This is a genomic window from Streptomyces sp. NPDC056580 (assembly GCF_042793175.1).
Taxonomy (GTDB): domain Bacteria; phylum Actinomycetota; class Actinomycetes; order Streptomycetales; family Streptomycetaceae; genus Streptomyces.
This window is the reverse complement of record NZ_JBHTVE010000001.1, coordinates 689,808-744,385: the sequence shown is the minus strand read 5'-3', so window position 1 is coordinate 744,385 and position 54,578 is coordinate 689,808. Positions and strand designations below refer to the sequence as shown.

General features: G+C 74.4%; 56 protein-coding genes and 1 pseudogene (1 of these 57 only partly in view). 31 read left to right on the top strand and 26 right to left on the bottom strand.

Going from position 1 to position 54,578, the window contains the following annotated elements:
- Positions 1–37 precede the first annotated feature (37 nt).
- Together ACFQ9Z_RS03555 and ACFQ9Z_RS03550 are read left to right on the top strand one after the other, a co-directional pair.
- Positions 38–1,045, top strand: a complete 1,008-nt coding sequence (locus ACFQ9Z_RS03555) for a DMT family transporter (protein WP_383010200.1) — start codon at positions 38–40, stop codon at positions 1,043–1,045.
- A 191-nt stretch (positions 1,046–1,236) separates the two neighbouring features.
- Positions 1,237–2,187 (top strand): DMT family transporter, encoded by a 951-nt coding sequence (locus ACFQ9Z_RS03550; RefSeq protein WP_383010198.1) that lies wholly within the window; start codon positions 1,237–1,239, stop codon positions 2,185–2,187.
- Position 2,188: 1 nt separating this feature from the next.
- On the opposite strand, the gene ACFQ9Z_RS03545 is transcribed toward ACFQ9Z_RS03550, so the two are convergent.
- On the bottom strand, positions 2,189–2,869 hold the full coding sequence (locus ACFQ9Z_RS03545; protein WP_383010196.1) for a pyridoxamine 5'-phosphate oxidase family protein: 681 nt from the start codon (positions 2,867–2,869) through the stop codon (positions 2,189–2,191).
- Positions 2,870–2,904: 35 nt separating this feature from the next.
- Here ACFQ9Z_RS03545 and ACFQ9Z_RS03540 point away from each other — a divergent pair, with 35 nt between their 5' ends.
- Complete coding sequence (locus tag ACFQ9Z_RS03540; RefSeq protein ID WP_383010194.1) at positions 2,905–4,236, top strand: aminotransferase class I/II-fold pyridoxal phosphate-dependent enzyme; 1,332 nt, start codon at positions 2,905–2,907, stop codon at positions 4,234–4,236.
- A gap of 305 nt (positions 4,237–4,541) precedes the next feature.
- Here ACFQ9Z_RS03540 and ACFQ9Z_RS03535 read toward each other — a convergent pair whose 3' ends face one another.
- The gene (locus tag ACFQ9Z_RS03535) at positions 4,542–5,090 is read right to left on the bottom strand and encodes an NADPH-dependent FMN reductase (protein ID WP_383010191.1); all 549 of its coding nucleotides are present in this window, start codon (positions 5,088–5,090) and stop codon (positions 4,542–4,544) included.
- A complete protein-coding gene (locus tag ACFQ9Z_RS03530) occupies positions 5,087–6,031 on the bottom strand; it encodes a DMT family transporter (protein WP_383010189.1) in 945 nt (314 codons plus the stop codon). Before ACFQ9Z_RS03530 ends, ACFQ9Z_RS03535 begins: the two co-directional genes overlap by 4 nt.
- A 74-nt stretch (positions 6,032–6,105) precedes the next feature.
- Between ACFQ9Z_RS03530 and ACFQ9Z_RS03525 the strand changes: the two genes are divergently transcribed.
- Positions 6,106–7,014: a LysR family transcriptional regulator gene (locus ACFQ9Z_RS03525; protein WP_383010187.1), complete on the top strand. Its 909-nt coding sequence runs from the start codon at positions 6,106–6,108 to the stop codon at positions 7,012–7,014.
- A gap of 30 nt (positions 7,015–7,044) precedes the next feature.
- Here ACFQ9Z_RS03525 and ACFQ9Z_RS03520 read toward each other — a convergent pair whose 3' ends face one another.
- Together ACFQ9Z_RS03520 and ACFQ9Z_RS03515 are read right to left on the bottom strand one after the other, a co-directional pair.
- On the bottom strand, positions 7,045–7,518 hold the full coding sequence (locus tag ACFQ9Z_RS03520) for a pyridoxamine 5'-phosphate oxidase family protein (RefSeq protein WP_383010185.1): 474 nt from the start codon (positions 7,516–7,518) through the stop codon (positions 7,045–7,047).
- 110 nt (positions 7,519–7,628) lie between these two features.
- Complete coding sequence (locus ACFQ9Z_RS03515; RefSeq protein WP_383010183.1) at positions 7,629–8,123, bottom strand: Rieske (2Fe-2S) protein; 495 nt, start codon at positions 8,121–8,123, stop codon at positions 7,629–7,631.
- A gap of 206 nt (positions 8,124–8,329) precedes the next feature.
- Between ACFQ9Z_RS03515 and ACFQ9Z_RS03510 the strand changes: the two genes are divergently transcribed.
- From ACFQ9Z_RS03510 to ACFQ9Z_RS03480, 7 genes are all read left to right on the top strand, one after another.
- Complete coding sequence (locus tag ACFQ9Z_RS03510; RefSeq protein ID WP_383010181.1) at positions 8,330–9,094, top strand: HipA family kinase; 765 nt, start codon at positions 8,330–8,332, stop codon at positions 9,092–9,094.
- Positions 9,091–9,540: a DUF3037 domain-containing protein gene (locus tag ACFQ9Z_RS03505; protein ID WP_383010179.1), complete on the top strand. Its 450-nt coding sequence runs from the start codon at positions 9,091–9,093 to the stop codon at positions 9,538–9,540. The genes ACFQ9Z_RS03510 and ACFQ9Z_RS03505 overlap by 4 nt, the downstream gene beginning before the upstream one ends.
- A gap of 147 nt (positions 9,541–9,687) precedes the next feature.
- Positions 9,688–10,449 carry a 3-oxoacyl-ACP reductase FabG gene (fabG, locus tag ACFQ9Z_RS03500; RefSeq protein ID WP_383010177.1) on the top strand — a complete coding sequence of 254 codons (762 nt, stop codon included), beginning with the start codon at positions 9,688–9,690 and terminating at the stop codon, positions 10,447–10,449.
- A gap of 21 nt (positions 10,450–10,470) precedes the next feature.
- Positions 10,471–11,232 (top strand): SDR family oxidoreductase, encoded by a 762-nt coding sequence (locus ACFQ9Z_RS03495; protein WP_383010175.1) that lies wholly within the window; start codon positions 10,471–10,473, stop codon positions 11,230–11,232.
- Positions 11,233–11,433: 201 nt separating this feature from the next.
- Positions 11,434–13,011, top strand: coding sequence for an ABC transporter substrate-binding protein (locus tag ACFQ9Z_RS03490; RefSeq protein WP_383010173.1), 1,578 nt, complete (start codon positions 11,434–11,436; stop codon positions 13,009–13,011).
- A 79-nt stretch (positions 13,012–13,090) separates the two neighbouring features.
- On the top strand, positions 13,091–13,774 hold the full coding sequence (gene ung / locus ACFQ9Z_RS03485) for a uracil-DNA glycosylase (protein WP_383010171.1): 684 nt from the start codon (positions 13,091–13,093) through the stop codon (positions 13,772–13,774).
- 118 nt (positions 13,775–13,892) lie between these two features.
- Entirely contained in the window at positions 13,893–14,411 is a 519-nt protein-coding gene (locus ACFQ9Z_RS03480; protein WP_383010169.1) for a hypothetical protein, read from the top strand.
- Positions 14,412–14,434: 23 nt separating this feature from the next.
- Here the strand turns inward: ACFQ9Z_RS03480 and ACFQ9Z_RS03475 are convergent, their stop codons facing one another.
- Positions 14,435–14,899, bottom strand: coding sequence for a hypothetical protein (locus ACFQ9Z_RS03475; RefSeq protein ID WP_383010167.1), 465 nt, complete (start codon positions 14,897–14,899; stop codon positions 14,435–14,437).
- Between the two features lie 274 nt (positions 14,900–15,173).
- On the opposite strand from ACFQ9Z_RS03475, the gene ACFQ9Z_RS03470 reads away from it, so the two are divergent.
- Positions 15,174–16,085: a Gfo/Idh/MocA family protein gene (locus ACFQ9Z_RS03470; RefSeq protein ID WP_383010165.1), complete on the top strand. Its 912-nt coding sequence runs from the start codon at positions 15,174–15,176 to the stop codon at positions 16,083–16,085.
- On the opposite strand, the gene lnt is transcribed toward ACFQ9Z_RS03470, so the two are convergent.
- The 6 genes from lnt to ACFQ9Z_RS03440 form a co-directional block, all read right to left on the bottom strand.
- A complete protein-coding gene (gene lnt, locus ACFQ9Z_RS03465; protein WP_383010163.1) occupies positions 16,003–17,577 on the bottom strand; it encodes an apolipoprotein N-acyltransferase in 1,575 nt (524 codons plus the stop codon). The genes ACFQ9Z_RS03470 and lnt overlap by 83 nt on opposite strands.
- Before the next feature lie 82 nt (positions 17,578–17,659).
- Positions 17,660–18,142, bottom strand: a complete 483-nt coding sequence (locus ACFQ9Z_RS03460) for a nuclear transport factor 2 family protein (protein ID WP_383010161.1) — start codon at positions 18,140–18,142, stop codon at positions 17,660–17,662.
- 103 nt (positions 18,143–18,245) lie between these two features.
- The gene (locus ACFQ9Z_RS03455; protein ID WP_383010159.1) at positions 18,246–19,232 is read right to left on the bottom strand and encodes a phosphotransferase family protein; all 987 of its coding nucleotides are present in this window, start codon (positions 19,230–19,232) and stop codon (positions 18,246–18,248) included.
- Positions 19,233–19,283: 51 nt separating this feature from the next.
- Positions 19,284–19,463, bottom strand: coding sequence for a hypothetical protein (locus ACFQ9Z_RS03450; RefSeq protein WP_383010157.1), 180 nt, complete (start codon positions 19,461–19,463; stop codon positions 19,284–19,286).
- An 83-nt stretch (positions 19,464–19,546) separates the two neighbouring features.
- The gene (locus tag ACFQ9Z_RS03445) at positions 19,547–20,422 is read right to left on the bottom strand and encodes an undecaprenyl-diphosphate phosphatase (RefSeq protein WP_383010155.1); all 876 of its coding nucleotides are present in this window, start codon (positions 20,420–20,422) and stop codon (positions 19,547–19,549) included.
- 129 nt (positions 20,423–20,551) lie between these two features.
- Positions 20,552–21,022, bottom strand: a complete 471-nt coding sequence (locus ACFQ9Z_RS03440) for a winged helix-turn-helix transcriptional regulator (RefSeq protein WP_383010153.1) — start codon at positions 21,020–21,022, stop codon at positions 20,552–20,554.
- Between the two features lie 118 nt (positions 21,023–21,140).
- Here ACFQ9Z_RS03440 and ACFQ9Z_RS03435 point away from each other — a divergent pair, with 118 nt between their 5' ends.
- Positions 21,141–22,310 (top strand): thiolase family protein, encoded by a 1,170-nt coding sequence (locus tag ACFQ9Z_RS03435; RefSeq protein WP_383010151.1) that lies wholly within the window; start codon positions 21,141–21,143, stop codon positions 22,308–22,310.
- A gap of 22 nt (positions 22,311–22,332) precedes the next feature.
- Here ACFQ9Z_RS03435 and ACFQ9Z_RS03430 read toward each other — a convergent pair whose 3' ends face one another.
- Positions 22,333–23,115: a TVP38/TMEM64 family protein gene (locus ACFQ9Z_RS03430; protein WP_383010149.1), complete on the bottom strand. Its 783-nt coding sequence runs from the start codon at positions 23,113–23,115 to the stop codon at positions 22,333–22,335.
- Between the two features lie 159 nt (positions 23,116–23,274).
- On the opposite strand from ACFQ9Z_RS03430, the gene ACFQ9Z_RS03425 reads away from it, so the two are divergent.
- The 3 genes from ACFQ9Z_RS03425 (at position 23,275) to ACFQ9Z_RS03415 (ending at position 26,417) form a co-directional block, all read left to right on the top strand.
- Positions 23,275–23,997 carry a DNA alkylation repair protein gene (locus ACFQ9Z_RS03425; RefSeq protein WP_383010147.1) on the top strand — a complete coding sequence of 241 codons (723 nt, stop codon included), beginning with the start codon at positions 23,275–23,277 and terminating at the stop codon, positions 23,995–23,997.
- 289 nt (positions 23,998–24,286) lie between these two features.
- Positions 24,287–25,462, top strand: a complete 1,176-nt coding sequence (gene tuf, locus ACFQ9Z_RS03420) for an elongation factor Tu (protein ID WP_383010145.1) — start codon at positions 24,287–24,289, stop codon at positions 25,460–25,462.
- Positions 25,463–25,571: 109 nt separating this feature from the next.
- Positions 25,572–26,417: a spermidine synthase gene (locus tag ACFQ9Z_RS03415; protein WP_383010142.1), complete on the top strand. Its 846-nt coding sequence runs from the start codon at positions 25,572–25,574 to the stop codon at positions 26,415–26,417.
- On the opposite strand, the gene ACFQ9Z_RS03410 is transcribed toward ACFQ9Z_RS03415, so the two are convergent.
- The 3 genes from ACFQ9Z_RS03410 to ACFQ9Z_RS03400 all read right to left on the bottom strand — a co-directional run bounded on the left by ACFQ9Z_RS03410 (position 26,379) and on the right by ACFQ9Z_RS03400 (position 29,115).
- Complete coding sequence (locus tag ACFQ9Z_RS03410; RefSeq protein ID WP_383010140.1) at positions 26,379–27,680, bottom strand: MFS transporter; 1,302 nt, start codon at positions 27,678–27,680, stop codon at positions 26,379–26,381. The genes ACFQ9Z_RS03415 and ACFQ9Z_RS03410 overlap by 39 nt on opposite strands.
- Before the next feature lie 79 nt (positions 27,681–27,759).
- The gene (locus ACFQ9Z_RS03405; RefSeq protein WP_383010138.1) at positions 27,760–28,776 is read right to left on the bottom strand and encodes a hypothetical protein; all 1,017 of its coding nucleotides are present in this window, start codon (positions 28,774–28,776) and stop codon (positions 27,760–27,762) included.
- A gap of 75 nt (positions 28,777–28,851) precedes the next feature.
- Positions 28,852–29,115 carry a hypothetical protein gene (locus ACFQ9Z_RS03400; RefSeq protein ID WP_383010136.1) on the bottom strand — a complete coding sequence of 88 codons (264 nt, stop codon included), beginning with the start codon at positions 29,113–29,115 and terminating at the stop codon, positions 28,852–28,854.
- Positions 29,116–29,187: 72 nt separating this feature from the next.
- On the opposite strand from ACFQ9Z_RS03400, the gene ACFQ9Z_RS03395 reads away from it, so the two are divergent.
- The 3 genes from ACFQ9Z_RS03395 to ACFQ9Z_RS03385 all read left to right on the top strand — a co-directional run bounded on the left by ACFQ9Z_RS03395 (position 29,188) and on the right by ACFQ9Z_RS03385 (position 33,139).
- A complete protein-coding gene (locus ACFQ9Z_RS03395; RefSeq protein ID WP_235902380.1) occupies positions 29,188–29,646 on the top strand; it encodes a DUF4442 domain-containing protein in 459 nt (152 codons plus the stop codon).
- Between the two features lie 868 nt (positions 29,647–30,514).
- Entirely contained in the window at positions 30,515–31,567 is a 1,053-nt protein-coding gene (locus tag ACFQ9Z_RS03390) for a hypothetical protein (RefSeq protein ID WP_383010133.1), read from the top strand.
- A gap of 921 nt (positions 31,568–32,488) precedes the next feature.
- Entirely contained in the window at positions 32,489–33,139 is a 651-nt protein-coding gene (locus tag ACFQ9Z_RS03385; RefSeq protein WP_383010130.1) for a DedA family protein, read from the top strand.
- Between the two features lie 13 nt (positions 33,140–33,152).
- Here the strand turns inward: ACFQ9Z_RS03385 and ACFQ9Z_RS03380 are convergent, their stop codons facing one another.
- A complete protein-coding gene (locus ACFQ9Z_RS03380; protein ID WP_383010128.1) occupies positions 33,153–33,680 on the bottom strand; it encodes a gamma carbonic anhydrase family protein in 528 nt (175 codons plus the stop codon).
- Between the two features lie 108 nt (positions 33,681–33,788).
- On the opposite strand from ACFQ9Z_RS03380, the gene ACFQ9Z_RS03375 reads away from it, so the two are divergent.
- From ACFQ9Z_RS03375 to ACFQ9Z_RS03365, 3 genes are all read left to right on the top strand, one after another.
- Entirely contained in the window at positions 33,789–34,553 is a 765-nt protein-coding gene (locus tag ACFQ9Z_RS03375; protein ID WP_383010126.1) for an acyltransferase, read from the top strand.
- A gap of 64 nt (positions 34,554–34,617) precedes the next feature.
- Positions 34,618–35,190, top strand: a complete 573-nt coding sequence (locus tag ACFQ9Z_RS03370; protein WP_143629248.1) for an XRE family transcriptional regulator — start codon at positions 34,618–34,620, stop codon at positions 35,188–35,190.
- A 43-nt stretch (positions 35,191–35,233) separates the two neighbouring features.
- Positions 35,234–35,791, top strand: coding sequence for a YbaK/EbsC family protein (locus tag ACFQ9Z_RS03365; RefSeq protein ID WP_383010124.1), 558 nt, complete (start codon positions 35,234–35,236; stop codon positions 35,789–35,791).
- Between the two features lie 45 nt (positions 35,792–35,836).
- Here ACFQ9Z_RS03365 and ACFQ9Z_RS03360 read toward each other — a convergent pair whose 3' ends face one another.
- Positions 35,837–36,244: a CoA-binding protein gene (locus ACFQ9Z_RS03360; protein WP_383010122.1), complete on the bottom strand. Its 408-nt coding sequence runs from the start codon at positions 36,242–36,244 to the stop codon at positions 35,837–35,839.
- 142 nt (positions 36,245–36,386) lie between these two features.
- Here ACFQ9Z_RS03360 and ACFQ9Z_RS03355 point away from each other — a divergent pair, with 142 nt between their 5' ends.
- The 5 genes from ACFQ9Z_RS03355 to ACFQ9Z_RS03335 all read left to right on the top strand — a co-directional run bounded on the left by ACFQ9Z_RS03355 (position 36,387) and on the right by ACFQ9Z_RS03335 (position 42,684).
- Complete coding sequence (locus tag ACFQ9Z_RS03355) at positions 36,387–37,172, top strand: hypothetical protein (protein ID WP_383010120.1); 786 nt, start codon at positions 36,387–36,389, stop codon at positions 37,170–37,172.
- Positions 37,169–37,717, top strand: a complete 549-nt coding sequence (locus ACFQ9Z_RS03350; protein WP_383010118.1) for a SixA phosphatase family protein — start codon at positions 37,169–37,171, stop codon at positions 37,715–37,717. Before ACFQ9Z_RS03355 ends, ACFQ9Z_RS03350 begins: the two co-directional genes overlap by 4 nt.
- Before the next feature lie 60 nt (positions 37,718–37,777).
- On the top strand, positions 37,778–38,404 hold the full coding sequence (locus ACFQ9Z_RS03345) for a YigZ family protein (protein WP_383010116.1): 627 nt from the start codon (positions 37,778–37,780) through the stop codon (positions 38,402–38,404).
- 129 nt (positions 38,405–38,533) lie between these two features.
- Entirely contained in the window at positions 38,534–39,697 is a 1,164-nt protein-coding gene (locus ACFQ9Z_RS03340; RefSeq protein ID WP_383010114.1) for an exonuclease SbcCD subunit D, read from the top strand.
- Positions 39,694–42,684, top strand: coding sequence for an AAA family ATPase (locus tag ACFQ9Z_RS03335; protein ID WP_383010112.1), 2,991 nt, complete (start codon positions 39,694–39,696; stop codon positions 42,682–42,684). The genes ACFQ9Z_RS03340 and ACFQ9Z_RS03335 overlap by 4 nt, the downstream gene beginning before the upstream one ends.
- Positions 42,685–42,705: 21 nt before the next feature.
- Here the strand turns inward: ACFQ9Z_RS03335 and ACFQ9Z_RS03330 are convergent, their stop codons facing one another.
- Complete coding sequence (locus ACFQ9Z_RS03330) at positions 42,706–43,152, bottom strand: Lrp/AsnC family transcriptional regulator (RefSeq protein WP_143629232.1); 447 nt, start codon at positions 43,150–43,152, stop codon at positions 42,706–42,708.
- 94 nt (positions 43,153–43,246) lie between these two features.
- Between ACFQ9Z_RS03330 and ACFQ9Z_RS03325 the strand changes: the two genes are divergently transcribed.
- Together ACFQ9Z_RS03325 and ACFQ9Z_RS03320 are read left to right on the top strand one after the other, a co-directional pair.
- On the top strand, positions 43,247–43,720 hold the full coding sequence (locus ACFQ9Z_RS03325) for a rhodanese-like domain-containing protein (protein ID WP_383010107.1): 474 nt from the start codon (positions 43,247–43,249) through the stop codon (positions 43,718–43,720).
- 37 nt (positions 43,721–43,757) lie between these two features.
- The gene (locus ACFQ9Z_RS03320; protein WP_383010105.1) at positions 43,758–44,273 is read left to right on the top strand and encodes an immunity 21 family protein; all 516 of its coding nucleotides are present in this window, start codon (positions 43,758–43,760) and stop codon (positions 44,271–44,273) included.
- Here the strand turns inward: ACFQ9Z_RS03320 and ACFQ9Z_RS03315 are convergent.
- The 3 genes and pseudogenes from ACFQ9Z_RS03315 to ACFQ9Z_RS03305 form a co-directional block, all read right to left on the bottom strand.
- Positions 44,254–44,456: pseudogene (locus ACFQ9Z_RS03315) on the bottom strand (hypothetical protein); the annotation flags it as partial. The gene ACFQ9Z_RS03320 and the pseudogene ACFQ9Z_RS03315 overlap by 20 nt on opposite strands.
- A gap of 445 nt (positions 44,457–44,901) precedes the next feature.
- Positions 44,902–46,593 (bottom strand): DUF885 domain-containing protein, encoded by a 1,692-nt coding sequence (locus ACFQ9Z_RS03310; protein WP_383010104.1) that lies wholly within the window; start codon positions 46,591–46,593, stop codon positions 44,902–44,904.
- A gap of 33 nt (positions 46,594–46,626) precedes the next feature.
- Positions 46,627–47,118, bottom strand: a complete 492-nt coding sequence (locus ACFQ9Z_RS03305; RefSeq protein ID WP_383010102.1) for an Lrp/AsnC family transcriptional regulator — start codon at positions 47,116–47,118, stop codon at positions 46,627–46,629.
- A 60-nt stretch (positions 47,119–47,178) separates the two neighbouring features.
- Here ACFQ9Z_RS03305 and ACFQ9Z_RS03300 point away from each other — a divergent pair, with 60 nt between their 5' ends.
- Positions 47,179–48,396, top strand: a complete 1,218-nt coding sequence (locus ACFQ9Z_RS03300) for a trans-sulfuration enzyme family protein (RefSeq protein WP_383010100.1) — start codon at positions 47,179–47,181, stop codon at positions 48,394–48,396.
- Positions 48,397–48,458: 62 nt separating this feature from the next.
- Here ACFQ9Z_RS03300 and ACFQ9Z_RS03295 read toward each other — a convergent pair whose 3' ends face one another.
- The 3 genes from ACFQ9Z_RS03295 to ACFQ9Z_RS03285 form a co-directional block, all read right to left on the bottom strand.
- Complete coding sequence (locus tag ACFQ9Z_RS03295) at positions 48,459–49,895, bottom strand: GNAT family N-acetyltransferase (RefSeq protein ID WP_383010098.1); 1,437 nt, start codon at positions 49,893–49,895, stop codon at positions 48,459–48,461.
- A gap of 638 nt (positions 49,896–50,533) precedes the next feature.
- Positions 50,534–52,120, bottom strand: a complete 1,587-nt coding sequence (locus ACFQ9Z_RS03290) for an alkaline phosphatase D family protein (RefSeq protein ID WP_383010096.1) — start codon at positions 52,118–52,120, stop codon at positions 50,534–50,536.
- A 117-nt stretch (positions 52,121–52,237) separates the two neighbouring features.
- Complete coding sequence (locus ACFQ9Z_RS03285) at positions 52,238–53,068, bottom strand: alpha/beta fold hydrolase (RefSeq protein ID WP_383010094.1); 831 nt, start codon at positions 53,066–53,068, stop codon at positions 52,238–52,240.
- Between the two features lie 332 nt (positions 53,069–53,400).
- On the opposite strand from ACFQ9Z_RS03285, the gene ACFQ9Z_RS03280 reads away from it, so the two are divergent.
- On the top strand, positions 53,401–54,162 hold the full coding sequence (locus ACFQ9Z_RS03280; RefSeq protein ID WP_383010092.1) for a GntR family transcriptional regulator: 762 nt from the start codon (positions 53,401–53,403) through the stop codon (positions 54,160–54,162).
- A gap of 99 nt (positions 54,163–54,261) precedes the next feature.
- Here the strand turns inward: ACFQ9Z_RS03280 and ACFQ9Z_RS03275 are convergent, their stop codons facing one another.
- A protein-coding gene (locus tag ACFQ9Z_RS03275; protein WP_383010090.1) for an ROK family transcriptional regulator crosses the window boundary here: on the bottom strand, positions 54,262–54,578 show its final stretch. It continues 841 nt past the right edge of the window; only the last 317 of its 1,158 coding nucleotides appear in the window; its start codon lies beyond the right edge, outside the window; it ends in the stop codon at positions 54,262–54,264.

Sequence of the window (54,578 nt, the reverse complement as noted above, 5' to 3'; positions counted from 1 at the left end):
CAACGAGGGTGACGCTCATGTCAACGCCTGCCATCATGTGCCGGTGCCTATATCTGCAAGCAGCCGGGGCAGCCACGGCAAGGGCGCCGGGCTCGGACTCGCGCTCGTGTCCGCGCTGGCCTTCGGCGGGTCCGGAGTCGCGGCCAAGCCGCTGATCGAGGCGGGACTCGACCCGCTCCACGTGGTGTGGCTACGGGTGGCGGGCGCCGCCGTGGTCATGCTGCCGCTCGCCGTGCGGCACCGCGCGCTGCTGCTGCGCCGCCCCGCGCTGCTCGCCGGGTTCGGACTGCTGGCCGTGGCCGGCGTCCAGGCGTTCTACTTCGCCGCGCTCTCCCGCGTCCCGGTCGGCGTGGCGCTGCTCGTCGAGTACCTGGCCCCCGCGCTCGTGCTCGGCTGGGTGCGGTTCGTGCAGCGGCGGCCGGTCACCCGCGCGGCCGCGCTCGGCGTGGTCCTCGCGGCCGGCGGCCTCGCCTGCGTGGTCGAGGTGTGGGCGGGCCTGAGCTTCGACGCGGCCGGCCTGCTGCTCGCGCTCGGCGCCGCCTGCTGCCAGGTCGGCTACTTCGTCCTGTCCGACCAGGGCGGCGAGGCGGGCGAGCAGGCGCCGGACCCCCTCGGCGTCATCGCCTACGGCCTGCTCATCGGCGCCCTCGTGCTGACCGCCGTGGCCCGCCCGTGGAACATGGACTGGCCGGTGCTGGCCGGCTCCGCGCGGCTGGACGGCACCGCCGTCCCGGCCGTCGCCCTGCTGGCCTGGGTGGTCCTCGTCGCCACGGTCGCCGCGTACATCACCGGCGTGCTGTCCGTGCGCCGGCTGTCCCCGCAGGTCGCCGGTGTCGTCGCCTGCCTCGAGGCGGTCATCGCGACCGTGCTGGCCTGGGTGCTGCTCGGCGAGCACCTGTCCGCGCCGCAGATCATCGGCGGCGCCGTGGTCCTCCTCGGCGCGTACATCGCCCAGTCCGCGGCGCCCGCCAAGGGGGCGGCGGAGCCGGTGGCCGCGGGCGGCGGCGCGGAACGGGAGTTGTCCGCACGCGGGACGGCTGCCTAAGGTGCCGGTCATGACGTCGAACGCGCTCGTCCTCTCGCCGCCCGCCGCCTGAGGCGGGCCCCCGTGGTGAACGCCCGGCGCGCCGCGCCGGGCGGGACGGTGCTGCCCGCAGACGGAGTCCCCGCGTCCCGCTGAGCCGGGTCGCCTTCCGAACTTCCGCACTCCGGTGCGCTTCTGCGGAGAGAAACCTCGTGTCGAACGCTGTCTCCGGCCTGCCCGTCGGGCGTGGCCTGCTCTACCTGATCGTCACCGGTGCCACCTGGGGCACCGCGGGCGCCGTCGCCTCCCTGGTCTACCGGACCAGCGAGATGGGCGCCTTCACCCTCTCGTTCTGGCGCTGCGCCGTCGGGCTGGTGCTGCTGCTGGCCGGCCGGCTGCTGCGCGGCCGGGGCCGGGCGGCAGCGCCCGAACCGCTGCGGCGCAGGGCCGGCAAGGCCGCCGCCACCGGCGTCGGGCTCGCCGTGTTCCAGACCGCCTACTTCGCCGCCGTCGGGTCGACCGGGCTCGCCGTCGCCACCGTGGTCACGCTGGGCGCGGGCCCCGTGCTCATCGCGCTGGGCGCCCGGCTCACCCTGGGCGAGCGGCTCGGCGCCGGCGGTCTGCTCGCGGTCGCCGGCGCCCTCGCCGGGCTCGCCGTGCTCACCCTCGGCGGCTCCGCCGCGACCGTCCGGCCGGTCGGCGTGCTGTACGCGCTGGCGTCGGCGGCCGGCTACAGCGGCATGACGCTGCTGACCCGCCGCTGGGGGCGCGACGGCGCCGCCGACTCCTCCGGCACCACCATCGGAGCCTTCGCCGTCACCACCCTGTGCCTGCTGCCGTTCGCCCTGGTCGAGGGGCTCCTCCCGCACACCGGCCACCCCGTGCGGCTGCTGGTCCTGATCGCGTACATCGCGTCCGTGCCCACCGCCCTCGCCTACGCCCTGTACTTCGCGGGCGCCGCCGTCGTCCGCTCCGCCACCGTCTCCGTGATCATGCTGCTGGAGCCGGTGACCGCGGCCGTGCTCGCCGTGGCGCTGCTCGGCGAGCGCCTCACGGCGGCCACCCTGGCCGGCACGCTGCTGATGCTCGGCGCGGTCGCGGGCCTGGCGCTGGGCGAGGCCCGCGGGGCCGGACGCCGGGAACCGGTGCCCGCGACCTCCTAGCTCACCGGGCCAGGTAGTCCGGGAGCCCGATGCCGGGCGCCAGGTCGGGGTTGGGGACGGGGGCTTCGTAGCCCTTGCGGAGCGGCACGACCCCGGCCCAGTGCGGCAGCGTCAGGTCCTCGGGCTCGTCGTTGGCGCCACCGGTGCGGATCTTCGCGGAGACCTCGTCCAGGTCGAGGCGGATGACCGCGGTGGCGGCCAGCTCCTTCTTGTTCGCGGGCCGGGAGTCGGCGGCCCGGCCCGGTACGACGTGGTTCACCAGCGCGTCCAGGGCCAGCCGCCGCTCCTCGGGGTCGGTGACCTCGTGGGCCGTGCCGTGCACCACCACCGAGCGGTAGTTCATCGAGTGGTGGAAGGCGGAGCGGGCCAGCACCAGGCCGTCGACATGGGTGACCGTCAGGCACACCTGGAGCCCCGGATCGGCCTCGCCGGTCATCCGCAGCGGGCGCGAACCGGTGGACCCGTGGACGTACAGCCGCTCGCCGACCCGGCCGTACAGCGTCGGCAGCACCACCGGCGCGCCGTCGCGGACGAAGCCGAGGTGGCAGACGTAGCCCTCGTCGAGTATCGCGTGCACCACGTCCCGGTCGTACGTCGCCCGGTCCGCGGAGCGCGTGGGCACGGTGCGGTCGGTCGGTGTGTACGCGGCGGACTGCGACGAGGCTTCCCGGGTCCCCTGCATGGCGTTCTCCATTGTACTAGTGCATAATTGGTTTTGTGCTAGGAGAGTATCCGATTCAGGGCCGGGGCGCAGCGGAGATCGCGGCCAGCGTCGAGCGGGCCGTGGGCGCCGGGGAGCTGGAGCCCGGCCGGCCCCTGCCCCCGATGCGGGAGCTGGCGGCCCGGCTCGGGGTGAACGCGAACACGGTCGCGGCCGCCTACCGCACCCTGCGCGAACGCGGGGTGATCGAGACCGCGGGGCGGCGCGGCAGCCGGGTGCGTGCCAAGCCGGCCACGACCGGACGCGAGCAGCTGCGGGTGGAGGTGCCGGCGGGCGTGCGGGACGTGGCCGACGGCAACCCGGATCCCGCGCTGCTGCCGCGCCTGGCGGACGCCTTCGCGGCGGCCGCCGCCCACGGCGACCGGGAACCCGTGCTGTACGGGCACGACCCGGTGGAGCCGGAGCTGGCCCGGCTGACCCGCGCCGCACTGGACGCCGACGGCGTGCCGGACGGACCCGTCGCCGTCGCCTCCGGTTCGCTGGACGTCATCGAACGGGTCCTCGCGGCCCACCTCAGGCCGGGCGACCAGGTGGCGGTGGAGGACCCAGGCTGGGGCAGCGTGCTCGATCTCGTCCCGGCGCTCGGGCTGCGCACGGTGCCCGTCGGAGTCGACGACGAGGGCCCGCTGCCCGCCGACGTCCGTCGCGCGCTTCAGGCCGGGGCGCGGGCGCTGATCGTCACCGACCGGGCGCAGAACCCGACCGGCGCCGCGCTGAGCGCCACGCGCGCGCGTGCGCTGCGCTCGGTCCTCGCGGACCACCCCGCGACGCTGCTGATCGAGGACGACCACGGCCACGGCATCGTCGACGTGCCGCTGCGGCCGCTGGCCGGCGTCACCCGCCACTGGGCCTTCGTGCGCTCCGTTGCGAAGGCCTGGGGGCCGGACCTACGGCTCGCGGTGTTCACGGGCGACGCCGTCACCGTCGACCGGGTGCGCGGGCGGCAGCGGCTGGGGCCCGGATGGGTGAGCCGGCTCGTCCAGCGGGCCGTGGTGGAACTGTGGCGCTGCGGCGCCGTCGACCCCCTTGAGGTGGCTGCCTCCTACGGTGCGCGCCGGGAGGCGCTCGTCGAGGCGCTCGCCGCGCGCGGGGTGCCGGCGCACGGGCGCAGCGGCATGAACGTCTGGGTGCCGGTGCCCGACGAGACGGGCGTGGTGGCCCGGCTGCTGCACGCGGGCTGGGCGGTCACCCCGGGCGCCCGGTTCCGGCTGGGCTCACCGCCGGGCGTCCGCGTCACGGTCTCCGCCCTCGCCCCCCGGGACATCGTCCCCCTGGCCGACGCGGTGGCGGATGCTGTACGCCCGTCCCCGGCCCGGTCCTACGGCTGAGGACGGACCGTCGCGGTGGGGGGCCTGCCGGTAGGCCGGGCGAGTGCGGTGACCGCGGGGAGCCCTGCCGACGAGGCCGGTGGCCCGTGCGCACCGTTGAGGACCGTCTCGACCGGGCCTGGCGGGTCGTGCGCACGGTTGAGGGCGGTGCCGAGCGGGCCCGGTGGGCCGTGCGGCACGGTTGAGGGCGGTGCCGACCGGGCGCGGTGGGCCGTGCTCACCCCGCGAGTGGCGTCTGTCGGCGGGCCGAGCGAGCGCGCTCACCGCTGAGGAGCGGCACCTGCGGACGGGCCGGGCGGCCGTGCTCACCGTCGTGGAGCGGCGCCCGTCAGCAGGTGCAGTACGTCGGTGAGGGCCCGGCGCGCCTTCTCGTCCGTGAGGAGGCCGTCGGCGCCGACCATGGTGCGGTCCACCGGGATCCGTACGCATGCGGGCTCCACGACGGCGGCCCCGGTGTAGCCGAGGACGGTGCGCAGGGTGGCCTCCGCGCCCTGGCCGCGGCCCGGTGCCGCCGCGGTGACCCACGCAGTCGGTTTGCCGCAGATCTCGGTGCCGCCGACCGTCCAGTCCAGCAGGTTCTTGAAGGAACCCGGCAGCGTGCCCGCGTACTCGGGGGCGCAGATCAGGAGGGCGTCGGCGCCGTCGATCGCCGCGCGCAGCCGGGCCACCGGAGCCGGCGGCGGATCGGTGTCGTCGTCCGGGTTGAAGTGCGGAAGCCCGGCCAGCCCCGTGTACCGGACCGTGTCCACCCCGGCGGACGGCCCCAGGGCCCGCGCGGTGCGCAGCACGGTGTCGTTGGTGGAGCCGGTGCGCAGGCTCCCCGACAGCAACAGGACGATCGGCAGCGCAGTCACCCGCCCAACTTACTTCCCTTCGGCCTGACTTGGGTGAGCGCGGCCCCGGCGAGGACGATCACGGCGCCGACCGGAGTGGTCCAGCGCAGCGACTCGCCGAGGATCGCCACGCCGGCCGCCGTGGCGATGACCGGGATGAAGTAGGTGACCATCTGGGCGGTGGTGGGCCCGACTTCGGCGACGAGGCCGTACTGGATGAGCACCGCGAGCCCCGTGCCGAGAGCGCCCAGCGCGGCCACGGCCAGCAGCGGGACGACCGGGAAGCGGTCCGGGAGCGGGGTGAACAGCGGGGTCACGACGGCCAGTTGCACCGTCGCCAGCAGCAGCTGGGCCCCCGTCATGGACAGGTGCGAGTTCCCGGTCCCGGCCAGGGTCCGGCGGACGTAGATCCAGCCGATCGGGTAGCTGAGCGAGGCGAGCAGCGCCATCGCCGTGCCCGTAGCGTCCAGCCCGTGGAAGCCCTGCCAGGCGCCCAGCACGGTCAGCACACCCAGGAAGCCGAGGCCGAGCCCCGCGACGCGCACCCGCGTGGGCCGGTCCTCGGAGAGGGCGACCATCGACAGGGCCATGCCCCACAGCGGTGAGGTGGCGTTGCAGATGCCGGCCAGGGTGGAGGGGATGGTCAGCTCCGAGTACGCGAACAGGGAGAACGGCAGGGCGTTCAGGAAGAACGCGGCGACCGCCATGTGCCCCCACAGCCGGCCCCCGCGCGGCAGCCGCTCCCGCTTCACGGCCATCGCCGCCGCCAGTACAGCCGTACCGAAGACCAGCCGGCCGAGTGTGACCTGGAACGGCGCGTAGCCGTCCGTGCCCACCTTGATCAGCAGGAAGCTGAAGCCCCAGATCAGCGACAGGGCGCCGAAACGCAGCCGCCAGTCGAGGCGGGCGCGGGGCCGGGCGGGCGCGGGGGACTGGGTCGAGGGTGCGGTGACCGTGCTCATGCCGTCAACGATGCGGGAGTCGACGTCGTAGCACAATCGAGAATTCTCACCGGATACCTCTTAGTATCGCTTACATGTTGAACCTGGAGCGCCTGCGCACCCTGGACGCCCTCGCCCGGCACGGCTCGGTCAGCGCCGCCGCCGACGCCCTGCACGTCACGACGTCCGCGGTCTCCCAGCAACTGGGCAAGCTGGAGCGCGAGGCCGGGCAGCGGCTGCTGGCGAAGAACGGCCGTGGCGTGCGGCTGACGGACGCCGGACGGCTGCTGTCGGAGCACGCGGCCCGCATCCTGTCCCAGGTCGAACTCGCCCAGGCCGATCTGGAGGCGCACCGCGGCCAGGTCGCGGGCGAGCTGCGCGTCTCGGCGTTCCCGACCGCCGCCCGCGGGCTGTTCCCCACCGCGCTCGCCGACCTGCGCGGCCGGCACCCGGGCCTGCGGGTGCGCTCCAGCGAGCTGGAGCCAGAGCACGGCATCGCCGCCGTCGTGCGCGGCGACCTCGACCTGGCCGTGGTCCTCGACTGGTACAACAAGCCGATGCCCGTGCCCGACGGGCTGGTCAAGGCCCCCTTGCTGGACGATCCGGCCGACGTGGCCATGCCGGCCGGGCACCGGCTCGCGGACCGGGACGAGGTGGACCTCGCCGAGTTCGCGGAGGACGAGTGGATCACCTGGGGGGAGGGCGAGTTCTGCCACGAGTGGCTGATGTTCACCCTGCGCTCCAAGGGCATCGAGCCGATCGTCGGGCACCGGGCCGGGGAGACCCACACCCAGCTCGGGCTGGTCGCCGCCGGGCTCGGCGTGTGCATCGCGCCGCTGCTGGGACGGCACCCGGTGCCACCGGGCATCGTGCTGATCCCGCTCAGGCAGCGGGTACGGCGGCACGTCTACGTCGTCTGGCGGGCGGACGCCGACCGCCGCCCCTCGATCCGCGCCGCTGTCGACGCGCTGCGGGCGGCGGCCGAGCGGGTGGACCGGCTCTGAGGCGGCCCGGCCGCCGAGCCTCCGCGGGCCTCAGCCCACCGCACCGAGCTTGCGGAAGTCCCAGGACACCGTCGTGTCCGGGGTCAGCCGGGCCCAGGCGTGCCGGCCGTCGTGCGGCATCTCGTCCAGGCCGAAGTACTTGCGCGCGAACAGCGTCTCGGGGGTGTCGAGTTCGGCGCGCAGCTCCCCGGTCCGGGGCACCTCGCCGACGAACTCCACCCGCCCGGACAGCTCGGCCCCGCGCAACTCGTCGTACTCCTCGCCGGAGTCGACCACGACCGCCACCCGGGGATCGCGGCTGAGCTGCGCCCAGCGCCGGCTGCGCACCACGGAGTACAGCCACAGGGACGTGCCGTCCCAGACGAACCACAGCGCGCTGACGTGCGGCGTGCCGTCCGCCGAGACGGTCGCGACCCGGCAGGTGCGCCGGCTGGTCAGGAAGTCGTCCAGTTCCCCGGGCGTCATCATGATCTTCCGGCCCCGGCGCTGCTGAGTCACGGTCATACGGCCCCTCTTCTCCCACGTCGTACCGGCGGAACCCGCCCCCGGCGCGATCCTCCGGGATCACGCCGGGAAAAGGAACAGGACGGGCTCGCCGGCCGTTCCCGCGCGCCTCAGGCCAGCTTGATCTCGTCGCCCGAGACGGTGATCTTCTCCGCGGCCAGCGGCTGGGTGGCGGGCCCCTGCTTCACGCTGCCGTCCGCGACGGAGAAGTGGCTGTTGTGGCACGGACAGACGATCACGCCGTCCGAGACCCGGGACACCGCGCACCCCTGGTGGGTGCACTTGGCGGAGAACGCCTTGTAGGTGCCGGCCGTCGGCTGGGTGACCACCACGCCCTGGTCCGTGAAGATCTTGCCGCCGCCCTCGGGGATGTCCGAGGTCCGGGCCAGGGCGCTGCCCCCCGCCGCCTCGCCGGTTTTCGGGGAAGCGCCCCCCTGCGTGGACCCGGTCGTGCCCGCGGTGCCGGACCCGGTGTCGACGGCGTCCGAGGAAGCGTCGCCCGAACCGCAGGCGGTCAGCGCGGCGGCGAGCCCGGCCGCTCCGGCCGCCGCCATGACGGTACGGCGGGCCGGTCCCGCTTCGGGCTTGAACGATGCGCTGGTCATGACGTGGTTCCCTTCCGCGGAGCGTCTCGTGGTCCGCCCAGGGGTACGGTCCGGGACGCCCGCCTGTTCAGACGGGCGCCCGGATCCCTGCACCAAGGGCGGACCGGCATGGAACCACGGCCGGCCCGCCCGATCCCGTCACCACGGCCGCGCGCCGTCCGTCCGACCACCGGCCGGACCTGCTCCTGCCCCAGTAACCTGGGGCGATGCTCAAGGAAGTCACCGCGACCCGCTACATCACCCCTTTGCGTGAGGGCGGCTCGCTGCCGGGACTCGTCGAGGCCGACGACTTCGGCACCTACGTCATGAAGTTCACCGGTGCCGGACAGGGCCGCAAGACCCTGGTCGCCGAGGTGGTGTGCGGCGAACTCGCCCGCCGGCTGGGCTTCCGGATGCCCCGGCTGGTCACGGTGGAACTGGACCCCGTCCTCGGCCTCGGCGAGCCCGAACAGCAGGTGCAGGACCTGCTCAGGTCCAGCGGCGGCGCCAACCTGGGCATGGACTTCCTCTCCGGCGCCCTCGGCTACGACCCGCTCGCCTTCCCGGTGAGCCCCGCCGAGGCCGGGCGGATCGTCTGGTTCGACGCGCTGATCAACAACGTCGACCGGTCCTGGCGCAACCCCAACCTCCTGGTGCACCGCGGCGAGCTCTGGCTCATCGACCACGGCGCCACGATGATCTGGCACCACAACTGGCCCTCCGCCGAGGCCTCCGCGGCCCGCCCGTACGACGCCGCCGACCACGCCCTCGCCCGCTTCGCGCCGGACGTCGCCGCCGCAGCGGCCGAGCTGGCCCCCAGGGTCACCGAGGACCTCCTCGCCGAGGTCACCGCCGAGATCCCCGACGCCTGGCTGGCCGGCGAGCCGGGCTTCGGCACCCCGGACGAGCTCAGGGCCGCCTACGCACGGCCGCTGCTCGCCCGGGCGGCCGTCATCGCCGAGCGCATCACCGGCATCGAGGAGAGCAAGTGAGCGAGCGTCACATCCACATGGCCGGTCATGTGACCGAGCGCCACATCACCCGGGCCGGCCAGGGCGGTGACCGGGACGTGTTCGAGTACGCCCTGCTGCGGGTCGTGCCGCGGATCGAACGCGGCGAGTGCGTCAACGCCGGCGTGGTGGTCTACTGCCGCGCCCAGGCCTACGTAGGCGTCCGGACCCACCTGGACGAGGCCCGGCTGCTCGCCCTCGACCCCGCGGCGGACGTGGCGGGCGTGCGGGCCGCGCTCGGCGCGGTGGAACGGGTCTGCGCCGGCGGCGAGGGGGCAGGGCAGGCGGCCGGCGACGACGCCGGGCGGCGCTTCCGCTGGCTGATCGCGCCCCGCTCCACCGTCGTGCAGCCGGGGCCCGTGCACACCGGGCTCACCGCCGACCCGGACGCCGAGACCGAGCGTCTGCTGGACCTCCTGGTGAGGTAATGGATCACACCGGCCCGGTGTCCCGTTGACACCGGGTGCCAGGGCTTCTAGCGTCGCGTGTGCTGAAGGTACTAAGCGGTCGCTCACCGCACCGGCCGGCTCCGCCTGGAGCCGCACAGGTTCTCTCAAGGGCGAGGAGAAGCAGCAATGTCCACCAATGAACAGCGGGTCGCGGTAGTCACCGGCGCGGCGCGCGGCATCGGGGCCGCCACCGCCGAACGGCTGGCCGCCGAGGGTCGCGCGGTCGCCGTGATCGACCTCGACGAGGCCGCCTGCAAGGACACCGTCGAGAAGATCACCGCGGCCGGCGGCCGGGCGATCGCGGTCGGCGCCGACGTCTCCGACGAGGCGCAGGTCGAGGCCGCCGTCGCCCGGATCGTCGAGGAGCTGGGCGCCCCGACCATCCTGGTCAACAACGCCGGCGTGCTGCGCGACAACCTGCTGTTCAAGATGAGCGTCTCCGACTGGGACACCGTCCTGAACGTGCACCTGCGCGGCTCGTTCCTGATGACCAAGGCCGTCCAGAAGCACATGGTCGACGCGGGCTTCGGCCGGGTCGTCAACCTCTCCTCGTCCTCCGCGCTCGGCAACCGCGGCCAGGCCAACTACTCGGCCGCCAAGGCCGGTCTGCAGGGCTTCACCAAGACCCTCGCCATCGAGCTGGGCAAGTTCGGCATCACCGCCAACGCCGTGGCCCCCGGCTTCATCGCCACCGAGATGACCAAGGCCACCGCCGACCGCGTCGGCATGGGCTTCGACGACTTCAAGGCCGCCGCCGCCACCCAGATCCCGGTCCAGCGCGTGGGCGAGCCCGAGGACATCGCGAACGCCATCGCCTTCTTCACCGGCGAGGCGGCCGGCTTCGTCTCCGGCCAGGTGCTGTACGTGGCCGGCGGACCGCTCGACTAGGAAGCCAGGGGAATCACCGACATGACTGAACTCCCGGAACTCTCCGGCAAGGTCGCCCTCGTCACCGGCGCCAGCCGCGGCATCGGCCACGGCGTCGCCGAGGCGCTGGTCGCCCGCGGCGACCGCGTGTGCATCACCGGGCGCAACGAGGACGCCCTGAAGGAGGCCGTCGAACGGCTCGGCGCCGACCGGGTCATCGGCGTCGCCGGCAAGGCCCACGATCTCGGCCACCAGAGCGAGGCCGTCGAGCGGACCATGGAGGCCTTCGGCCGCGTCGACTTCCTGGTCAACAACGCCGGCACCAACCCCGTCTTCGGGCCCATCGCCGACCTCGACCTGGACGTCGCCCGCAAGGTGTTCGAGACCAACGTGATCTCGGCGCTCGGCTTCGCCCAGAAGACCTGGCACGCCTGGCAGAAGGACAACGGCGGCGCGATCGTCAACATCGCCTCGATCGCGGGCCTCGCGCCCTCGCCGTTCATCGGTGCCTACGGCGTCAGCAAGGCCGCGATGATCAACCTGACCCAGCAGCTCGCGCACGAGTTCGCGCCCCGGGTGCGGGTCAACGCGATCGCCCCGGCCGTCGTGAAGACCAAGTTCGCCCAGGCGCTCTACGAGGGCCGCGAGGCGGAGGCGGCCGCCTCCTACCCGCTCGGCCGGCTCGGCGTCCCCTCCGACATCGGCGGGGCCACCGCGTTCCTCACCTCCGAGCAGTCCGACTGGGTCACCGGTCAGACCCTCGTCGTGGACGGCGGCATCTTCCTCAACGCCGGCGTCGCCTGACCGGTACCGGCCGGTCGTCTTTTTCGGGCGCCGTTTCCCAGCGGAACGGCGCCCGAAACGCTGCACAAAGCACGCACAGCGGACTGACAACGTAGTCATCGCACAATCGATCAAGAAGGGCTGGTTCAGGGGAGGTTCAGGGGCCCGAACGCTGCGGTATGGTCTGCCGACCCTTGGTATGGCGGATCGAGGAGCGTGCGCGTGTTCAACCGGAACCGATTCCTGCGGAGAGTCGCGGCGATCGCGTCCATATCCCTGGTGGCCGGCTGCGGTCTGTTCTCGAACGGCGATCCCGACGGCAAGGGCCCGATCGTCGTCGGAACCACCAGTGCGCCCAGCACCCTGGACCCGGCAGGCGCCTGGGACGGCTCCTGGGAGCTGTACCGCAACATCTACCAGACGCTCCTCGCCTACCCGAACGGCGCCACCACCCCGCAGCCGGACGCCGCGGAGAGCTGCTCCTTCACCGACACCGCCAGCCGCACCTACCGCTGCAAGCTGCGCCCGGGCATGAAGTTCGCCGACGGGGACCCGCTGAACGCCGAGGCCGTCCAGCACTCCATCAACCGCATCCGCACCATCGACGCCCCCGGCGGTCCCGCCGGACTGCTCGGCAGCCTGGACCGCGTGGACGCGGTCGGCGACGACGAGGTGGTCTTCCGCCTCAACCAGTCCGACGCCACCTTCCCGTTCGTGCTCGCCACCCCGGCCATGTCCATCGTCGACCCCGACGACTACCCGGCGAACTCGCTGCGCAAGGACAACAAGGTGTTCGGTTCCGGTCCGTACACGCTGCAGTCCTACGAAGAGGGCAAGCAGGCCGTCCTGGCGCGCAACGAGAACTACCAGGGCTTCGCCAAGCGGCAGAACAGCGCGGTGACCATCCGGTACTACCAGGACTCGGCCACCATGGTGAAGGCGCTGCGCGACAAGCAGATCGACGTCACCTACCGAGGCCTCGCCGCCGACGACATCCTCGCCCTGCAGCGGGCCGGCGCCAGCGACCTGCAACTCGTGGACGGCACCGGCACGGACATCAGCTACCTGGTGTTCAACCCCAAGGACTCGTGGGCCAAGCAGCCCGCCGTGCGCAAGGCCATCGCCCAGGTCATCGACCGGGGCGCGATCGCGCACAAGGTCTACAAGGACACCGTGGTCCCGCTGTACTCGATGGTCCCGGCGGGCCTGACCGGCCACACCACCAGCTACTTCGACGACTTCGGCGACCCCAGCACGGCCAAGGCCCGCAAGATCCTCACCGCCGCGGGCATCACCCAGCGCGTCCCGCTCACCCTCTGGTACACCACCGACCGCTACGGCTCCGAGACGGCCGTGATGTTCCAGGAGCTCAAGCGGCAGCTCGACGCCTCCGGGCTGTTCAGCATCACCCTGAAGAGCCGCCCCTGGAAGACCTACGTGGTCGGCTACCAGAAGGGCGAGTACCCGGTGTTCGGCCGCGGCTGGTTCCCGGACTTCCCCGACGCGGACAACTTCATCGCCCCCTTCGTCGGCGAGCACAACGCCCTGGGGACGCCGTACGACTCCAAGCAGATCACCAGCGTGCTGCTGCCCCGCTCGCGCGCCGAGAGCGAGCGCGGCAAGGTGGTCAAGGACCTGGAGGCCGCGCAGCAGATCATGGTGAACGACGCCCGGCTGATCCCGCTGTGGCAGGGCCGGCAGTACGTGGCGGCGAGCGAGGACATCTCGGGCGGCGAGCGCGCTCTCGACCCCTCGACGATCATGATGATGTGGGAGCTGCACCGCAAGACGAGCTGGTGACGGTCCGCCCGCCCCGGCTGTCAGTGGTCGCCTGTAGGTTCTGAGAACCGAAGTGACCGCACATCGTGAGGACGTTGACGTGACCGACACCGCCATGCTGCCCGAGTCCTGGCGCGGGGTTCTGGGTGACGAACTGCAGCAGCCCTACTTCAAGGAGCTGACCGAGTTCGTCGAGGAGGAGCGGGCGAGGGGCCCCGTCTACCCGCCGCGCGAGGAGGTCTTCGCCGCCCTCGCCGCGACGCCGTACGACAAGGTCAAGGTGCTCGTCCTCGGCCAGGACCCGTACCACGGCGAGGGCCAGGGCCACGGTCTGTGCTTCTCGGTCCGGCCCGGTGTGAGGACCCCGCCCTCGCTGCGGAACATCTACAAGGAGATGAAGGAGGAGCTGGGCCTGCCCGTCCCGGACAACGGCTACCTGATGCCGTGGGCCGAGCAGGGCGTGCTGCTGCTCAACGCGGTGCTCACGGTCCGCGCCGGGGAGGCGAACTCGCACAAGGGCAAGGGCTGGGAGAAGTTCACGGACGCGGTGATCCGCGCGGTGGCCTCCCGTCCCGACCCGGCGGTCTTCGTGCTGTGGGGCAACTACGCGCAGAAGAAGCTCCCGCTGATCGACGAGACCCGGCACGCGGTGGTGAAGGGCGCGCACCCCTCACCGCTGTCGGCGAAGAAGTTCTTCGGCTCCCGCCCCTTCACCCAGATCAACGAGGCCGTGGCCGCACAGGGGCACGAGCCCATCGACTGGCGGATCCCCGACCTGGGCTGACCCGAATGGCAGCGGGCGGTCCCGTGTCGTACGGGGCCGCCTGCCCCGGATCGCCGGTGCCTGCGGTTAGCGTCGGAGCGGACGGTGACCCGACAGCCGACGACGGCCGGAGGACGCGGTGGCGGAGCGACAGGAGCAGGCGGCGCCGGACGCCCTGCTGACGCGGATCGGTCAGGTCGTGATGCTGCACCGCGGCGGCGACCGCGAGGAGGCCCGCCGCCGCCTCCTCCAGCTCTGGGCGGAGATCGGCGAGGACGGCGCGCCGCTGCACCGCTGCACCCTGGCCCACTACCTGGCCGACACCCAGGACGACCCGGCCGACGAACTGGCATGGGACCTGCGGGCGTTGTCGGCGGCCGAGGAACTGGCGGACGGCCGCGGCGCCGGTGACCCGGTCAGCGTCCGCGGCTTCATCCCGTCCCTCCACCTCAACCTGGCCGCCGACTACGCCCGGCTGGGCCAGGCCGAGGCCGCCCGCAGCCATCTGGGCCGGGCCCGCCGCACCGCCGGCTCGCTGTCCGACGACGGCTACGGCGACGGGGTGCGGGCGGCGATCAGCCGCCTTGAGCTGCGGCTCGGTGAGGACGGCGGCACCGGCGACTCCTGGGGGCCGCCGCGGCAGCGGCCCACCGGTTAGCCCGGTGCCGGCCGCTGCGGCGGTCAGCGACCGTAGGCCTGCTCGCAGATCTCCGACTCCGGGCTGCCGCCGCGCCAGCCGCCGTACTGCCTGCCGAGGGCGCACACGTCCGGCGCCTGCGGCAGCGGCTGCGCCGCGCCCGGCAGGCGGCCGCCCTGCCGGCGCGGGGGCTCATGGTGCGGCAGGACGGGCGCGGGCGGGGCGGCCGGACGGCGGGTGACCGGTGGAGCCGCGGGCGTCGGGCGCCGGGCGTCCGGCTCCCCGTGCCGCGGCCGCCGGGACGGGCCGGCCATCTCCAGTGCCTCCCGCGCCGGGGCCTGCACCACCCGCGGCGCGGCACTGCCGTCCGGACGCGGAGCGGTCCGCTGCGAGGACACGGTGTCCGGCGGGGGGCCGGAGGTCACCGGGCGCTGTACCGTGACACAGCCGGAGAGGGCCGAGACGGCCACGGTGACCAGGAGCGCTGTGGTGGTCGTCGTTCGATGCACCCGTGCAACTCTGCTGGGTCCACAGCCGCGCCGACACCGCGTACGGGGGGTTGATGCCCCGCACGGGTGATCTCGTGCCCCGTACGGAGGGCCCCGGCGCCCCGAGGCTGACGCCCGGCGGGGGTGCGGCCGGACCCTCACGGACCGGAGCGGCGCGGCCGGACCGGACCGGCGCGGCCCGGCCGGTGCGAGCGGACGGGCCCGGGCGGCGCAGGCCGGCCGCCCCCGTATGCTTCCCGCAGGGCATCCGCAGGCAACCGGTAGGGGAGAGCACGTGAGGGTCGGCTGCATCGGACTCGGGGACATCGCGCAGAAGGCCTACCTGCCGGTGCTGGGCACGCAGCCGGGCGTCGAACTGCACCTGCAGACCCGGACGCCCGCCACCCTCACCCGGGTCGCCGACTCGCTCCACCTGCCGGACGACCGGCGCCACACCACCCTGGACTCCCTGCTCGCGGCGGACCTGGACGCGGCCTTCGTGCACGCGCCGACCGCCGTCCACCCGGACATCGTCACCCGGCTGCTGGAGGCGGGCGTGCCCACCTACGTGGACAAGCCGCTCGCCTACGAACTCGCCGACTCCGAGCGGCTGGTGGCGCTCGCCGAGCGCCGGAACGTGTCGCTGGCCGTCGGTTTCAACCGCCGCCACGCCCCGGCCTACGCGCAGTGCCTGGACCACCCGCGCGAGCTGATCCTCATGCAGAAGAACCGGATCGGGCTGCCCGAGGAACCGCGCTCCATGGTCCTCGACGACTTCATCCACGTCGTCGACACGCTGCGCTTCCTGGTGCCGGGCGTGGTCGACGACGTGACCGTGCGGGCCCGCGTCGAGGGCGGTCTGCTGCACCACGTCGTGCTCCAGCTCGCCGGGGACGGTTTCACCGCGCTCGGCGTGATGAACCGGCTCAGCGGCTCGGCCGAGGAGATACTCGAGGTCTCCGGGCAGGACACCCGGCGCCAGGTGCTCAACCTGGCCGAGGTGATCGACCACCGGGGGCAGCCGACGGTGCGCCGGCGCGGTGACTGGGTGCCGGTGGCGCGGCAGCGCGGCATAGAGCAGGCGGTGCTCGGCTTCCTCGACGCGGTGCGGGCCCGCAAGGTGCTCAGCGCCCGTGACGCACTGGCGACCCATGAGCTGTGCGAGCGCGTGGTACGAGCGGTTCTGGACCGGTCCGCCGCAGCCTGAGCGCCCGTACGCCCTCGCCCACGCACAGCGCCGCCAGGATCAGCAGCGCGCCGTGCACGGGCCAGTCGCCGTAGCGGACGTACGGCGTGATCCCGTGGGCCAGCGGCACCTCGTAGACGTGGGTGGTGCTCGCGTCGGTGCCGAGCCACGGGCCGAGGCGCCGGCCGGCCGGGCCGTACACGGCGGAGACACCGGTCAGCGTCGAGTGGACCATGGGGCGTCCGGTCTCCGCGGCCCGCAGCGCGGCCAGCGAGGCGTGCTGCTCCGGGGCCCAGCTCCCCTGGAAGGTCGAGGTGGAGGACTGGCCGAGCAGCACGTCCGCGCCGTCCGCGGCCAGCCTGCGGCTCATGTCGGGGAAGGCCGTCTCGAAGCAGATCAGCGGGCCGATCCGCAGCCCGTGCCCGGCGTTCATCACGACCTGCTCGGTGCCGCGCCGCCGGTCCTCGCCGGCCGCCCTGCCCACCGAGGTGGCCCAGCCCAGCAGGGAGCGGGCCGGGATGTACTCGCCGAAGGGGATGAGCCGCATCTTGTCGTAGCGCCCGCCCGTCGGGCCGTTCGCCCCGACGAGCACCGAGCTCTTGTAGATGCCCGGCCGGTCGGAGCGCCGGGCGTCCACGTTGACCAGCAGATCGGCGCCCGTCCGCCGGGACAGCGCGGCGATCCGCCGGGCCAGGTCGGGCCGGTCGTTCAGGTCGAAGCCGACGCTGCTCTCGCCCCACACCACCAGGTCGACGCCCTGTCCGGCGAGTCGCTCGGTCAGCCGTTCCTCGCGGTCGAAGCGCTTCTCGGCGCTGTCCCGCCCGCCGACGACACCGGGCTGCACGACGGCTATCCGCACCCCGCCGTCGGCGTCCGGGCGAGGCGCCCAGGCCCAGGCGGCCGAGGTCGCCGCGGCGGTGGCCACCAGTGCGGCCACCGCCGGCAACCGCGACTGGCGCACCGACACCAGTACCGCGACCGCCACGTTGACGGCCACCACCAGGAAGCTGAGCAGCCACACCCCGCCGACCGAGGCCAGCCGCAGCGCCGGTGCCACCTGCCACTGGCTGGAGCCGAGCATCCCCCAGGGACCGCCGAGTCCCTGCCAGGAGCGGACCAGTTCCACCGCCAGCCACGCCGAGGGCAGCACCAGCAGCGCGGCCGCGCCCCGCCCCGGTGACGGGACGCCGCCGAGGAACCGGCGGACAAGCCGGCCCCAGGGCGCCCAGAGCACGCCCATCAGCGCGGCTATCAGGAAGATGAACACGTGCAGGCTCGGCAGCAGCCAGTGGTGCACGGCCACCATGAACCCGAAGCCGCCGCACCAGCCGTCGTACGCCGCCCGCCGTGCGGTCGGCGCGGAGCGCGCCAGCAGGATCCAGGGCACCAGGGCCACGTACGCGAACCACCACAGCGCGGGCGCCGGGAACGCGAACACGGGCAGGGCGCCCGCCAGGGCGGCGACGCCGGAGCGCCGCCAGGGGGAGGTGAGCCAGTGGTCGATCGTCCTCATGAGGAGTCTCCCTACCCAGCGCTGCCTCCAGTGTGCGCGCGGGAAGCGATCTCCGACAGGGGGCGCCGGGGCGCCCCGCGGCTCACCCGGAACCGGCGGCCGGGCCCCGCCCGGACGTCCGGCGCCACTTCTCGTGCGCCACGACCCGGCTCAGCCGCCAGCCGTCCGGCGTGCGCAGCAGCGCGAAGTCGTACCGGCCGCCGCACACCAGGTCGGGGGCGCCGGAGCCGCCGTCGCCGGCCAGGCGCAGCGGGCTGACGTAGTCGGCCCGCACCCGGGCGGTGTCCCCGGTGTCGTGCTCGTGGACGGCGAACCGCACCCGGCGGTTGACGATCAGGTGCTGGCGCATCCCGAACGGCTCCAGGCTCCCCTCGAGCCACCCGGCCACCCGGCCGGCCTCGCCCTCGATGCCGCCGGCGGAGCGGTAGTCGGCCCGCCCGTCCGCCGTGAACAGCTCCCGGTAGGCGGTCCAGTCCCCGTCGTCCATCGCCACCGCGTACTCGGTGACCGTCTCGTCCACGGCCAGCCTGTCCATCACGGTCGCGAGCTCCACACGCTGCGTCATCGGCACAGTGTTGGGCAAGCGGGGCCCGGTGCCAAGGGTATGGGCGGCAACGTGGTGCGCGTGTCCTACCACGGGACGCGTCAGGGGCCCGCGGGCACGGTGCTCAGGGCAGGAGGGCCAGGGCCCCGGTCAGGTTGTGCTCGGCGATCCGCGTCATGGCGGCCCGGTCGGGGAAGTCGCCGTCGAGCAGCCGCAGCGGGCCGGCGACCAGGGACAGGCGCATGGCGAGTGCGTAGAGGTCCGTCCGCCGGGGATCGAGGCCCGGGCGGGACAGCACGGGGTAGCGCTCGCCGAAGCGGAGCCGGAGGAAGACGTGCTCCCATTCGACGTCGAAGTGCATGAGGCCCTCGATGTCGATCAGCACCGCGCGGCCGTCGGCGTCGACCATGACGTGGTCGGGTCCCAGTTCGCCGTGGATCAGCCCGTACTCGGCTCGTGGGGGCACCAGCGCGGCCAGGTGGTGGAGACGGTCGCGCAGGCGGTCCTCCACCGCGGCGATCCGGCCGTCACGGCCCGCGGCCTCCGCGAGATCGGACAGGGCGCGGTCGAGGACCAGCTGTTCGCAGGAGACCCCGGTCGCGGTGCCGCCGGCCGGCAGCAGGTCCACCCGGCCGTACCGCGGGGCGTGGTGCCGGTGCATGGCGTCCGTCGCCGCCGCCAGGTCCTCCAGGGCGGCCGCCGCGCGGACGGGGTCGGACTCGAAGAGCGCTTCGAGGGTGTCCTCGGAGACGTCCTCGACCACGGCCACGTCCGCCGGATACCGCTGTCGTCCGCCGTCCGCCAGGAGCACCCGCGGAACCCGTACCCCCAGGCCGTCCAGGGTCTGCCGGGCGGCCAGGAACGGGGCCAGCCCGGAGGCCGGCGCGAACGGGTCGTCCGGGCCGACGCCGGCCCGGACGGGCCAGAAGTCCTCCGTCCCGGCCCAGCGGTAGACGATCACCTGCGCCACCGGTGCGCCGTCGACCCGGACCCGGTACACGCCCTTCCTGCTGCCGCCGCGCAGCCGCTCCACCGCGACCGCGCGGCAACCCGGTCCGAGCGCCTCGCGCACCGGCTCGGACAACTCCTCGGTCTCCGCGAGTCTTCGCATCCGAAGAACATACCGGTCCGGCGCCGGCCCGCTCCCGTCGCGGACTCCGCCTCAGGCCGCCTCGATGACACGGCCGCGGACGGCGTGCGCCCACTCGACCACCAACAGCTCGTACTCCGCGCGCTCCTGAGGCGACAGGGTGCCGCCCGCGCGCAGCCAGAGCGCCCGGATCCGCTCGTTCAGCTCGGCGGCGGAGCGCACGGAACCACGGGGCATGAAATCGGGGGACATGCGGCCCAGCCTAGGGGCAAACACTGACACTGCGCTACCGATCGGCTACTCACGCCACACAGGTTGGCCGGTGCCCGGCGTGCTCAGCTCGCGGATTCGGCCGCGTGCGGGCTCAGTACACCCGTCGTCACCAGCGCGATGATGACGATGCCGAGGGCGACGCGGTACCAGACGAACGGCATGAAGCTCTTGCTGGAAATCCACTTCATGAACCAGGCGATCACCGCGTAGCCGGACGCGAACGCGATCGCCGTCGCGAACAGGGTGGGCCCCCAGGCGACTTCTCCGCCGCCCACCGAGTCCTTCACCTCGAACACGCCGGACGCCAGCACCGCCGGGATGGCCAGCAGGAAGGAGTAACGGGCCGCGGCCTCACGCCGGTAGCCCATGAACAGGCCGCCGCTGATGGTGGCGCCGGAGCGGGAGACGCCGGGGATGAGGGCGCAGGCCTGGCATAGGCCGAAGATCAGGCCGTCCTTGACGCCGAGGCTCTCCAGGGTCTTGCGCTGCTTGGGCGCCCGGTGCCGGCCGCCCTGCTCGTCCCGGGCCGCCAGCCGGTCGGCTATGCCTATGACCACGCCGACGACGATGAGCATCGTCGCGGTGATCCGCAGATCGCGGAACGGACCCTCGATCTGGTCCTTCAGCGTCACGCCGAGCAGCCCGATCGGGATCGAGCCGACGATCACCAGCCACCCCATCTGGGCGTCGTGGTCCCGCCGCATCGCCTTGTCGAACAGCGACCGGAACCAGGCGGAGACGATCCGGCCGATGTCCTTGCGGAAGTAGATCAGCACCGCCGCCTCCGTGCCGATCTGCGTGATCGCCGTGAAGGCCGCCCCGGGGTCCTCCCAGCCCGAGAAGGCCGCGGTCAGCCGCAGGTGCGCGCTGGAGGAGACGGGCAGGAACTCGGTCAGCCCCTGGACGAGTCCGAGGACGAGGGATTCAAACCAAGACATGGAGGTGAGGCGTCCAAGCGCTGAAGGGGATACGAGGTGATCATGCGACGAAGGCAGCGTAGCGGGCGCGGGTGACGGGCCGGGCACAGGGGTTCGGCAGGCGTGCGGGCCGCGCCCGGTCCGTGCGGTTCAGGCCGTGGCCGGTCCGGCGACGGTCCAGCCGGGGGACTGCGGATGAGCCGTCAGGTCCTCGTGCCGTACCGGGTCGCCGCAGGCCCGGCACGTCACCTGGGGGACCAGTTCGCTGCCGCAGCGGTGCTCGACCACCATGGGGAGGTCGACGCCGCCGCGCAGATGGCGGTCGCCCCACTCCTTGAGGGTCATCAGGACCGGTTCCAGCTCCAGCCCCGCCTGCGTCGGCCGGTACTCGAAGCGCTGCGGGCGCTCGCTGTAGGCGCGCTTGACGAGGATCCCCGCGTCCACGAGCCGGCGCAGCCGGGTGGCCAGGACGTCGCGGGGCGCGCCGATGTTGCGCACCAGTTGGTCGAAGCGCCCGTTGCCCAGGCACACCTCCCGGAGCACGAGCAGTGAGTACTTCTCGCCGACCAGCGCCAGGGCGTCGGCGATGGAGCAGGGGCGCGGGTCCTTCGTGGCGGCCATGCGGCCCAGTCTAGGTGAGGGTTTGTTTTTCCAACCCACCAGGCTATGGTGAGTTCGGATTTCCTACTCACCAGTAGTCGAGCGTGCGAACGCTCAGGCATCGCGGGAGGCCCGCACCATGCGCGACGCAGTCATCGTCGAAGCCGTACGCACCCCCATCGGCAAGGGCAGGCCGAACGGCTCCCTCGCCCACGTCCACCCCGTCCAGCTCCTCGCCCACACCCTGCGCACCCTGGTCGAGCGCTCCGGCGTCGACCCCGCACTCATCGACGACGTGATCGGCGGCACCGTCGACCAGGTCGGCGAGCAGGCCATGAACACCACCCGGTACGCCGTCCTCGCCGCAGGCTTCCCCGAGGCGGTCCCGGCGACCACGGTGGACCGCCAGTGCGGCTCCTCCCAGCAGGCCGTGCACTTCGCCGCGCAGGGCGTCATCTCCGGCGCGTACGACCTGGCCGTCGCCTGCGGCGTCGAGTCGATGAGCCGGGTGCCGATGTGGTCCAACGTGCCGGCCGGCGCGGACCCGTTCGGCCCGGGCGTCGCCGAGCGGTACCCGGAGGGCCTGGTCCCGCAGGGCGTCAGCGCCGAACTCATCGCCGCCAAGTGGTCCGTCACGCGGGCGCGGATGGACGAGTTCGCGGTCTCCTCGCACCGGAAGGCCGCCGCCGCGTGGCAGGCAGGCCTGTTCGACGCCGAGGTCGCGCCCCTGGACGGCGTGTCCCGAGACGAGTGCGTACGGCCCGGCAGCACCCCGGAGATCCTCGCCGGTCTCAAGCCCGCCTACTACGACGCCGGCTTCGCCGAGCGCTTCCCGCAGATCGAGTGGAACGTCACCGCGGGCAACGCGAGCCCCCTGAACGACGGCGCCTCCGCCGTGCTGATCACCTCCAGCGAGACGGCCGCCCGCCTCGGCCTGCGCCCGCTCGCCCGGCTGCACAGCTTCGCCGTCACCGGATCCGACCCGCTGCTGATGCTCACCGGCGTGCTCCCGGCGACCGAGAAGGTGCTGCGCCGCGCCGGGCTCGGCCTGGACGACATCGACCTGTTCGAGGTCAACGAGGCCTTCGCGAGCGTGGTCCTGGCCTGGCAGCAGGAGACGGGCGCCGATCCGGCCCGGGTCAACGTGCACGGCGGCGCCATCGCCCTCGGCCACCCGCTCGGCGCCAGCGGCACCCGGCTCACCACCACCCTGGTCCACGCCATGCGCGAGCGCGGCGCCCGCTACGCCCTGCAGACCATGTGCGAGGCGGGCGGCCTCGCCAACGCCATGATCCTGGAAGGCGTCTGACGGGGCCGTTGGCCGCGCCGGGTCAGCGGGCCCGCAACTGGTGGCGCTTGCGCCAGGCCACCACCGTGCCCGCCAGGGCCGGTACGGCGATGCAGGCCATCGCGATCAGGAAAGCGGGGGAGGTCGGCGCCGAGGCGCGGGCGCCGGCCACCGCGTAGGCGGCGGTGTTCGGGATCGAGCCGAGCGCCGTCGCCAGCAGGAACGGCAGCCAGCCCATCCGGGAGACGGCGGCGCAGTAGTTCGCCGCCCAGAAGGGCACGCCCGGGAAGAGCCGGGCCACCATCATGGACCGGAAGCCGTGGCGGCTGAGCTGTCCGTCGGCAGCCTTCAGCCAGCGCCCCCGCAGCAGCGGCCGCAGCGCCTCCTGTCCGAGCACCCGGCCGAGCCCGAAGGCCAGCCCGGCCCCCAGCACCGTGCCCGCCAGCGCCGCCGCCACCCCCAGTTCGGAGCCGAACAGGGCGCCGGCCGCCAGGTTCAGCAGCGGTCGCGGGATGAACGCCACCGTGCACAGCCCGTACGCCGCCGCGAACACCACGGCCGCGGCGGCCCCGCCGAGCTGCGGCGGCCAGCCGTGCGTCAGCAGCCGCTGCGGCTCGAAGGCCAGCACTCCCGCCGCGGCGCCCGCGAGCAGCACCAGCAGCAGGGACAGACGGGCGTACGGCGACAGCAGCACGCGTGTGCAGCGGACGGCGAACCCCGCGCGGGGCAGGGACGGTACGGTCGCCGGGGGAACGGCGAGCTCCGTGGCGGCGGCCCGGGGAGAGGCCAGGGCGGTGCCCCCAGAGCGGTTGGTGGCATCGAGCATCCGGTGACAGTAACCGACGAACACATGTGATCGCCGTATGGTCCGTCTCACCGGCGGCGGGACAGCCGGGTGGCGCAACCCGGCGGTCGCCCGGCCGCCCCCGGGTCACCGCGGCCACCTCCCCGCCCGGGCCGCGGGGGCCGCCGTATCGTTCGGCCCATGACCGCCGCGTCCCCCGCCCCGCCGCACGTGCCGCGCAGCGCCCTCGCCGACGCCGTGCTGGAGCGGCTGACCGCCGTGTACGCCCCCGCGGCCGACCCCGGGCGGGCGGCGGCGATGCGGGCGTACATGAAGGACGTGGCGCCCTTCCTCGGCATCCCCACCCCGGCCCGCCGCGCGCTGTCCCGCACCGTCCTGGCCGGCGTCCCGCGCCCCGGCGAGGCCGACTGCGCCGCGATCGCCCTGCGCTGCTGGCGGCTGCCCGAACGCGAGTACCACTACTTCGCGGTGGACTACCTGCGCCGGCACGCGGCCCGCTGCTCCTCCGGGTTCCTGCCCGTGGCCCGGCACCTGGTCACCACCGTGCCGTGGTGGGACACCGTCGACGCGCTCGCCGCGCACCTCGTCGGCGCCCTGGTCGCGGCCGACCCGGCGCTCACCGCCGACATGGACGCCTGGATCGCCGACGCCGACCTCTGGGTGGCGCGCACGGCCCTGCTGCACCAGCTCCGGTACAAGGAGCGCACCGACACCGGCCGGCTCTTCGCCTACTGCCTGCTGCAGTCCGGGCACCCGGACTTCTTCGTCCGCAAGGCCATCGGGTGGGCGCTGCGCGAGTACGCCAGGACCGATCCGGCGGCCGTGCGGGAGTTCCTGGCACGGGAGCGGGGCCGGTTCGCCCCGCTGACGGTCCGTGAGGCGCTGAGGAACGTCGGGCCCTGAGGGGACGCGAGGCGCGCCGGCACGGCCCGGCGGGGCACGGCCCGGAAAACCATTCGACGCCGGACAAATCGTCGGCGATGATCGTCGTCATGTTCCGGTACGCCTTCCTCCTCGCAGCATCCGCCGTCGCGGATGCCCCGAAGGCTGCCGTCCCGCTCCTCGCGGCCGTCGCCGGCGGCGCCCGAAGCTGACCCTCTCCGGTACGACCGGCGGACCCCGCAGGGGGAGGGTCGGCCGGTTCCCAGGGGTCCCGAACTCCCTTACGGCTGAGAGGCTTCGAGGTACAGCCATGTCCAAGACGGTGTACGTGCGCACCAAGCCGCACCTCAACATCGGCACGATGGGCCACGTCGACCACGGCAAGACCACCCTGACCGCCGCCATCACCAAGGTCCTCGCCGAGCGCGGCACCGGGACGTTCGTGCCCTTCGACCGCATCGACCGCGCCCCGGAGGAGGCCGCCCGCGGCATCACCATCAACATCGCGCACGTCGAGTACGAGACCGACACCCGGCACTACGCCCACGTCGACATGCCGGGTCACGCCGACTACGTCAAGAACATGGTCACCGGCGCCGCGCAGCTCGACGGGGCGATCCTCGTCGTCTCCGCGCTCGACGGGATCATGCCGCAGACCGCCGAACACGTGCTGCTGGCCCGCCAGGTGGGCGTCGACCACATCGTCGTCGCCCTCAACAAGGCCGACGCGGGCGACGAGGAGCTCACCGACCTGGTCGAGCTGGAGGTCCGCGACCTGCTCAGCGCGCAGGGCTACCCGGGCGACTCGGTGCCCGTCGTGCGGGTCTCGGGGCTCAGGGCCCTCGAGGGCGACCCGCGCTGGACGGCGTCCGTGGAGGCGCTGCTCGACGCGGTGGACACCTACGTCCCGATGCCCGAGCGCTACCTGGACGCGCCGTTCCTGCTGCCGGTGGAGAACGTGCTCACCATCACCGGGCGGGGCACGGTCGTCACCGGAGCCGTCGAGCGCGGGACGGTACGCCCGGGGGACCGGGTGGCGGTGCTCGGCGCGGACGTGGAGAGCGTGGTCACCGGGCTGGAGACGTTCGGCAGGCCGATGCGGGAGGCGCAGGCCGGGGACAACGTGGCCCTGCTGCTGCGGGGTGTGCCGCGCGACGCGGTGCGGCGCGGGCACGTCGTGGCGGCGCCGGGAAGCGTGGTGCCCGCACGCGGCTTCGTGGCGCGGGTGTACGTGCTGTCGGCGCGCGAGGGCGGCCGTGCGACCCCGCTGTCGACGGGATACCGGCCGCAGTTCCACATCCGCACCGCCGACGTGGCCGGGGACGTCGACCTCGGGGAGACCGCGGTCGCCCGGCCCGGTGAGACGGTCGAGATGACCGTGGAGCTGGGGCGGGAGGTGCCGCTCGAGCCGGGGCTCGGGTTCGCCGTCCGCGAGGGCGGCCGGACCGTGGGCGCCGGGACGGTCCTGTCCGTCGGCTCCCGGTGACGGGGGCGCGGGGCCCGCGGGGCGGCCGTCGCCGGCCGCGCGGCGCCCCGCGGGCCCCGCGGCGGGTCCCCGCGTCCGGCGCCGCCCCCGCGGCGGTGACAATGGTGGTGTGAGTGAAGCCGTACCCGTGACCCGGACCGTCGACCACGGCACCGCGAAGCTGATGCCCGACGTCGACCGGGAGCGGGCCTGGCTGCTCACCGTCGACGGGGCGCCGCAGTCGTACGTCGACCTCGACGAGCCCGGCCACCTGGAGTTCGAGTACGCGCGGCGGCTCGGGTTCGCCCTCGACCTGGTGGACGCGCCCGGGCGCCCGCTGGACGCGGTGCACCTCGGCGGGGGAGCGCTCACGCTGCCCCGGTACCTCGCCGTCACCCGGCCCGGCTCCCGGCAGCACGTCGTGGAGGCCGACCGGAGGCTGCTTGACCTGGTCGCCGAGCGGTTGCCGCTGCCCGAGGGGTCGGGGATCGCGGTGCACGCCGCCGACGCGCGGGCCTGGCTCGAGGCCGCGCCGGACGGCTCGGCCGACGTGATCGTCGCAGACGTCTTCGGCGGCTCACGGGTCCCGGCCCACCTCACCTCGCTCGCCTACGCCCGCGAGGCCGAGCGGGTGCTGCGGGCCGGCGGCGTCTATCTGGCCAACCTGGCCGACGGGGCGCCCTTCGGCTTCCTGCGGTCCCAACTGGCCACCTTCGCGGCCGTGTTCGAGGAACTCGCGCTGGTCGCCGAGCCGGGCGTGCTGCGCGGCCGGCGGTTCGGCAACGCGATCCTGGTGGCCTCGCACCGGCCCATCGACACGGCCGGCCTGGCCCGGCGCGCCGCCGCCGACGCGTTCCCGGCGCGCGTCGAACAGGGGGCGGCGCTGCGGGACTTCACCGGCGGTGCGCGGCCGGTCCGGGACGCCGACGCCGTCGCCTCACCCGAGCCCCCCGACGGGGCTTTCGGCATCGGCTGAGGGAAGCCGGGGGGCGCTCGTCCGCCCGGTGCGCCGGGTCAGCGTGCGGACGTCCGGGACCAGCAGGACCAGCGCGGTGACCAGCACGACCAGTCCGGCACAGCCCCACAGCGAGCCGGTACGGCCGAAGGCGGCCTCCGCCGGGCCGGCCAGCGCGGTGGCCAGCGGCACCAGGGACACCGAGCCGAACCAGTCGTACGCCGAGACCCGGGACAGCTTGTCCTCGGGGATCTCCTGGTGCAGCGCGGTCATCCAGGAGACGCCGAACACCTCCACCGTCGAGCCCGCGACGAACATGACCGCGTACAGGACGCCCACCGGCACCGGTACGGCCAGCGCGGCCGAGGGCAGGGCCAGCGGGAACACGCACAGCGTGCCCGCCAGCAGCAGGCGCCGCGGTCTCCAGCGGGTCATCAGCAGGGCGCCGGCCACCGTGCCCGCGCCGAACGCGGCCAGCGCGAGACCCCAGGGCCCCGCCCCGCCCAGGCTGTCGCGGGCGACCAGCGGGCCGTATACCGCGTCGGCCGCGGCGACGACCGCGTTGGCGATCGAGAACTGCACGACGATGCCCCACAGCCACGGCCGCCCGGTGAACTCCCGCCAGCCCTCGCGGAGATCGGCCAGCATGCCGCCGCCCGGCGCGCGCGGCGGGATGTGACCGACGTCGAGGAAGGCGCGCAGCGCTCCGGCGAGGGCGAAGGCCGCCGCGTCGACGGCGAGGACCCAGCCGGGGCCGACAGCCGCGACCAGGGCGCCGCCCAGGGCCGCGCCGCCCAGGGCCGCACCCTGGGTGGCCATGCGGAAGAGGGCGAACGCACGGCCCGCCTGTTCCCCCTCGACAGAGGACATCAGCATGCCCTCGGCCGCGGGGCTGAAGAACGCCTGCCCCGTGCCGCCGAGCGCGGTCAGCAGCATCATCTGCCACAGCCGGGGCTCGCCGGTGAGCACCAGTACCGCGAAGGCCGCCTGGGAGAGGCAGTTGAGACAGTTGGCGGCGACCATCACCCGGTGCCGGGGCAGCCGGTCCGCGACCGCGCCGCCGATGAGCAGGAACACCACCAGCGGCAGCGTCCGGGACGCGGCCACCAGACCGACGTCGCCCCCGTCCCCGCCCGCGTCCAGCACCGCGAACGCGGCGGCGATCAGCGAGCCGTTCGCGCCCAGGCTCGTCACGATGGCCGCCGTGGTCAGCAGCGAGTAGTTGCGTCCCGCCCAGGCGGGTCCGCGGGGGCGGGCGGCGTGGTCGTCGGCGGTGGAGGTCACCGGGTGACTATCGCCGCTCGCCGTCCGGCTTGCCAAGCGGATTGCCGCCCCCGCGGGCGGTCCCGGTCCGGCCGGCCGCTCAGCTCTCCGTCGGATCGCCGTGCAGCCGCACGGTGCTGAGGATCTTCATGATCGTCGCGGTGTCGACCTCGCCCTTCACGCCCTTGGCGCCGTAGAAGTCGAACGAGACGATGTCGTCCGCCGAGTTCTTGAAGGCGAACGACAGGGCCTTGCCGTCGCTCACGCACTTGCCCTTCTGGGGGGTGCCGCTGGAGCGGGCCCACGCGTAGGCGCCCTCGACGCCCGACGCGGTCTTGTACGGCGTGGCCTTCTTGTCGAAGGTGATGCTCTTCTTGTCCGGCTGGGTGTAGCCGCCGTAGACGTACCAGGGCACCCGGGTGACCGCGGCCTGCTCGGCGCTCTTGGCGCCGCTCTCTCCGCGGGTGCCGGCGACCGCCAGCGCGGAGTCCTCGGTCTTGCCGTCCTTGTCGCTGTCTTCCGTGCACCACTTCGACTTGAACGAGGCCGGGGCGGAGACCGAGGTGATCAGCTTGTCGTTGTCGGCGTGGTCCTCCATGAAGAACGAGACGTCCGTGGACTGCAGTTCCCAGTCCGCCGGGACGTCGAAGGCCGTGCCGAACTTGGGGTTGACGACCACCTTCCACCCCGCGACGGTGGGCTTCTCGCTCGCGTCGCCGCGCGGGTTGTCCTCCGGCGCGGACGAGGACTCCGAGGGGCGGGGCGCCGGCGACTGGCTGGTCTTCCGCTTGTCCTTGCCGTTGCCGGCCTCGTCGTCCTTCGAGCCGGCGAGGACCAGGAATCCGGTCACGCCGGCGGCGACGACTACGGCGGTGGCCGCGATGATCGCGATCAGCTTGGTGCGGCCGCCTCCGCCGCCGCCCTGCGGGGGCTGCGGCTGGGGCGTGCCGGCGGGTCCGGGCTGTCCCCACTGCGGCTGCTGCCCGTACGGGTTCGCCTGCGGGTACTGCTGGTAGCCGGGCTGCTGGTACGGATTCGGCTGCTGGTAACCCGGCTGCTGGTACGGGTTGTTCTGCGGGTTCTGCGCGCCCCCGGGCGGCTGCTCTCCTGGCCACATGGGCAGCAACCCTAGTGGGCCCACGGAAACGATTCGGTCACCGGCCCTTGTCAGGGACGTACCGAAACCGCGCCGCTATTTCTCCTCGTAGAGCCGGACGGTCGCCATGATCTTCCGCACGGTCGTGTCCGGGGCCTCCTGCGAGACGCCGGCGGCGCCGACGAAGGACCAGGCCAGGAACGCGCCGTCCGCGTCCTTGAAGGCGAACGTGGTCGCCTTGCCGTCGTAGGCGCACTTGCCGTGCTTCGGCACCCCGGACGAGCGCGAGGTGGCGACGCTGCCCGTGACGCCGGACGCGGTGGTGGCTGGCCGCCTCCCGGCGGCTGTCGCCCTGGCCACATGGGCGGCAACGATACAGCGGTGATCCACACGGCTCTGGTCAGCCCGGCTACTCGTGAGTAACATGCCCGCATGAGCGCAGACCAGATGACGATCGGCGAGATGCTCGCCGCCACCGTGCCGATGGCCCGGACGCTGCACCTGGAGTTCCAGGAGACCTCTCCGGAGCGGGCCGTGGTGTCGCTTCCCGACCAGGGGGACTTCCACAACCACGTGGGCGGGCCGCACGCCGGCGCGATGTTCACGCTCGGCGAGTCGGCCAGTGGCGCCATCGTGCTGGCCGCCTTCGGCGACCAGCTCTCGCGCGCGGTGCCGCTCGCCGTTCGGGCCGAGATCGCCTACAAGAAGCTCGCGATGGGCGCCGTCACGGCGACCGCGACCCTGGGCCGGCCGGCCGCCGAGGTCGTGGCCGAACTGGACGCGGGCAAGCGGCCCGAGTTCCCGGTGACGATCGAGATCCGGCGCGCGGACGGCGCCGTGACCGGCGAGATGCAGGTGGTGTGGACCCTGCGCCCCAACCAGCAGGACTGACCGGGGAGCCGGGCAGGGACCCGGCCGCCGGCCGCGGTCCGTCCCGCCCGGATCACCTGTCCACCGGTGTTCTCTCCGTCCGCCTCGCCCGGATCACCTGTCCCCAGTGTTCTCTCCGCCCGCTCGTCCCAGGCTGCCCGGCGCCGCTGCCGGCGCCCGGCCCGGGCGGTGCCGTGCTCCGCACCGTCATCCGGTGTCGCCACGAACTCCGCGAGCCGGCCGCGGAATTCGGGACCGCGGTCCGGCCGGGCGCAGGCCGGGCGGACCGCCGTCCGCAGGGCCGGGCGCAGGCCATGCGGACAACCGTCCGCAGTTGGTCGGCCTTGTCGCCGGTGTCGTGGCGCGGGCCGGCGAAGACGACCGTGTGCACCGTGCCGGCCGCGGCCGGCACCCGCAGGGCGTCGCTGAGTTCCATCTCGCCGCCGCGGCCGGGCGCGGGGTGCGCTCCAGGACGCCGCAGACGGCCGGTTCGAGCGCGTAGCGGCCGATGACGCACGCGGACGAGAGCGGGCCGGAAAGACATCGGAACCGGCTGTGGGCGGCTGTCCGCGGTGCGCGGGAAGCCGGAGGTTCCGTGCGTCATCGGGCCTTCGGCGTGAGGAAGTTGACCGTTGTGCGATCCCGGATTCCGCGAACGCCTGTGGATACCACCGGTAACTATTGTTCATTTCCCCGGTGTCGCCGCCCGGTCATTCGAACTCCTTGTTTCCTGTGACGCGGTTGTGCGAAGGTGAGCCCTCCCGTGAGAGGGGAAAGGCCGGAGCCGCAGGTACGGCCGGACCCTCCCGGCGTGCACCGCTCAGGTGCCGCTTTCCGACAGGACGCGATCCGCATGCCGCCGTCCTGCGGCTGGAAAGGAACGCCTTCCGTGCAGTCCCCCCACCCCCCACACCCACCGTTCCCCTCCCGCTCCGGCCCGCCGCCGGAGGAGTCCGACCACACCCTCGCCGCCCGGCTGGGCGGTCCCGAGGCCGGCCGCCACGACGCGGCCGCCCTGCTGCTGGCGCGGCACTGGCGGGCCGTCCACGATTACGCCGTCGTCTGCCTGGCCGCCGCCGGCCCGTCGGCGCGGCTGGTGACCTCCGCCGCCTTCCAGCAGGTCCTCGGCCGCCCCGTGAGCGGAGCGGCCGGCGGCGCCCTGCGCCCGCGCCTGCTGGCGGCCGTCCGGGAGACCGTCCGCACCTGGGCCGCCGACGAGGCGGCGTGCGTGGTCCTGCCGGAGCTGCGCAAGCCCGCCGGCGGTCGCGGTCTGCGTGCGGCGGCGCCCCGCACGCCGGAAAGACGACGGCTGGCCGAACGCGCTTTCCGGTCGCTTCCCGTCGCGTCCCAATGCCTTCTGTGGCATACCGAGGTCGAGGCGGAAACCATAAACATACCCGCTGGTCTGCTGGGTATGGACACGGCCGCCGCGGTGATCGCGCTGCGGCGGGCCCGGGCGGAATTCCGGGCGGGCTGCGTACGCGCCCACCGGGAACTCGCGACCTCCGCGGAATGCCTTTGCTGCAACCGCCTGCTCGACGGTCCCATTCGCCGGGCCGGGGCCCGGCTCCCGGAACTGCGCCGCCATCTGACGGCCTGCTCCCACTGCCGGCACGCCGCCGAGCAGCTCAGCCTTTTCGAGGACGGACTCGACGTCCTGATCGCCGAGACCGTGCTCGGCTGGGGTGCCCGGCGCTACCTCGACTCCCGGCCGGGCCGGGCCGCCCGCGAGGAGGTCCCGGCCCACGGGCGGCTCCCGGCGGCCCCGGCCGGCCGGCCCGGCGGCGCACCGCCGGGCGGACGCCGTACGGCACTCGCGGTCGGCGTCGGCCTGGCCTCGCTGGGGCTGCTCGCCACCGTCCTCACGGCCATGGACCGGCCCGGCCACGACGGTGTCCCGCACCCCTCGGTCACCCTGGGCGTCCCCGCCGGCCACCGGTAGGGCCCACCCCACCAGGGCACGGCACCACGGCCCCGCCCCGCGACCCGGTCCACAGCGCCCGCGCCCGGACCGCACGGCCGCCTCGCCGGCTCGTACTCAGGGGCGCCCGGGGAGAAAAGCGCCCGAGGGGCCGCCGGCTGACCTGAACCGCCCGCATGGGGGCTTGCCTCGAGCGGCGGGATCGGGTCAGCCCTGAGCGGCGGGACCGGGCCCGCCCGGAGTCGCTGGTCCCGGGGCCGCTCGGAGCCGCCGGCCGTGGTTCGCCCGGCGTGACCGCGTGCGCGCCGATACCGCCGGGCAGGACGTGGTTCGCCGCGCCGGCGGCGAACTGCGAGGCCGGCAGGAGCCCCGCCGGCAGCCGGTCCGGCAGCACGCCCTGCCGCACGCAGGCGGCCGCCACCCAGGTGAGACAGGTGAGAACGGCCCCGGCCAGCAGCCATCCGGGGTCGGCCGAGGCCAGCCGGGCGGCCCCCCGAGCCGCCACCGGCCGGCCGGCCAGCGCCCAGCACCCGGCGAGCAGCACCGGGCGAGCAGCACCGGGGCCAGGCACAGGACGAGCCGCACGGGCCGGGCGGCCAGGAGGGGGGCCCGCGCGGGAGCGCGTGGCACGGGACAGGAGGGCGGGGAGAGCGGCGGGAGCGGTGACGGTGAGGACACGGGGACGACGTCCTTCCGCATCGGGCCCGGCGGAGGAGCGGCGGGGGCCAGGGGGAGGCGGGGCGGCGGAACCTCGGGGAGCCTCTCCCTCCCGCGTGACACCCGGATGGCCGGAAGGCGACGGGGTGAGGGCGCGGCGGCGCCCGCACCGCCCTTGCGCGCGGGCCGCCGTTCACCGCCGACCAGGTAGCCTTCCCCTGGGGCACGCTGCGCAAGCCACGCTCCGCAGCACGGACAGCGACAGCGACTGGGGAGGAACCGGCGGTGCACGTCCAGGAATGGCTCGACACGGTGCCCGCGGCCGCCGTCTACGCCGTGGTGGCCCTGGTGATCGGTCTGGAGAGCCTGGGGATCCCGCTGCCGGGCGAGATCGTCCTGGTCTCGGCGGCCCTGATGTCCTCCCAGCACACGGGCATCAACCCGGTCGTGCTCGGTGTGTGCGCGACCGCCGGCGCCGTCATCGGCGACTCCATCGGCTACGCCATCGGCCGCAAGGGCGGACGCCCGCTGCTGGCCTGGCTGGGCGCCAAGTTCCCGAAGCACTTCGGCGAGGGCCATGTCGCCACCGCCGAGCGGTCCTTCGAGAAGTGGGGCATGTGGGCCGTGTTCTTCGGCCGTTTCGTCGCCCTGCTGCGCATCTTCGCCGGGCCCCTCGCGGGCGTGCTCCACATGCCGTACTGGAAGTTCCTCATCGCCAACGTCCTCGGCGGCATCTGCTGGGCCGGCGGCACCACGGCCGTCATCTACTACGTGGGCGTCGTCGCCGAGGACTGGCTGAAGCGCTTCTCCTACGTGGGTCTCGCGGCGGCGGTCCTGATCGGGCTGGCGTCGATGCTGGTCATCAGGCGCCGCGCCAAGAAGGCCCAGGCGCAGCGGCGGGAACCGGAGGCGGAGCCGGTGCCCGCCGGGGACTGAGCCGTCCGGGGACCTACTCGTGCACCCCGCGATGGGTCTTCGCCAGTTCCGCGTACAGCGTGCCGTTGAGGGTGACGCCCTGCCGTTCCTCCTCGGACAGCTCCCTTCTCACCTTGGCGGGCACCCCCGCCACCAGCGACCCCGGCGGCACGACCATCCCCTGCGGGACCAGGGCCTGCGCGGCGACCAGCGAGCCCGCCCCGATCACCGCCCCGTTCAGCACGGTCGCCCCCATCCCGATCAGGCAGTCGTCCTCCACGGTCGCCCCGTGCACCACCGCGTTGTGCCCGATGGAGACGCGCTCCCCGACGGTCACCGGGAACCCCGGGTCGGCGTGCAGCGTGACGTTGTCCTGCACGTTCGCGTCGGCGCCCACGGTGATCCGCTCGACGTCCCCGCGCACCACCGCGCCGTACCAGACGCTGGCCCCCGCGTGCAGCGTGACGTCTCCGATCACCGAGGCGGTGGGCGCCACGAACGCCTCCGCGTCCACCTGCGGTTCCTTCCCTGCGATGCCCACGATCAGCGCCTTGTGCGTCATCACCGTCTCCTCGTGTCCGTCCGTACCGCGCACGGTACGTGAGCACTGGGGCAAAGATCACAGCGGCCCGGGCACTCGACCGGGGCGCCCGCTGAGTAACGTGAGCCCGTGCCGAAGCGCAAGAACACGTTCTCATCCCGGCGGCGGGGCCTCGCCCAGCGCGCCGTCCACGCGGCCTGGGCGTGGGCGCAGCGCGCGGGGTCCGTCAGCGCCGAGCACCCGGGCAGGTTCCGCTTCGGCTCGCTGGGACCGGCCACCAGGCTGGCCTTCCCGCTCGGCACCGTCTTCGGCGAGCCCTGGATCCACATCGGCTCGCACTGCATCATCGCCGAGCAGGTCACGCTGACCGCGGGCCTGATGCCGGACCTCGACCTCGGTCCGGACCCGATCCTGCGCATCGGCGACGGGGTGGTCCTCGGCCGGGGCAGCCACGTCATCGCCGACACGACGGTCACCATCGGCAGCGACTGCTACTTCGGGCCGTACGTCTACGTCACCTCGACCAACCACTCCTACGACGACCCGCACGAGCCCATCGGCAGGCAGTGGCCGCGCATGGAGCCGGTGGAGATCGGCCCCGGCTGCTGGATCGGCACCGGGGCGGTGATCCTGCCCGGTGCCCGGATCGGCCGGAACGTGGTGGTGGCGGCCGGTGCGGTGGTCCGCGGCACGGTGCCCGACCACGCCGTGGTGGCGGGGGCGCCCGCCCGGGTCGTACGGCGCTGGACGCCCGACGACGGCTGGCAGCCGCCGCTGCGGACCCCGGCGCCGGTGCCGCTCCCGGAGGGGGTCACCCCGCAGCAGCTCCGCGCGCTCGCCGACCTGGACGCGGAGGGCGTCGAGCAGCTCGCGCGGCTGGAGGCCGAAGGCTGACACGAACGGTCGCCGGGGGATACTGCGCAGTACAGCTCGCTGAACCCCGGACATTGGACGGATCGTGTCGGACCTCGAACTCCTGGCCCAGTCCCTGGCCCGCAACGTGCGGCACTGGCGTGCCGTGCGCGGCTTCACACTGGACGTCCTCGCCGCCCGGGCCGGGGTCAGCCGCGGCATGGTCATCCAGATCGAGCAGGCCCGCACCAACCCCAGCATCGGCACCGTCGTCAAGATCGGCGACGCGCTCGGCGTCAGCGTCACCACGCTCCTCGACTACGAGCGGGGCCCGAAGGTCCGCGTCGTCCCCGCCGAGCGCGCGGTCCGGCTGTGGCACACCGAGGCCGGCAGCTACAACCGGCTGCTCGCCGGGACCGAGGCGCCCGGGCCGCTGGAGATCTGGGACTGGCGGCTGATGCCGGGCGAGAGCAGCCCCTCCGAACCGCACCCCGCCGGCACGGTGGAGCTGGTCCACGTCACCGCGGGCGAGCTGACGCTCACCGTGGACGGCGAGGAGTACCGCGTCCCGGCCGGCGCGAGCGCCTCCTTCGAGGCCAATGTGCCGCACCTGTACGGCAACCGGGGCGAGGCGCCGATGGAGATGATGATGGCCGTCTCGGTCCCGCCCGTGCACTGAGACGCGGGTACGCCCGCCGCGGGCGCCTTGTTAGCGTGCGGCCATGCGCGCACCCATCGGAGACTTCGAGACCGCCGTTCCCGCCCCCGACTGCCTGGACGAGCTGACCGCGCCCGTCGCCGACGCCGTACGGAACTGGCGGGGCGGTGTCCCCGCCGACCGGATCGTCTACGTCGACACCGACCCGCGCTGGGCCGACACGGCGGTCTTCGTCGAGCACTACGGGCGCGACCTGCTGGAGCGCTCGGCCAACTGTGTGGTGGTCGCGGCCAAGCGGGGCGGCGAGACCACCCTCGCCGCGTGCCTGGTGCTCTCCACCACCCGGGTCGACGTCAACGGCGTGGTGCGCCGCCGGCTCGGCGCCCGCAAGGCCTCGTTCGCATCGATGGACACCGCGACCGGCGAGACCGGCATGGAGTACGGCGGCATCACCCCGGTCGGACTGCCCGCCGGCTGGCCCGTCCTGATCGACGCCGCCGTGGCCGACCTGCCGTACGTCCTGGTCGGCAGCGGGCGACGCCGGGGCAAGCTGCTGGTGCCGGGCAAGGCGCTCGCGGAGCTGCCGGGCGCGGTGGTGCTCGAAGGACTCGGCACCGCCTGACACCGGGGCGCGCGACACCGCCCGGCACCGGGCGCACGCGACAGCTCAGCGCAGGCGGGGGATCTCGATCGCCGGGCAGCGGTCCATCACCATGTCGAGCCCCGCCGCCCGGACCCGTTCCCCGGCGTCCTCGTCGACGACGCCGAGCTGGAACCACACCGCCTTCGCCCCCTTCTTCACCGCCTCGTCGGCGACCGCGCCGGCCAGCTCGCTGTTGACGAAGACGTCCACGACGTCGACCTCGAAGGGGATCTCGGCGAGGGAGGCGTAGCCCGCTTCGCCGTGCACCGTCTCCGCCTTCGGGTGCACCGGCACGATCCGCTTGCCGAACCGCTGCAGGACCTGCGCCACCCCGTACGCGGCCCGCCGCTGGTTCGCGGACAGGCCGACCACGGCCCAGGTGTCTCCCGTCTCGGTCAGGATCCTGCGGATGGTCGCTTCGTCGCCGTACAAGGCCGCCTCCTCGGGCCGCGGGGTAACCGTCGTCCGGGCAACAGCGCTCGCCGGGTGCTGATTCCCCCGCTTCCCCGCCACGGTGTCCGGGAATCGGCGCGAGGTGCCAGCGCACGGCCGCCGCCGCGCCTACGCTCGGGCCGTGCTGCGCATCCTCGACGCCCGAACCGGTGAGTCCGTCTCCGCCGCGCCCGCCCGCCGCGGCCTGACCCGGATCGAGGCCTACGCCTCCGGCCTGGACCCGACGGCCCTCCGGGTCCTGCTCACCGCCGATGTCCTCGTCCGCGCCCTGGAACTCGGCGGCACCCCGGTCTGGACCATCCTCACCGCGCCCCACCGGCTCGCCGAACTCCGCGCGGCCGCCACCACCCTGTCCGTCCGCCCCTTCGAGGACGGCCGCGACCTCGCCTCGGGGCTGGGGGAGGCGCAGGTCCTGCACGTGACGGGGGAGCGGGACACCGCGCCGGGCGGGGGAGCGGTGGTGGGCGTCGCCCCGGTGACCTGGACGGGGGAGCCGCCGGAGCCGGACGCGGCGACGCCGCCCGGAGCCCCCGTCCCCGACGCCGCGCTGCGCGCGCTCCTCGCCGCCGATGCCGGCGCCCTGCGTCTCGCGCTGCTGGCCGTCCCGCGTGGCGTCCCCGTGTCGCTGGACGCCGGACGGCTGGGCGAGGCCGCGCGGACGCTGGGCCGGTGGCGGCGGGCGGTGGCCGGGTGGGCGCGGCAGCCCTCGCGGCCGGTGCCGGAGGAGGTGCGGGTACGGTTGCGCGACGCCTGGGAGGACGATCTCGACGTGCCCCGCGCGCTGGACGTGCTCAGGGACGTGGAGCGCGCCCCGGACATCCCGGACGGCGCCCGCTTCGAGACGTACGCGTACGCCGACCGCCTGCTCGCCCTCGACCTCGCGCGGGACATCGGGAGCCTCGGGTGATCGAGCGGGCGGGCGCGGGCCCGCTGCGCCGGCTGGTCGTGCTGCGGCACGCCAAGTCCGCCTGGCCGGAAGGGGTCGAGGACCACCGGCGTCCGCTGGCGCCGCGCGGGCTGCGGGACGCCCCCGCCGCCGGCCGCGCGCTCGCCGAGATCGACTGCCTGCCCGACCTCGCCCTGTGCTCCACCGCCGTGCGCGCCCGCCGCACCTGGGAGCTGGCCTCCGCGCAGTGGGGCACCCCGCCCCCGGTCCGCCACGACCCGAGGCTGTATGGGGCCGGCGTACCTGACCTGCTCCGGGTGGTGCGCGAGACGCCGGGCGAGGTGGAGACCCTGCTGCTGGTCGGGCACAACCCGGGATTGGAGGACCTGGTCCTCGAACTGGCCGGGGACGGTCTCGACGACAGCCTCGAGCGGGTGCGCGCGAAGTTCCCCACCGCCGCGCTCGCCGTGCTGGCCTGGCGCGGCACCGGCTGGCCGGCCCTCGTCCCCGGGGCGGCCCTGCTGACGTCGTTCACCGTGCCGCGCGGGAAGAAGCCGAAGCGGTAGCCGGAGCCGCCCGCCCGCACCGCGAGCGGGCGCCCCGCGCTGCTCGCATAGGCTGACGGAATGCAGGACGAGTACCGCACAGTGGCCCGCGCGGGCGTGCACGAGACCGAGATCAACCGCTCCCGCTTCCTGTGCGCCCTCGCCCCGGCCGCCACCGAGCGGGAGGCGCAGGAGTTCGTCGCGGCCGTCCGCAAGGAGCACGCCGACGCCACGCACAACTGCTGGGCTTACGTCATCGGCGCCGACGCGGCCGTGCAGAAGGCCAGCGACGACGGCGAACCGGGCGGCACGGCCGGCGTCCCCATGCTGCAGATGCTGCTGCGCCGCGACATGCGGTACGTGGTGGCCGTCGTCACGCGCTACTACGGCGGTGTGAAGCTCGGCGCCGGCGGACTCATCCGGGCCTACGGCGGCTCCGTCGGCGAGGCCCTGGACACCATCGGCACCATCACCCGGCGCCGGTTCCGGCTGGCCACGGTGACCGTCGACCACCAGCGCGCGGGCAAGGTGCAGAACGACCTGCGCGCCACCGGCCGCGAGGTCCGGCACGTCAGCTACGGCGAGGCCGTCACCATCGAGATCGGCCTGCCGGACGCCGACGTCGACGCGTTCCGCGCCTGGCTGGCCGACGCGACGGCGGGCACGGCCGCCCTGGAACTGGGCGGGGAGGCCTACGGGGACGCGTGACGTTCACCGCCCGCATAACGGAAGTTCACCGTTAATCGGACATAACGCACCAGTGGGTTGCGGGTCATGACGGGCTGATACGGGAGTAACCCCCCGTGGTGTCGGACCCGGCCGTTAGGGTCGGGGATCATGCGACTCCTGCACACGTCCGACTGGCACCTGGGCCGGGCCTTCCACCGGGTGAACATGCTCGGGGCCCAGGCCGGGTTCATCGGCCACCTCGTCGCCACCGTGCGTGAACGGGCGGTGGACGCGGTGGTCGTGTCCGGCGACGTGTACGACCGCGCGGTGCCCCCGCTCGCCGCGGTCGAGCTCTTCGACGACGCCCTGCACCGCCTCGCGGAGCTGGGGGTGCCCACGGTGATGATCTCCGGCAACCACGACTCGGCCCGCCGCCTCGGGGTCGGCGCCGGTCTCATCGACCGCGCGGGCATCCACCTGCGCACCGAGCCGTCCGCCGTCGGCACCCCGGTGGTGCTGCGCGACGCCCACGGGGACGTCGCCTTCTACGGCCTGCCGTACCTCGAACCCGCCCTCGTCAAGGAGGAGTTCGCGGTGGAGAAGGCGGGTCACGAGGCCGTGCTGGCCGCCGCCATGGAGCGGGTCCGCGCCGACCTCGCCGGCCGGGCGCCGGGCACGCGCTCCGTCGTCCTCGCCCACGCCTTCGTCACCGGCGGCCGGGCCAGCGACAGCGAGCGGGACATCACCGTCGGCGGGGTGGCCGCCGTGCCGGCCGGGGTCTTCGACGGCGTCGACTACGTGGCGCTCGGGCATCTGCACGGCTGCCAGACCCTCACCGAGCGGGTGCGCTACTCCGGCTCCCCGCTCGCCTACTCCTTCTCCGAGGCCGACCACCGTAAGAGCATGTGGCTCGTCGACCTGGCCGCCGACGGCTCCGTCACCGCCGAGCGCCTCGACTGCCCGGTCCCGCGCCCGCTGGCCCGGATCCGGGGCGCCCTGGAGGAACTGCTCGCCGACCCCGGGCTCGCCCGTCACGAGGGCGCCTTCGTCGAGGCCACCCTCACCGATCCGGTCCGCCCGGCCGACCCCATGGCCCGGCTCACCGAGCGCTTCCCGCACACCATCAGCCTGGTCTTCGCCCCCGACCGGGCCGCCGACGACCCGAAGGTGTCGTACGCCCGGCGCCTCGCCGGCCGCGGCGACCAGGAGATCGCCGAGGACTTCGTCGCCCACGTGCGCGGCGCCGGACCCGACGAGCCGGAGGCGGCCGTGCTCCGCGAGGCCTTCGACGCGGTGCGCGCCCACGACGCGGTGCGGGAGGTGGCGAGGTGAGGCTGCACCGGCTGGACATCACCGCCTTCGGGCCCTTCGGCGGCTCCCAGCGCGTCGACTTCGACGCGCTGTCCACCGCCGGGCTCTTCCTGCTGCACGGTCCCACCGGCGCGGGCAAGACCTCCGTCCTGGACGCCGTCTGCTACGCCCTCTACGGCACCGTGCCCGGCGCCCGGCAGACCGGCCAGGGCATGAACCTGCGCAGTGACCACGCCGAACCGGGCACGCGCACCGAGGTCCGCCTCGAACTCACCGTCGCCGGACGGCGGCTGGAGGTCACCCGGCAGCCGCCGTGGGAACGGCGCAAGCTGCGCGGCACGGGCACGACCGTCGACAAGGCGCAGACCTGGCTGCGCGAGTACGACGCCCCGGCCGGCGCCTGGAAGGACCTCAGCCGCTCCCACCAGGAGGTCGGCGAGGAGATCACCCAGCTCCTCGGCATGAGCCGCGAGCAGTTCTGCCAGGTGGTCCTGCTGCCCCAGGGCGACTTCGCCCGCTTCCTGCGCGCCGACGCCGAGGCCCGCGGCCGGCTGCTGGGGCGCCTCTTCGACACCCAGCGCTTCGCCGACGTGGAGAAGCGGCTGGCGGAGCGCCGGCGCACGAGCGAGGCCCGGGTGCGCGAGGGCGACGCCGCGCTGCTCGCGGACGCCCACCGCATGCAGCAGGAGGCGGGCGACACGATGGAGCTGCCCGAGCTGAGCCCCGGGGAGCCGGGCCTCGCCGAGGCCGTGCTCCGCGCCGCGGCCGTGGCCCGCGCCGCCGCGCGCGAGCGCCTCACCATCGCCCGGTGCGGCCTCACCGCCGCCGAGTCCGCCCACGAGGCGGCCCGGCAGGCCCTGGACGAGGCACGCGAACTCGCCCGGCTGCAGAGCCGGTTCGCCGAGGCCCGGCAGCGGGCCGGACGCCTGGAGGAGGAGGCGGACGCGCACCGCGAGGCGCAGGAGCGGATGGCGCGTGCGCGCAAGGCCGAGACGGTGGCGCCCGCACTGGAACTGCGCGACGCGGCTGAGCGCGAGCACCGCGGGGCAGCCGCGGCCGAGGCACGCGCCCGCGTCGGCCTGCCCGGCGCCCACGCGGGCGACGGCCCGGCGGGTCTCGCGGCCGCCGCGCGCCGGGCCGCCGAGGAACTGGGCGGCCTGGAGTCGGCCCGGCGTGCCGAACGACGGCTCGCCGAGGCCGCCGAGGAGCGTGCCGGACTCGACCAGCAGGAGCGCGCCGACGAGGACGTACTGCGCGAGGCCGACGCCTGGCTCGCCGGATGGGACACCACCCGCGAGGAGCTACGGGCCCGCGTCGAGTCCGCCCAGGAGGCGGCGACCCGCGCCGAACAGCTCGCCGTCCGGCGCGAACCCGCCCGGCGGCGCCTCGCCGCGGCCCGCACCCGGGACGAGCTCGCCTCCGACCTGGAACGGGCCCGGCAGCGGGCGCTGGCTTCCCGGCAGCAGGCCGTCGACGCCCGCGCCCACTGGCTCGACCTCAAGGAACAGCGCCTGAACGGCATCGCCGCCGAGCTGGCCGCGCGGCTCACCGACGGCGAGCCGTGCGCCGTCTGCGGAGCCACCGAACATCCCGCGCCGGCCCGCAAGGTCGCCGGGCACGTCGACCGCGAGACCGAGGAGCGCGCCCTCACCGCCTCCCGGCGGGCCGAGGAGCAGCAGGCCGAGGACGAGCGGCGGCTCGGCGTCGTCCGCGAGGCGCTGGCCGCCGCCACCGCCGAGGCCGGCGACACACCCACCGACCGGCTCGCCGCCGAGGCCGACGACCTGGAGCGGCAGTGGACGGACGCCCGCCGGGACGCCTCCGCCCTGCACGCCGCGCACGAGGAGTTGCGGCGGGCCGAGCAGGAGCGCGAGCGGCGCCTCGACGAGCGCCAGCGGGCCGCCGTGCGCACCGCCGCCCGCGTCACCCGGCGCGAGACCCTGGAGCACGAACAGAGCGCGCTGGAGCGGGAGCTGGCGAAGGCGCGCGGGACCGCGGCGAGCGTCGCGGCCCGGGCCGCGGAACTGGAGCGGCAGGCGGCGAACCTCTCCGAGGCCGCCGACGCCGCCCGCGCGGCCGAGGACGCCGCCCAGCGGCTCAAGGACGCTGACGCCCGCCTCGCCGACGCCGCCTACCGCGCCGGCTTCGACACCCCGCGGGACGCGGCCGCCGCCCTCCTCGACGACGCGGCCCACCGCGAGCTCCAGCACCGCCTGGACGTCCGGCAGAACGAGGAGGCGGCGGTACGCGCCGTGCTGGCCGAGGCCGGCACCGCGGCCGCCGCCCAGCGGCCGCCCGCCGATCCGGACGCCGCGCAGCGGACGGCGGCCGAGGCGGCACGGCGGCTGCGCGAGGCGGCCTCCGCACGGGACGCGGCGGCCCGCCGCTGCACCGAACTGGACCGCCTGTCCGCCCGCGCGGCCGAGGGCGTGCGCCTGCTCGCGCCCCTGCGCGAGGAGTACGACCGGGTGGCCCGGCTGGCCGCCCTCACCGCGGGCACCTCAGCGGACAACGAACGCCGGATGCGCCTGGAGTCGTACGTGCTCGCGGCCCGCCTCGAGCAGGTCGCCGCCGCCGCGACCGTACGCCTGCACCGCATGTCCTCCGGCCGCTACACCCTCGTCCACTCCGACGACCGCACCGGACGCGGCCGCAGCGGACTCGGCCTGCACGTCGTCGACGCGTGGACCGGCCGTGAGCGGGACACCGCCACCCTGTCGGGCGGTGAGACCTTCTTCGCCTCCCTCGCCCTCGCCCTGGGCCTCGCCGACGTCGTCACCGACGAGGCGGGCGGCGTCCGCCTGGACACCCTCTTCATCGACGAGGGCTTCGGCAGCCTGGACGACCAGACCCTCGACGAGGTCCTGGACGTCCTGGACGCGCTGCGCGAACGCGACCGCAGCGTCGGCATCGTCAGCCACGTCGCCGACCTGCGCCGCCGGATCCACGCCCAGCTGGAGGTGGTGAAGGGCAGATCGGGCTCCTCGCTGCGGCAGCGCGGGGCCTGACCCGACGCGGGCCCGGACCGGTCAGCGGCCGAGCGGCCGCCGCGGGAGCGGAGAGGAGTACACCACGCTGGTGGTCACCGAGCCCAGCGCGCCGATCCTGCCGGAGATCTCCTCCAGGTGCGGCATGGAGCGCGCGGCGACCTTGATGACGAAGCAGTCGTCACCGGTGACGTGATGGGCCTCCAGGATCTCCGGCGTCGCCGCCACCAGATCGTGGAACGGCTTGTAGTTGCCGTGCGGGTAGCGCAGCCGCACGAAGGCGAGGATCGGCAGGCCGAGCCGTTCCGGGTCGACGACCGCCGCGTACCCCTGGATGACACCGGCCTCCTCCAGCCGGCGCACCCGTTCGGTGACGGCGCTCGGGGACATCGAGACGGCCCGCGCCAGTTCGGCGTAGCTGGCCCGGCCCTCGCGCTGCAGGACGTCCAGGATCCGCCAGTCGGTGGCGTCCGGGGAATACACGGTCATGTGCGATGAATAGCAGGGAGATCACCGGCGGATCAAGCCGAACGCCGGGGATCGGCACTTCGGGCCAGGGGCGCGGGGCCGTAGATTTCCGGTCATGGTCACCGACACCGAGAACCCCGTCCTGCGCGTCGCCCCCGCCGCCCCGGCCGAGGCCGCCGCCCACTTCCGGGCCTCCCTGGCCTTCCACGCCGACGTCTCGGACGTCGCCGCCGCGCTCACGGCCGGCGGCGACCCCGGCTTCGTGGTGGTCGACTCCCGCTCCACCGAGTCCTGGGAGCAGGGGCACGTCCCGGGCGCCGTCCACCTGCCCACCGCGCTCATCCCCGCACAGGCCGAGCGTCTCCTCGACAAGGCCGTGCCCGTGGTGACGTACTGCTGGGGCCCCGGCTGCAACGGCGCCACCCGCGCCGCCCTCGCCCTCGCCGAACTCGGCTACCGGGTCAAGGAGATGCTCGGCGGATTCGAGTACTGGGCGCGGGAGGGCTTCCGCTACGAGACCTGGCAGGGCGGCGCCCGGCGCGAGACCGACCCGCTGACCGCGCCGGCCGGGGGCGAATGCGGCTGCTGACCCCGGCGGGTGATCGGCGTGCGTGTAGGTTCTGCCCATGTCTCGATACGCGGATCAAGGCGCACTGCAGTGGGTGGAGTCGGGCGGAGGGCCCCTGATAGCCGTGCCGGAGACGGTGCTGCCGTTCTGGGCGGGCGCCGACAGCGAGGAGTTCGCCACCGACTACGACCGCGCCTGCGAGGTCGACGGGTACGCCGGCCTGCTCCCGGTCGGCGACAGCGCGGCCCTGGTCCTCGGCGACGAGCCCGCCGCCACCGCCTACCTGCCCGAACAGGGCGTCTTCGTGCGCTGGTCCGCCGCGGACTCCGAGGACGAACTGCTGGCCCACGTGCCCGCCGCGCTCGGCACGGCCGACTGGGGGCCCGAGGTCCACTGGCAGGTGCCCGGCCCGGTGGTGCTGTTCGACGCCGCCCGGCCGGGCGGAACGGTGGAGCGCGCCGGGCACCTGCGCGTCCCGCTCGCCCCGGGCCCGTACGCGGTCACCGCCGCCTACGCCCAGCCGGGCCCGGAGACCTGGCTGGGCCTGGTCCGGGTCAGACGGCTCGCCTCCTGACCCGGGCGGCCGCCGGTCGGCTCAGTCCGTCGAAGGCGATCCACAGGTGGCGCGGGCCGCGCAGCACCGCGTTCTGCCGGTGGGCGGCGGATCCACGACCAGACGCGGGCCGTCCAGCCGCCGGGCCGGCTCGGACAGCGCGATCTGCTCCTCCGGCCGGGCCGGCGGAGCGCCGAAGCAACGGGGGAACGGGCCGCCCCTCAGGGGTGTCGGGCACCTGGAACCCGGCGCCGTAGACCCACGGATGCCCGGTGTCGCGTGCGCGCAGATCGGCGAGGACGTCGGCGGAACCGGTGTACACGTACGGCGGGACTCCCGAGATGCGGCAGACCTGCGCCGTCCACCAGTTCCGCCACCTACGGCCGCAGCACCACCCCGCACGCGCCAACCGCGAGCGGCAGGCGCGCTTCAGCCCGGTGCTCCTGACCGGCGGTGCCGCGCACGGCCGCGCACCCGAGCCGGAGGACACGCGCGTACGTCCCTGGGGGGCGCGGGCGCGACCTGCCCGCCCGCCGCCGGGGGCGCTCGCACCTCGGCCGGGCCTGCGGACGTGGTCCCCGCCCCCGTGGGCCCGGTCCGGCGCGGACCGGACCCACGGCAGGGACTCCGGGCGGGAGCAGGGCGCGGGTCAGAGGCGGGAGAGTTCGTCCAGCAGGTCGTCCAGGCCCAGCGAGCCCTGCGAGAGGGCGGCCATGTGCCAGGCCTTGAGGTCGAAGGCGTCGCCGTGCCGGGCGCGGGCGTTCTCGCGGCCCAGCAGCCAGGCACGCTCGCCGAGCTTGTAGCCGATCGCCTGGCCCGGGATCGTCAGGTACCGGGTCAGCTCGCTCTCCACGAAGTCAGCCGGACGGCTGCTGTGGGAGCCGAAGAACTCCTGCGCCAGCTCCGGCGTCCAGCGCTCACCGGGGTGGAACGGAGAGTCCGCCGGGATCTCCAGCTCCAGGTGCATGCCGATGTCGACGATCACCCGGGCCGCGCGCATCATCTGCGCGTCCAGGTAGCCGAGCCGCTCCTCCGGGTCCGTCAGATAGCCCAGTTCGTCCATCAGCCGCTCCGCGTACAGCGCCCAGCCCTCCGCGTTGGCGCTGACGCCGCCGACCGTGGCCTGGTAGCGGGAGAGGTCCTTCGCCACGTGCGCCCACTGCGCGAGCTGCAGGTGGTGCCCGGGCACGCCCTCGTGGTACCAGGTGGACACCAGGTCGTACACCGGGAACCGGGTCAGGCCCATGGTCGGCAGCCAGGTACGGCCCGGGCGCGAGAAGTCCTCCGACGGAGCGGTGTAGTACGGGGCGGCGGCACCGCCCGGCGGGGCGATGTGCGACTCCACCTTCCGCACCCGCTCGGCGAGTTCGAAGTGCGTGCCGTCCAGGTCCGCGATGGCCCGGTCCATCAGGCCCTGCAGCCACTCGCGGACCTCTTCGACGCCCTCGATGTGCCGGCCGTGCTCGTCCAGGTGCGCGAGCGCCACCCACGGCGTCGCGGCGCCCGGCAGGATCTTCTCCGCCTCCCGCTCCATCTCGGCGAGGATGCGGTGGAACTCCGCCCAGCCGTACGCGTACGCCTCGTCCAGGTCCAGGTCGGTGCCGTTGAAGTAGCGGGCCCAGCGGGCGTAGCGCTCCCGGCCCACCGTGTTCGGCGCGCCTTCGACGGCCGGCGCGTACACCTCCCGCATCCAGTCCCGCAGTCCGGCCAGCGCGGCCGTCGCGGTGCGGGCCGCCTCGTCCAGTTCCGCGCGCAGCGCGTCCGGACCGGCGGCGGCGAAGTCCTCGTACCAGCCGCGGCCCTTGCCGTCGGTGTCCGTCCACTCGCCGAGCTGGCCGATGTACGTGGCCGTCGGCCGGGGCGCGGCGTACAGCTTGCGCTCCAGGCCCAGTTCCAGGGACGCCCGGTAGCCCGCGACGGCGGCCGGCACCGCGCGCAGCCGCTCCGCGATCGCCGACCAGTCCTCCTCGGTCCGCGCCGGCATCACGGTGAACACGTCCCGCACCGAGTGCCCCGGGGTGCTCATGTTGCCGACCGCGCGCAGGTGTTCGCCGGCCTCGTGCACGGCCAGCTCCGCGGTCAGCCGCTCCCGCAGCAGCCGGCCGCAGCGACGCTCCGCGTCACTGTCCGCACCGGGCTGCCGCTCGGCCTCGTCGAGCCGCGCCAGGGTCGTCCGCATCAGCTCCGCCAGGGCCTCCTGGCCGGCCGGGGAGTAGTCGGGCAGCCTGGTCGAACTCTCCTGCACACCGAGGTAGGTTCCGGTGACCGGGTCGAGGGCGATGAGGTCGTCCACGTACGCGTCGGCGACCTGACGGGGCAGCGGGATCTGGGTTTCGGACATGGCGCCCATCCTCATACGCGGACCGTGCCCGCGTCACCCGTGGATCGCGGATTCAGCCGGGGGCAGAAGCGGCCCGCAGTCCCACTGCTGGAAGATCAGCCGGGTCTCCACCCGGGCCACCTCCCGCCGGGCGGTGAACCCGTCCAGCACCAGCCGCTGCAGATCGGCCATGTCCGCCACGGCCACGTGCACCAGGTAGTCGTCGGGACCGGTCAGGTGGAACACCGTCCGCGACTCCGGCAGCGCGCGGATCCGCTCCACGAACGGCCCCACCAGCTCCCGGCGGTGCGGCCTGACCTGCACCGACAGCAGCGCCTCCAGACCGCGCCCCAGCTTGGCGGGGTCCAGCCGGAGCTGGTGGCCGAGGATCACGCCCGCGCGGCGCAGCCGGGTCACCCGGTCCAAGCACGTCGACGGCGCCACGCCCACCTGGGCCGCGAGGTCGCGGTAGGTGGTCCGGGCGTCGTTCTGCAGGAGCCTCAGCAGATGAAGATCCACCGGATCCAGTACGACAGATTCGGCCATGCGCCGAACGTAGCACGGCGTCCGGTCCCCGGAACCCGTTCCGTGTTCACCCTTCCGCCCATGGACACAGCGAGCACGGGTGCGTACGAGGACGTACGCACCGCATCGAGAGCACTGGCCACCGAGGCCGTGCACGCCGGCCGCGACGATCTCGCCCGCCAGGGACTGCACGCCCCGCCGATCGACCTGTCCACCACCTACCCCTCCTTCGACAGCCGCGGTGAGGCCGCCCGCATCGACGCCTTCGCCACCGACGGCGCCGACCCCGAGGGGCCGCCGATCTACGGCCGCCTCGGCAACCCGACCGTGGCCCGCTTCGAGACCGCGCTCGCCCGGCTGGAGGGCACCGAGTCCGCCGTCGCCTTCGCCAGCGGCATGGCCGCGCTCAGCGCGGTCCTGCTGGCGCGGTCCGCCATGGGCCTGCGCCATGTGGTCGCGGTGCGCCCGCTGTACGGGTGCAGCGACCACCTGCTGACGGCCGGTCTGCTGGGCACCGAGGTCACCTGGACCGACCCCGCAGGCATCGCCGACGCGCTGCGCCCCGACACCGGTCTGGTGATGGTCGAGACACCCGCCAACCCGACCCTCGCCGAGGTCGACCTGCGGGCCGTCGCCCACTCCTGCGGCTCCGTCCCGCTGCTGGCCGACAACACCTTCGCCACGCCCGTGCTGCAGCGCCCCGCCGAGCACGGAGCGCGCCTGGTGCTGCACAGCGCCACCAAGTACCTCGGCGGGCACGGCGACGTCCTCGCCGGTGTGGTGGCCTGCGGCGAGGAGTTCGCCGGACGGCTGCGGCAGATACGCTTCGCCACCGGCGGCGTCCTGCACCCGCTGGCCGGCTACCTGCTGCTCAGGGGCCTGTCCACGCTGCCGGTGCGGGTCCGGGCCGCTTCCGCGAGCGCCGCCGAACTGGCCGGCCGGCTCGCCGCCGACCCGCGGGTGGCCCGCGTCCACTACCCGAAGCTGGGCGGCGCCATGATCGCCTTCGAGGTGCACGGCGACCCGCACGACGTCATCGCCCGCGTCGGGCTGATCACCCCGGCGGTCAGCCTGGGCAGCGTCGACACCCTCATCCAGCACCCCGCGTCCATCAGCCACCGCATCGTCGACGCCGACGATCGGCGCGGCGCCGGGGTGAGCGACCGGCTGCTGCGCATGTCGGTGGGCCTGGAGGACGTCGACGACCTGTGGGCGGACCTGGACCGGGCGCTGGGGGAGCGGACCCGGACGCCGGTCCCGCTGCGGGAGGCGGCGCCGCTGCGGGAGACCGCGGGCTGAGCCGCCTCCTCACGACGACGGCGGCCCGGTGCGGGGGACCGGGCCGCCGTCACGGACGCTGCTCAGTCGCGGCGGACCGCTCCGCCGAGCCGCTCCCCGAGGTCCTCGCGCGACGCCCCGGCCGCGACGGCGGCGGCGCCCAGACGGGCCGTGACCACCAGCGTGCCCTCCTCGATCTGGTAGTCCAGGGGCAGTCCGAGGCCGCGCATCGCCGCGACCATCCCGGTGTTGGAGGCCTGCGTCACGGCGTACACGCTCTCGCACCCCGCCTCCACCGCCATCGCCACCAGCCGGCCGAGCAGTTCGGCTCCGATGCCGCGCCGCTGCCAGGCGTCCTCGACCAGCAGCGCGACCTCGGTCTCGTCGCCGTCCCACAGCAGGTGGCCGAGGCCGATGATGCGCCCGGAGGCGGTCTGCGCGGCCAGCGTCCGGCCGAAGCGGGGGCTGAGCAGGTGGCTCAGATAGCGGTCGGCGTCCCCGGCCGGCCCGTGGTAGCGCAGGCCGAGGGTGTGCCGCGAGCACCGCTCGTGCATGTCCCTGGCCGCCGCGAGATCGCCGGTGTCCACCCGGCGCACGGTGATGTCGGGGCCCTCGGGCAGCGTCAGTACGTCACGGCCGTCCGGGATGCGCGGGCCGAGCCGCCTGTCCAGCTCCACCAGCGCCCTGGCCCGCGCGAACTCGGCCGGGGTGAACGGCAGGTACGGCCGCTCCACGGTGAGCACGCCGCCCTCCGGCGCCCGCAGCCGCATGACGGTGTCCTCCAGCACCCCTTCCGCCGGGACCGGCTCCGGCCCCCGGCCCCCGCCGAACGGCGTGGCGGGCAGCGAGCGGATCGTGCACCGGCCCAGCAACTGCCGCAGGGCCAGCGGCAGCTCCGCGGTGTCCAGCGCGGTGCGCGTCGCGAGGGCCAGGACCCGGGTCGGGGCGTCCACCAGGTCGTGGGCGTCGGCCCGCTCGATCCAGGTGGACCCGCCACCGGCCAGCGACACCGCCCGGGTGAGCTCGGTCGCCGTGAGCGCCCCGGGCGCCCGCAGCAGGAACTCGTCCACGGTGCCCTCGGCCAGCGGGTGCGTCTGCAGGCTCAGGATGTCGACCCGCCGTCCCGCCAGCGCCGCGCACAGCGCGGCCAGCGAACCGGGCTCGTCCCGCACGGTGGTCCGCATCCGCCACAGCGCACTGGCCCCGGCCGCGTCCGGCGCCGCCGCGTCGGGGTCCTGCGCGGGCCCGGCCGGCCGCCCCTCGGCGGCCGGCCGGGCACCGGTATCCCCGGCCGGCGGCGCGTGCCCGTGGCGCCGTGCCCACCAGGTGTGGAAGCCCGCCGTCGCGGCCAGCACGACCGCCGAGATCACCAGCAGCGCGGGACCGTCGGGGCCGTGCCCGATCAGGTTGGCCACGCCGTCCGCCACCGCCACCGCCGTGAACAGGGCGGCGAGTTCGACGAGATCCCGCCGCCAGTGGTGCACCGGCCGGCCGTGCTTGGCGCGCGTCGCTCGAGACATGTCTGAAGTCATGCACCCACTGTGAAGGAACGGTGTTGCGTGATCACGAACGGTTTGTGACCGATGGGTAAAGCATGCTTCCGTCCCTTTTGTTGGATTTTCCAGTACAGGGGCGGCTCAGGCGGCCGTTTCCTCGCCCTCGGCAAAGCCGGGGGTGAGGACGTCCAGCCGTGCGTAGACACCGCCGCGGCCCGAGAAGGACCCCAATTGCGGCCGGTCGCCGTTGCCGGTCACCACTGGGTCGAGTCAGGCGCGCCACTGCGGCTGGTAGTGGCGCGCCGCGGCCCGTCCGCCGCGGCCGGCAGCGCGGCGGCGCCTGTCTGCGGCGGGTCGGGAAGCCCGAGAGGAACCGGGGGTGGTCCTCGGCCCCTGCGGCTTCGCGCCCCGGGACCTCTCCAGCCCGGGGCGGCGCCCGTCCGTGCGGACTCAGAGCGCGGAGGGTCGCGGACAGGCCGCGGTCCGCAGTGTTCGCGTCATGGGAAGAACCGTGGAGGCGGCCACTGGCAATGGGCCCTGTCTGCGAGAACGTTCTCGGTAACGGGAGTAGGCGTCCGCCCGTGACCGTGCCGCGCTCCGGGGGATGACGCCGGTGCGCGGCACGTCGACGAGGGTAAGGGACCCGGCGGTCCGGCGGCGCCCTACTGGCCGACTCGGCCCGGCTGCAGCGTCCGGGTGAACAGCACCGTGCCGTCCTGCTCGCGCAGCCGTACCGTCAGCTCGCCACTGCCGCCGTCGATGTCGACCTCGCCGAAGAACTGGTAACCGCCGGCGGGCGACACGTTGGAGGCGGTCGGCGCCTTCACGAACACCCGCTCCGGGCCGAAGGTGCCGTCCAGCGCGCTGGCGGGGAAGGCGCCGGCGTTCAGCGGGCCCGAGACGAACTCCCAGAACGGCTCGAAGTCGGTGAACGCCGCCCGCGAGGGCTGGTAGTGCTGGGCGGAGGTGTGGTGCACGTCCGCCGTCAGCCACACGGTGCCGGTGATCCGGCGGTGCTTGACGAAGCGCAGCAGCTCCGCGATCTGCAGCTCCCGGCCCAGCGGGGCCCCCGGGTCGCCCTGCGCCACCGCCTCGAAGTTCGGCCGGTTCTCCGTGGTGTCGGGCACCACCAGGCCGATCGGCATGTCCGCGGCGATCACCTTCCACACCGCCCGTGACCGTGCCAGCTCCCGCTTCAGCCACTCCAGTTGCTCACGGCCGAGGATCCCCTGCGGGTCCGTGGTCCGGTCGTCGGGCGAGTTGGCGTTGCGGTAGGTGCGCATGTCCAGCACGAACACGTCCAGCAGCGGCCCCTGGTGCAGCACGCGGTACACCCGGCCCTCGCGCGAGCCCGGCCGCAGCGTGGAGAGCGGGAAGTACTCGCTGAACGCCCGCCGGGCGCGTGCCGCCAGCACGTCGATGCTCTTCTCGGTGTACCGGGTGTCCGAGGAGGCGATCACCTCGCCCGGGTACCAGTTGTTGCGCACCTCGTGGTCGTCCCACTGCACGATGGACGGCACCTGGGCGTTGAACCGCCTCAGGTTGGCGTCCAGCAGGTTGTAGCGGAAGTTGCCCCGGTACTCGGCGAGGGTCTCGGCGACCTTGGCCTTCTCCTCGGTGGTGACGTTCCGCCAGGTGCCGCCGTCGGGCAGGGCCTGGGTGGCGGCGACGGGGCCGTCCGCGTAGATGTTGTCGCCGCTGCACAGGAAGAAGTCCGGGTCCAGCTTCGCCATCGCGTCGTAGATCCGGTAGCCGCCGCGGTCGGGGTTGATGCCCCAGCCCTGCCCGGCCAGGTCGCCCGACCACAGGAACCGCACGCCGTCCCGGCGGCTCCGGGAGACGGTGCGGAAGGCGCCGGTCACCGGCTCGCCGGTGCGGCGCGGGTCGTCGGGGTCGGCGAGCAGCACCCGGTAGTGGATCTGCTCGCCGGAGGGCAGGCCGTGCAGCCGGGTCGTGCCGGTGAAGTCCGTGCCGGCGCCCACCAGCGGGCCCTGCCAGCGGCGGGGGGCGCGGAAGGACCCGGTGGCCGAGGTCTCCACGATCATGCGGGCCGGCCGGTCCGAACGCACCCACACCAGACCGGAGTCGGTGGTCACGTCGCCCGTCTGCACGCCCCAGTCGGCCGAGGGGCGCCCGGAGCGGGCGAACGCGGGGGCCGCGCCGAGGCCCACGGGCAGGGTCAGGGCCGCCGACGCGGCGAGCGAACCGCGCAGCACGCCGCGGCGGCCGGGGAACGGACGGTGGGACATGGCTGTGCCTCCAAGGACGGGATCCGGCCAGTGTGCAGAGCCACACCTACTGGTGCGCCGCGGCGCGCGCGCGAACCGCAGGTGAACAGTGGGCCGTCCCCGGGGGCGTCCAGCCGGTCAGCGGCTGCCGTCGAGGATGACGCGGGCGACCAGGGCCGGGTCGTCGTTCATCGGGACGTGCCCGCAGCCGGGCAGCCGCACCAGCCGGGCGTGCGGAATGATCGTCTTGGCGCGGACGCCCTGCCGGCGCACCAGGAGCCGGTCCTGGGTGCCCCAGGCGACGGTGACCGGCAGGCCCGCCAGGTCGTCGGTGAACTGGACGGTGGTGCCCGCCCGCAGGGTCGGGCCGAAACCGGTGGCGCCGGCCAGGGCGAGGGTCTCGGCGACCACGGCGTCGGGCGAACGGCGGCCGGGGCGGCGGTAGATGGTGCTGGTCAGCGCGGTGCGGCCGGCGGCGGAGCGGGACAGCCGTTCCACCAGCGGCAGCGGCAGCCGCTGGGCGATGCCCCGCATGGCGAGCAGCACCGTGAAGGCGTACCGGCGTTCGGCCTGCGTCCAGAACCCGGCGGGGGACAGGGCGGTGACGGACCGTACGAGCTTCTCGCGGCCAAGTTCCAGGGCGAGCAGGCCGCCCAGCGAGTTGCCGGCCACGTGCGGGCGGTCCAGGTCCAGGGTCCGGAACAGGGAGCCGAGCACGGCGTTGGTCGTGGGCAGGTCGTAGTCCAGGCCGCCGGGCAGGCCGGGGGACGCGCCGAAGCCCGGCAGGTCCACCGCGATCACCTCGCGCTCGGTGGCGAGGATGTCGACGACCGGGTCCCAGGCCTGCCGGTGGTGGCCGATGCCGTGCAGCAGGACCAGTGGCGCACCGCGTCCCACGCGCGCGTAGGAGACGGTCACGTCCCTGGGGCCGTGCACAGTGGGGACCGAGAAGGTGGCGGTGGCGGACATGGAGTGCTCCTCGTCTGGGCTGCTGACGGACGCCGTAGACAGCTTGTCAGCAATTGCTACCCACGGGTAGCCCCTCGCTCGCTCCCGGCGGCCGCGGGGCCGCCGAGCGGGGGAACCCGCAGCGACACGCGCTTCGCCGGAATGTCACACCCGCCCACCTGTGCGAACGCCTCATGAACGCTGCGCGGTGCCGGCCCTGTGTATTGCCCCAGGGATCGAGGATTGGTCTTGACCAAGGGTGTGGGCCGCCTTATGGTCGCTGATAAGTGCAACAACCTTTAATAAACAAGGGCGCTAAAAACCGCCGGACCACGGCACTTGCGGAGGACAGGGTGGGGACCACGCAGCTGGAATCGGTGCCGGAGCCGAAGTACTGGCATCTCAGGACCGTGCTCAGTGAGGCACTGGACTCGGAGTTCTCGGTCGGCGAGATCCTGCCCAACGAGCGCGATCTGGCCGCCCGCTTCGGCGTGGCCCGCGCCACGCTCCGCCAGGCCCTCGAACAACTGGAGCTGGAGGGCCGCCTGCAGCGCCGCCGCGGCGTCGGCACGACCGTCGCGCCCCCGCGCGTGGGCGTGGCCGTCGGCAGCCGGCAGCACACCTGGCCGGGGTCCGCCGAAGACGCCTGGCAGCCCGTGGACTGCGAGCGCGCCGCGCCGCCCGCCGCCGTGGCCGCCGCCCTGGAGACCGGCCCCGGGGAGGCCGTGCACGTCGTGCGCCGCTCCCGGACGTCCAACGGCCAGCGCGTCGCCATCGAACTGCTCCACATCCCCGACGCCGCGGTGCCCGACCTGACCGCGATCGACGCCCCCTCCGGCGCCGCACGCGCCCGTGCGGTCCTGCGCGAACTGCAGCGCCTGGAGCTCGAGGGCCAGGACCGTGCCGTCGAGCTGGGCTCGGCCCGCGCCGACGACGCCAAGGACCTCGACCGGCTGCCCGGCGCCCCGGTCCTCGTCGTCACCACCCGGTTCTTCGCAGGGGGCCGCACCGCCGCGCTCTCCGTGGCGACCTACCGCGCGGACACCTGCCGGCTGACCTTCGGCGACTCGCCCGACGTGGAGATACACCACGACCCCGAGCAGCGGGCCTCCTGAGCGACGCATCACCGACCGCGCCCCCGGAGGACACCGGGGCGCGGCCGGGCGTGCTCCGCGCCGGCCGCACCCCCGGCCGTCCGAGTCCCGTGACCGGCCTCAGCGCCGCCCGGTGACCGTCCCCTCCACCGCGAACAGCTCCGCCTCGACGTGGTCCAGGGCCAGCCGCAGCGCCCCCGTGGCCACGGCCGCCCCGCCGAGCGCGGACAGCGCCACCCGGGGCGGGCGCAGACAGTAGCGCGCCAGCTCGCGGCGCAGCGGGTCGAGCACACCGTCAAGACCGGCCGCCCAGCCGCCGATCACGACCAGTTCGGGATCGAGGGCCAGCACCAGCGCGGCGACGTCGTGCACCAGCCGCTGGATGAACCGCTCGACCGCCGCCCGCGCCCGCCGGTCGCCCTCCCGGGCGAGCGCGA

Excerpts from the sequence above, each read along its gene's own strand:
- ACFQ9Z_RS03545 (WP_383010196.1), bottom strand. The coding sequence starts at position 2,869 with ATGCAGGGGACCCGGGAAGCCTCGTCGCAGTCCGCCGCGTACACACCG.
- ACFQ9Z_RS03530 (WP_383010189.1), bottom strand. The coding sequence starts at position 6,031 with ATGAGCACGGTCACCGCACCCTCGACCCAGTCCCCCGCGCCCGCCCGG.
- ACFQ9Z_RS03525 (WP_383010187.1), top strand. The coding sequence starts at position 6,106 with ATGTTGAACCTGGAGCGCCTGCGCACCCTGGACGCCCTCGCCCGGCAC.
- ACFQ9Z_RS03520 (WP_383010185.1), bottom strand. The coding sequence starts at position 7,518 with ATGACCGTGACTCAGCAGCGCCGGGGCCGGAAGATCATGATGACGCCC.
- ACFQ9Z_RS03515 (WP_383010183.1), bottom strand. The coding sequence starts at position 8,123 with ATGACCAGCGCATCGTTCAAGCCCGAAGCGGGACCGGCCCGCCGTACC.
- ACFQ9Z_RS03510 (WP_383010181.1), top strand. The coding sequence starts at position 8,330 with ATGCTCAAGGAAGTCACCGCGACCCGCTACATCACCCCTTTGCGTGAG.
- fabG (WP_383010177.1), top strand. The coding sequence starts at position 9,688 with ATGTCCACCAATGAACAGCGGGTCGCGGTAGTCACCGGCGCGGCGCGC.
- ACFQ9Z_RS03495 (WP_383010175.1), top strand. The coding sequence starts at position 10,471 with ATGACTGAACTCCCGGAACTCTCCGGCAAGGTCGCCCTCGTCACCGGC.
- lnt (WP_383010163.1), bottom strand. The coding sequence starts at position 17,577 with ATGAGGACGATCGACCACTGGCTCACCTCCCCCTGGCGGCGCTCCGGC.
- ACFQ9Z_RS03460 (WP_383010161.1), bottom strand. The coding sequence starts at position 18,142 with ATGACGCAGCGTGTGGAGCTCGCGACCGTGATGGACAGGCTGGCCGTG.
- ACFQ9Z_RS03455 (WP_383010159.1), bottom strand. The coding sequence starts at position 19,232 with ATGCGAAGACTCGCGGAGACCGAGGAGTTGTCCGAGCCGGTGCGCGAG.
- ACFQ9Z_RS03450 (WP_383010157.1), bottom strand. The coding sequence starts at position 19,463 with ATGTCCCCCGATTTCATGCCCCGTGGTTCCGTGCGCTCCGCCGCCGAG.
- ACFQ9Z_RS03445 (WP_383010155.1), bottom strand. The coding sequence starts at position 20,422 with ATGTCTTGGTTTGAATCCCTCGTCCTCGGACTCGTCCAGGGGCTGACC.
- ACFQ9Z_RS03440 (WP_383010153.1), bottom strand. The coding sequence starts at position 21,022 with ATGGCCGCCACGAAGGACCCGCGCCCCTGCTCCATCGCCGACGCCCTG.
- ACFQ9Z_RS03435 (WP_383010151.1), top strand. The coding sequence starts at position 21,141 with ATGCGCGACGCAGTCATCGTCGAAGCCGTACGCACCCCCATCGGCAAG.
- ACFQ9Z_RS03430 (WP_383010149.1), bottom strand. The coding sequence starts at position 23,115 with ATGCTCGATGCCACCAACCGCTCTGGGGGCACCGCCCTGGCCTCTCCC.
- ACFQ9Z_RS03425 (WP_383010147.1), top strand. The coding sequence starts at position 23,275 with ATGACCGCCGCGTCCCCCGCCCCGCCGCACGTGCCGCGCAGCGCCCTC.
- tuf (WP_383010145.1), top strand. The coding sequence starts at position 24,287 with ATGTCCAAGACGGTGTACGTGCGCACCAAGCCGCACCTCAACATCGGC.
- ACFQ9Z_RS03405 (WP_383010138.1), bottom strand. The coding sequence starts at position 28,776 with ATGTGGCCAGGAGAGCAGCCGCCCGGGGGCGCGCAGAACCCGCAGAAC.
- ACFQ9Z_RS03395 (WP_235902380.1), top strand. The coding sequence starts at position 29,188 with ATGAGCGCAGACCAGATGACGATCGGCGAGATGCTCGCCGCCACCGTG.
- ACFQ9Z_RS03380 (WP_383010128.1), bottom strand. The coding sequence starts at position 33,680 with ATGACGCACAAGGCGCTGATCGTGGGCATCGCAGGGAAGGAACCGCAG.
- ACFQ9Z_RS03365 (WP_383010124.1), top strand. The coding sequence starts at position 35,234 with ATGCGCGCACCCATCGGAGACTTCGAGACCGCCGTTCCCGCCCCCGAC.
- ACFQ9Z_RS03345 (WP_383010116.1), top strand. The coding sequence starts at position 37,778 with ATGCAGGACGAGTACCGCACAGTGGCCCGCGCGGGCGTGCACGAGACC.
- ACFQ9Z_RS03340 (WP_383010114.1), top strand. The coding sequence starts at position 38,534 with ATGCGACTCCTGCACACGTCCGACTGGCACCTGGGCCGGGCCTTCCAC.
- ACFQ9Z_RS03330 (WP_143629232.1), bottom strand. The coding sequence starts at position 43,152 with ATGACCGTGTATTCCCCGGACGCCACCGACTGGCGGATCCTGGACGTC.
- ACFQ9Z_RS03325 (WP_383010107.1), top strand. The coding sequence starts at position 43,247 with ATGGTCACCGACACCGAGAACCCCGTCCTGCGCGTCGCCCCCGCCGCC.
- ACFQ9Z_RS03320 (WP_383010105.1), top strand. The coding sequence starts at position 43,758 with ATGTCTCGATACGCGGATCAAGGCGCACTGCAGTGGGTGGAGTCGGGC.
- ACFQ9Z_RS03310 (WP_383010104.1), bottom strand. The coding sequence starts at position 46,593 with ATGTCCGAAACCCAGATCCCGCTGCCCCGTCAGGTCGCCGACGCGTAC.
- ACFQ9Z_RS03305 (WP_383010102.1), bottom strand. The coding sequence starts at position 47,118 with ATGGCCGAATCTGTCGTACTGGATCCGGTGGATCTTCATCTGCTGAGG.
- ACFQ9Z_RS03300 (WP_383010100.1), top strand. The coding sequence starts at position 47,179 with ATGGACACAGCGAGCACGGGTGCGTACGAGGACGTACGCACCGCATCG.
- ACFQ9Z_RS03295 (WP_383010098.1), bottom strand. The coding sequence starts at position 49,895 with ATGTCTCGAGCGACGCGCGCCAAGCACGGCCGGCCGGTGCACCACTGG.
- ACFQ9Z_RS03290 (WP_383010096.1), bottom strand. The coding sequence starts at position 52,120 with ATGTCCCACCGTCCGTTCCCCGGCCGCCGCGGCGTGCTGCGCGGTTCG.
- ACFQ9Z_RS03285 (WP_383010094.1), bottom strand. The coding sequence starts at position 53,068 with ATGTCCGCCACCGCCACCTTCTCGGTCCCCACTGTGCACGGCCCCAGG.